The organism is Lacinutrix sp. YIN62 (assembly GCF_057219185.1).
Map to the genome: position 1 here is coordinate 1 of NZ_JBXVVH010000001.1, position 57,671 is coordinate 57,671.

At 31.2% G+C, this 57,671-nt stretch carries 41 protein-coding genes; 9 read left to right on the forward strand and 32 right to left on the reverse strand.

The annotated features are described in order from the left end of the window. From AC2D8I_RS00005 to AC2D8I_RS00045, 9 genes are all read right to left on the reverse strand, one after another. A partial coding sequence (locus AC2D8I_RS00005; RefSeq protein WP_484703812.1) for a GEVED domain-containing protein occupies positions 1 to 527 on the reverse strand: 527 nt, incomplete at its 3' end. A gap of 652 nt (positions 528 to 1,179) precedes the next feature. Beyond that, the gene (locus AC2D8I_RS00010) at positions 1,180 to 3,849 is read right to left on the reverse strand and encodes a zinc-dependent metalloprotease (protein WP_484703815.1); all 2,670 of its coding nucleotides are present in this window, start codon (positions 3,847 to 3,849) and stop codon (positions 1,180 to 1,182) included. Positions 3,850 to 4,525: 676 nt separating this feature from the next. Beyond that, a complete protein-coding gene (locus AC2D8I_RS00015) occupies positions 4,526 to 5,122 on the reverse strand; it encodes a Crp/Fnr family transcriptional regulator (protein WP_484703817.1) in 597 nt (198 codons plus the stop codon). Between the two features lie 600 nt (positions 5,123 to 5,722). Further along, positions 5,723 to 6,370: a Crp/Fnr family transcriptional regulator gene (locus tag AC2D8I_RS00020; protein WP_484703820.1), complete on the reverse strand. Its 648-nt coding sequence runs from the start codon at positions 6,368 to 6,370 to the stop codon at positions 5,723 to 5,725. Between the two features lie 645 nt (positions 6,371 to 7,015). Then, the gene (locus AC2D8I_RS00025) at positions 7,016 to 7,609 is read right to left on the reverse strand and encodes a Crp/Fnr family transcriptional regulator (RefSeq protein WP_484703823.1); all 594 of its coding nucleotides are present in this window, start codon (positions 7,607 to 7,609) and stop codon (positions 7,016 to 7,018) included. A gap of 824 nt (positions 7,610 to 8,433) precedes the next feature. Continuing rightward, entirely contained in the window at positions 8,434 to 9,552 is a 1,119-nt protein-coding gene (dnaN, locus tag AC2D8I_RS00030; RefSeq protein ID WP_484703828.1) for a DNA polymerase III subunit beta, read from the reverse strand. Positions 9,553 to 9,770: 218 nt separating this feature from the next. Continuing rightward, the gene (gene gldG, locus AC2D8I_RS00035) at positions 9,771 to 12,161 is read right to left on the reverse strand and encodes a gliding motility-associated ABC transporter substrate-binding protein GldG (RefSeq protein WP_484703833.1); all 2,391 of its coding nucleotides are present in this window, start codon (positions 12,159 to 12,161) and stop codon (positions 9,771 to 9,773) included. A 126-nt stretch (positions 12,162 to 12,287) separates the two neighbouring features. Next, positions 12,288 to 12,584: a putative quinol monooxygenase gene (locus tag AC2D8I_RS00040; RefSeq protein WP_484703835.1), complete on the reverse strand. Its 297-nt coding sequence runs from the start codon at positions 12,582 to 12,584 to the stop codon at positions 12,288 to 12,290. Between the two features lie 20 nt (positions 12,585 to 12,604). Further along, positions 12,605 to 13,450 carry an SAM hydrolase/SAM-dependent halogenase family protein gene (locus tag AC2D8I_RS00045; RefSeq protein WP_484703837.1) on the reverse strand — a complete coding sequence of 282 codons (846 nt, stop codon included), beginning with the start codon at positions 13,448 to 13,450 and terminating at the stop codon, positions 12,605 to 12,607. A gap of 134 nt (positions 13,451 to 13,584) precedes the next feature. Here AC2D8I_RS00045 and AC2D8I_RS00050 point away from each other — a divergent pair, with 134 nt between their 5' ends. Continuing rightward, positions 13,585 to 14,538: a PhoH family protein gene (locus AC2D8I_RS00050; protein WP_484703840.1), complete on the forward strand. Its 954-nt coding sequence runs from the start codon at positions 13,585 to 13,587 to the stop codon at positions 14,536 to 14,538. 34 nt (positions 14,539 to 14,572) lie between these two features. Continuing rightward, the gene (locus AC2D8I_RS00055; RefSeq protein WP_484703842.1) at positions 14,573 to 15,523 is read left to right on the forward strand and encodes a phosphoribosylaminoimidazolesuccinocarboxamide synthase; all 951 of its coding nucleotides are present in this window, start codon (positions 14,573 to 14,575) and stop codon (positions 15,521 to 15,523) included. An 84-nt stretch (positions 15,524 to 15,607) separates the two neighbouring features. On the opposite strand, the gene AC2D8I_RS00060 is transcribed toward AC2D8I_RS00055, so the two are convergent. Then, positions 15,608 to 16,261, reverse strand: coding sequence for a peroxiredoxin-like family protein (locus tag AC2D8I_RS00060; RefSeq protein WP_484703846.1), 654 nt, complete (start codon positions 16,259 to 16,261; stop codon positions 15,608 to 15,610). Positions 16,262 to 16,351: 90 nt separating this feature from the next. Beyond that, positions 16,352 to 18,688: a zinc-dependent metalloprotease gene (locus AC2D8I_RS00065; RefSeq protein WP_484703848.1), complete on the reverse strand. Its 2,337-nt coding sequence runs from the start codon at positions 18,686 to 18,688 to the stop codon at positions 16,352 to 16,354. Between the two features lie 191 nt (positions 18,689 to 18,879). Here AC2D8I_RS00065 and AC2D8I_RS00070 point away from each other — a divergent pair, with 191 nt between their 5' ends. Further along, the gene (locus AC2D8I_RS00070; protein WP_484703850.1) at positions 18,880 to 19,026 is read left to right on the forward strand and encodes a hypothetical protein; all 147 of its coding nucleotides are present in this window, start codon (positions 18,880 to 18,882) and stop codon (positions 19,024 to 19,026) included. Here the strand turns inward: AC2D8I_RS00070 and AC2D8I_RS00075 are convergent. The 7 genes from AC2D8I_RS00075 to tsaD form a co-directional block, all read right to left on the reverse strand. Further along, positions 19,023 to 20,207, reverse strand: coding sequence for a class I SAM-dependent methyltransferase (locus tag AC2D8I_RS00075; RefSeq protein ID WP_484703852.1), 1,185 nt, complete (start codon positions 20,205 to 20,207; stop codon positions 19,023 to 19,025). The two genes, AC2D8I_RS00070 and AC2D8I_RS00075, sit on opposite strands and share 4 nt — an antisense overlap. Before the next feature lie 10 nt (positions 20,208 to 20,217). After that, positions 20,218 to 21,306, reverse strand: coding sequence for an AI-2E family transporter (locus AC2D8I_RS00080; RefSeq protein WP_484703854.1), 1,089 nt, complete (start codon positions 21,304 to 21,306; stop codon positions 20,218 to 20,220). Positions 21,307 to 21,352: 46 nt separating this feature from the next. Next, on the reverse strand, positions 21,353 to 21,853 hold the full coding sequence (locus AC2D8I_RS00085) for a TrmH family RNA methyltransferase (RefSeq protein WP_484703856.1): 501 nt from the start codon (positions 21,851 to 21,853) through the stop codon (positions 21,353 to 21,355). 54 nt (positions 21,854 to 21,907) lie between these two features. Further along, positions 21,908 to 22,579 (reverse strand): DUF4159 domain-containing protein, encoded by a 672-nt coding sequence (locus AC2D8I_RS00090; RefSeq protein ID WP_484703858.1) that lies wholly within the window; start codon positions 22,577 to 22,579, stop codon positions 21,908 to 21,910. A 173-nt stretch (positions 22,580 to 22,752) separates the two neighbouring features. Continuing rightward, complete coding sequence (locus tag AC2D8I_RS00095) at positions 22,753 to 23,463, reverse strand: 16S rRNA (uracil(1498)-N(3))-methyltransferase (protein WP_484703860.1); 711 nt, start codon at positions 23,461 to 23,463, stop codon at positions 22,753 to 22,755. Further along, positions 23,463 to 24,098: a peptidylprolyl isomerase gene (locus tag AC2D8I_RS00100; protein WP_484703862.1), complete on the reverse strand. Its 636-nt coding sequence runs from the start codon at positions 24,096 to 24,098 to the stop codon at positions 23,463 to 23,465. The genes AC2D8I_RS00095 and AC2D8I_RS00100 overlap by 1 nt, the downstream gene beginning before the upstream one ends. A gap of 269 nt (positions 24,099 to 24,367) precedes the next feature. Continuing rightward, positions 24,368 to 25,390 carry a tRNA (adenosine(37)-N6)-threonylcarbamoyltransferase complex transferase subunit TsaD gene (tsaD, locus tag AC2D8I_RS00105; RefSeq protein WP_484703864.1) on the reverse strand — a complete coding sequence of 341 codons (1,023 nt, stop codon included), beginning with the start codon at positions 25,388 to 25,390 and terminating at the stop codon, positions 24,368 to 24,370. A 150-nt stretch (positions 25,391 to 25,540) separates the two neighbouring features. Here tsaD and AC2D8I_RS00110 point away from each other — a divergent pair, with 150 nt between their 5' ends. The 4 genes from AC2D8I_RS00110 to AC2D8I_RS00125 all read left to right on the forward strand — a co-directional run bounded on the left by AC2D8I_RS00110 (position 25,541) and on the right by AC2D8I_RS00125 (position 32,988). Further along, on the forward strand, positions 25,541 to 29,950 hold the full coding sequence (locus AC2D8I_RS00110) for a translocation/assembly module TamB domain-containing protein (RefSeq protein WP_484703866.1): 4,410 nt from the start codon (positions 25,541 to 25,543) through the stop codon (positions 29,948 to 29,950). 153 nt (positions 29,951 to 30,103) lie between these two features. After that, a complete protein-coding gene (pfkA, locus tag AC2D8I_RS00115; RefSeq protein WP_484703868.1) occupies positions 30,104 to 31,090 on the forward strand; it encodes a 6-phosphofructokinase in 987 nt (328 codons plus the stop codon). 17 nt (positions 31,091 to 31,107) lie between these two features. Next, positions 31,108 to 32,109, forward strand: coding sequence for a type I glyceraldehyde-3-phosphate dehydrogenase (gene gap / locus AC2D8I_RS00120; protein WP_484703870.1), 1,002 nt, complete (start codon positions 31,108 to 31,110; stop codon positions 32,107 to 32,109). Positions 32,110 to 32,124: 15 nt separating this feature from the next. Continuing rightward, entirely contained in the window at positions 32,125 to 32,988 is an 864-nt protein-coding gene (locus tag AC2D8I_RS00125; protein WP_484703872.1) for a BadF/BadG/BcrA/BcrD ATPase family protein, read from the forward strand. A 394-nt stretch (positions 32,989 to 33,382) separates the two neighbouring features. On the opposite strand, the gene AC2D8I_RS00130 is transcribed toward AC2D8I_RS00125, so the two are convergent. From AC2D8I_RS00130 to AC2D8I_RS00175, 10 genes are all read right to left on the reverse strand, one after another. Then, positions 33,383 to 34,591, reverse strand: coding sequence for a DUF4249 domain-containing protein (locus tag AC2D8I_RS00130; protein WP_484703875.1), 1,209 nt, complete (start codon positions 34,589 to 34,591; stop codon positions 33,383 to 33,385). Positions 34,592 to 34,732: 141 nt separating this feature from the next. Beyond that, positions 34,733 to 36,463 carry a hypothetical protein gene (locus AC2D8I_RS00135; protein ID WP_484703878.1) on the reverse strand — a complete coding sequence of 577 codons (1,731 nt, stop codon included), beginning with the start codon at positions 36,461 to 36,463 and terminating at the stop codon, positions 34,733 to 34,735. 11 nt (positions 36,464 to 36,474) lie between these two features. Next, complete coding sequence (locus AC2D8I_RS00140) at positions 36,475 to 37,689, reverse strand: DUF4249 domain-containing protein (RefSeq protein ID WP_484703881.1); 1,215 nt, start codon at positions 37,687 to 37,689, stop codon at positions 36,475 to 36,477. 3 nt (positions 37,690 to 37,692) lie between these two features. Continuing rightward, positions 37,693 to 40,425, reverse strand: a complete 2,733-nt coding sequence (locus AC2D8I_RS00145) for a TonB-dependent receptor (protein ID WP_484703883.1) — start codon at positions 40,423 to 40,425, stop codon at positions 37,693 to 37,695. 4 nt (positions 40,426 to 40,429) lie between these two features. Next, the gene (locus AC2D8I_RS00150; RefSeq protein ID WP_484703885.1) at positions 40,430 to 41,176 is read right to left on the reverse strand and encodes a hypothetical protein; all 747 of its coding nucleotides are present in this window, start codon (positions 41,174 to 41,176) and stop codon (positions 40,430 to 40,432) included. Positions 41,177 to 41,574: 398 nt separating this feature from the next. After that, positions 41,575 to 42,222 (reverse strand): alpha/beta hydrolase, encoded by a 648-nt coding sequence (locus AC2D8I_RS00155; protein WP_484703887.1) that lies wholly within the window; start codon positions 42,220 to 42,222, stop codon positions 41,575 to 41,577. 3 nt (positions 42,223 to 42,225) lie between these two features. Then, on the reverse strand, positions 42,226 to 42,558 hold the full coding sequence (locus tag AC2D8I_RS00160; protein ID WP_484703889.1) for a magnetosome magnetite crystal formation protein family: 333 nt from the start codon (positions 42,556 to 42,558) through the stop codon (positions 42,226 to 42,228). Positions 42,559 to 42,561: 3 nt separating this feature from the next. Beyond that, the gene (locus tag AC2D8I_RS00165) at positions 42,562 to 43,812 is read right to left on the reverse strand and encodes a dihydroorotase (RefSeq protein ID WP_484703891.1); all 1,251 of its coding nucleotides are present in this window, start codon (positions 43,810 to 43,812) and stop codon (positions 42,562 to 42,564) included. After that, a complete protein-coding gene (locus AC2D8I_RS00170; protein WP_484703893.1) occupies positions 43,809 to 45,734 on the reverse strand; it encodes a BatA domain-containing protein in 1,926 nt (641 codons plus the stop codon). The genes AC2D8I_RS00165 and AC2D8I_RS00170 overlap by 4 nt, the downstream gene beginning before the upstream one ends. Positions 45,735 to 45,995: 261 nt before the next feature. Beyond that, complete coding sequence (locus tag AC2D8I_RS00175) at positions 45,996 to 47,003, reverse strand: glycosyltransferase family 2 protein (protein WP_484703894.1); 1,008 nt, start codon at positions 47,001 to 47,003, stop codon at positions 45,996 to 45,998. A gap of 417 nt (positions 47,004 to 47,420) precedes the next feature. Between AC2D8I_RS00175 and AC2D8I_RS00180 the strand changes: the two genes are divergently transcribed. Both AC2D8I_RS00180 and AC2D8I_RS00185 read left to right on the forward strand, forming a co-directional pair. Further along, the gene (locus AC2D8I_RS00180; RefSeq protein WP_484703896.1) at positions 47,421 to 49,322 is read left to right on the forward strand and encodes a M61 family metallopeptidase; all 1,902 of its coding nucleotides are present in this window, start codon (positions 47,421 to 47,423) and stop codon (positions 49,320 to 49,322) included. Between the two features lie 147 nt (positions 49,323 to 49,469). Then, positions 49,470 to 50,663, forward strand: coding sequence for a DegT/DnrJ/EryC1/StrS family aminotransferase (locus AC2D8I_RS00185; protein WP_484703898.1), 1,194 nt, complete (start codon positions 49,470 to 49,472; stop codon positions 50,661 to 50,663). Between the two features lie 134 nt (positions 50,664 to 50,797). Here the strand turns inward: AC2D8I_RS00185 and ribB are convergent, their stop codons facing one another. The 4 genes from ribB to AC2D8I_RS00205 all read right to left on the reverse strand — a co-directional run bounded on the left by ribB (position 50,798) and on the right by AC2D8I_RS00205 (position 57,570). Next, a complete protein-coding gene (gene ribB, locus AC2D8I_RS00190) occupies positions 50,798 to 51,949 on the reverse strand; it encodes a 3,4-dihydroxy-2-butanone-4-phosphate synthase (protein ID WP_484703900.1) in 1,152 nt (383 codons plus the stop codon). 42 nt (positions 51,950 to 51,991) lie between these two features. After that, positions 51,992 to 54,325 (reverse strand): LptF/LptG family permease, encoded by a 2,334-nt coding sequence (locus AC2D8I_RS00195; protein ID WP_484703903.1) that lies wholly within the window; start codon positions 54,323 to 54,325, stop codon positions 51,992 to 51,994. Positions 54,326 to 54,402: 77 nt separating this feature from the next. After that, a complete protein-coding gene (lolA1, locus tag AC2D8I_RS00200) occupies positions 54,403 to 55,041 on the reverse strand; it encodes an outer membrane lipoprotein periplasmic chaperone LolA1 (RefSeq protein WP_484703905.1) in 639 nt (212 codons plus the stop codon). A gap of 54 nt (positions 55,042 to 55,095) precedes the next feature. Next, entirely contained in the window at positions 55,096 to 57,570 is a 2,475-nt protein-coding gene (locus AC2D8I_RS00205; RefSeq protein WP_484703907.1) for a DNA translocase FtsK, read from the reverse strand. Positions 57,571 to 57,671: the final 101 nt, after the last annotated feature.

Here is a 57,671-nt window from a genome sequence, read left to right on the forward strand (position 1 = left end):
ATAATGTTAACGATATAATCTTCGGCTTCAAAAGCATTGACACATACATCGTTACTTTTTAACTTAGTAGTTAAACGCATTCGTTTAGGACCTACACTAACATTGTCTGGCACATTAATAGCACCTGTCATTTTAAAAGCATTTATAACATCTATATCTGTTAATTCTTGAGTTTCTCCAAGATCATCAAAATCAAAATCATTATTATAATCTATAGAAACGTAAAGCCCTGATATCGCAATAAGAGGCGTGTTAATAGTAACGTCTATGAAATATTTATTGTTTTTAACAAGGTTAATATCAGTAATATTACTATAGTCTGTCACTTGAGATAAATCTGCGTTTGAAGAATTGTTAATGAGTAAATTACTCATAAAGAAGTCTTCCTCATGATAAAGTTCTACAAGAGTTATTCCAGAAGTAAATTCATTTGGAGGAAAAAAAGTAGGCGAACAATATTGAGTGTTTTGAGCTATTGCTGTTGTAATCATGGATAAGCCCAGGATATAAAATAATTGTTTTTTCATTGTTTGTTTGTTTTTAAATTATTTAAATCATTAGGTTGAGTATTTAAATACTTTATCATGTTAAAATGTTAATAAAAACATAAAATTAGTGATGTTTTACACTTTTAATTTTTCTGGTAAATAAAAGGTGTAATATACTCTGAAACCTAAATGAAGAATTATAAAATTGACTAGTATTCTTTTATTAATTCTTACTGTAAAGATAGCCTGTTTATAATGAATATAGGAGGTGCAGGATGCTTGTATGACATTTGTCACATAAAGAATTATAAAGTTTTTAATGCTTTTAAATAGCTTTATACTAAGTAAAAAGATACTTTATGTTATTGTTTTTTTTAAATAACAACATATTTTTTTATTAACATATATTTAACACATTTTTTATTTTTTTTAACATTTTATTCGTGATCAATTTTTATTAAAATTTAGTAAATCATAGGTTATGAGGATATAAAGTTGAAAGAGCAACCTATGTGTTGGTCTTCTTAGGAAATTATTATGATTTCTAATAGGATTAAAACTGCTAGTAGTTGTAAGCGTTTTATAAAAAAGTAATACTATTAAAGTATATATTTTATTAAATAATAAAAGCGGTCTTTAAACAATAATGTTAAAGACCGCTTTAGGGTATAGGGAGACTATATTTTAGATACTAATTTTTTATAAATTTCTTGGTAATCGTTTTTACTCCATTATTGAATTGTATAATATATAATGCAGGTTTAAGATTACTAACATCAATTTTATTTGCGTTTCCTGTTATACCAGTGCTTATTTTTTGTCCAGTAATATTGTATAAGCTATACTCTATATTTTTTAAAGACGTGTTTACATATAAAGCGTTTTGAGCAGGATTAGGGGAGATCGTTAAATTATAATCTAAGGCATTGTTATTAGATGTATTTAATTTTTTTGCTACCGCTGGTTCTATAATGTTAACTCTATAATCTTCAGCTTCAAAAACATTATCACAAATACCTCCATTGTCTAATTTAACAGCTACACGCATTAATGTAGTACCTAAGTTTGCGTTTGCAGGAGGACTAATAGGAAGACCATAGAAAAGGGGGTTTTCGTTGGAAACTGATATTTCTTGAGTTTCTCCTGGGTCATCAAAATCAGAATCAGAATTATAATCTATAGAAACATAAACACCTGCGGTTTCTATAATTGGTCTATCTATATTTATAGTTATTAAGTTAAATGCGTTTCTAAGAAGCGTTCCCTCTATGGAGTTATATTCTGTGATTTGATATAGATCTGCATTTGTATTATTATTAATATTGGAAATTACTCCTGGAGATTCAAGAGTTACAGAAGTAATCCCAGAATAAGAAACATTTGGAGCAGGAAAAGAAGGGGTGCAATATTCTTCTGTAATTTCAAAATTGGTGTTAGAAACATCAAAAAAGATGTTTCCTACAGCCTCTACTTTAATTCTATTTTGAGTACCAATGTTAAAAGGAACTATAATTTGTTGTATGCCATCGTTCGGTGTGTTGCTAACCAAAGTAATGGGAAAGGTGTTACCGCCATCTGTAGAGAGGAGAATGTTTACATTAGCAACATTTATATTGTTTGCTGTTGTACCTGCAACATCCCAAGTTACATCTTGAGTTGAGCCAATAGGCCACATTGCATTAGTATTAGGGCTGTTAATAACAAAAGGTCCAGCAACAGCATTAACCGTCACTACCATATCGTCAGAATCAGTATTACCGCCACCTATATGGTTATCTCTTACTGTAAACCTAAAGTTCATAGTTCTAGCGACTGAAGGAACTACTTCCCAGGTATTTTGAGTACTACCTGTTAGTACTGTAGCCAAATTGGGCATATATCTATTGGCTGAATTGGAAGGAGCTATGCTTCTGAATGCTGGACCATTAGGTGAAAAACTTACAGGAGGCATTATTATAGCTGGTTGATTATCATTTTGCTCCCAAGTATAACTTAATACATCAGCAGCATCTGCATCCATACCTTCGCCTTTAAGAACAAAAGGCGTAGATTTTGGAATCACATAATCATTACCAGCATTTGCTACTGGAGCATTATTACCTGTAGGCATTAGAGTGGCACAAGCATTAGCACTAATATGTGCCCACATTTCGCGAATATTTATAGCATTAAAATAAGCATCACTATTATTTTGTACATTAGGAGGACAAATACCTGCATAACCCATAATAGTAGAGCCACTGCCTGGTTCTACAGAAGCAACACTCCTTTGGCAATCATTGTTTTGAGTGTGGTTTGCTCCAAATTGATGTCCTATTTCATGAGAAGCATAATCGATACTAAAAGGATCATTTAATGGATTTGAATGACTAGTCAAAGCTCTTGCTTTACCTGCGGCTGCGCAAACAGATGGTGTTTGAGCTAAGCCATTGTCTGCCCCTTGTGCAAAAATATGTCCAATATCGTAATTAGCATTGCCTATTTCAGCATCAATTACAATTTGATTCTCATTAATTAAGGTACGAACATTATTATTTGTTAGGTTATCTGTAAGAGGGTTTAAAAAAATAATGTCGTCATTATCTGCTACAAGTTCCATTCTAACACCCAAATCCACTTCATACACACCATTTATTCTTACCAATGCTGTATTCATAGCGCCTAGAACAGCATTTTTTTTTGCAGCATCTGTTGCATTTGCTGGAACCATTTGATTATTTAAATGATATTGCGCATACTCTCCAGTACAGGCTAATGCTAATCTGTAGGTTCTAAGCATAGCATCGTCGGCATTTCTTTGCAGACCATTATGAGCTTTATTTTCATTTAAGTTGCTTTCGACGTGACATTCGAAATTGTTATCCCTTATTAAGTCATTCTTAAGGTAGGCTGTGTAAGTTTCTCTATTTACAGAATAGGGGTCAATGTAACTCGTTTGTTTTCCTATTGCAGATATCATACTGTGAAACCCATCATTAGAAACACTAAAGCGAATAGTTGAACTGGGATTATTTACTTGAACACCTTTATACGATTTGATAGAAGGATATTTAGCAGATAATATAGGGCTCATTACTGGAGATTCGAAGATTCTAAAGGTTTCCATTTTTCCTTTACCAGAAGGGAATTGTATTAAAATACCAGCCGCTTTATTAGATACTCTGTAAAGCGATACTTGCTTTAGTTGTTGCTTTAGCTGGTCTATTTCTAACTTATATAAGTTTTTATCAGGCAAGTCCGCTTTGTTCTTTTTAATTAACTTGTTTGTTGTACGTGCTACCTTTTTCCACGGATTCGAATTCTGGGAACTTATGCTTGTAACCATAAATAACCCCATAATAAAAAATAATTGTTTTTTCATTGTTGATTAAGTTTTAATAATTAATAAAAATGAAATGAAGTATCTTTTAATTAATTGTTTTTTTGTGACACACTTAAAGTATGTTGTAACCAATGTAATTACATTATCTATCTCTATATCATGCATTAATTGAGAGATTTGGGGAGCAGTGATACTACAAGTTCAATAATGAGAATTATAAAATAGACTAGTATTTTTTTATAATCCTGAATTAAAGATACTGTGTTTACAATAAATAATTTGTGGTTTTTGAGGTTTGTCGTTTAGGTCACATTGTCATTTTTTAAAACATTTTAAAGGGGGTGTAAATTGTGTTTAAAGCGTGCAAAGCTTTGTTTAAGTATTGCATCTTGAAAGTTATCATTCAAGTTTGTTTTAGTGTATATTTAACTTTTATTTAACTTTTATTTAACTTTTATTTAACTTATTTTAACTTTTATTTAAGAATTTTGAAAAAGCTTGTTATTGTTTGAAACATTGATTTCACACTTATATTTTATAATAAGCATTCTTTTGCTGTATAGATTACATAAAAAAGCTCCTATGACTATTTTTTAATAGTTATAGGAGTTTTATAGTTTTAAACAAAGAATTATTTTAGAAGGATTATAAGTATGTTATCTCTTTGTTTTATTACGGAAACTTAAATGCATATGTTGTGTTCGTTACAAGACTATTATTGTGTTAATATTATTGCGTTTTTACTTCTAGTCACCATTTTTTTATGCTCTAATTTTTTTATAATTTCTGAGGCTGAAGATCTGGAAATATTTAGGTCAAAAATAATTTCCTTAAATGAAATGGCCAACCGTTTTGTATTATTCACAAAGCTTTTTGTTTTTAAATAATCGAATAATCTAGTTTCTTGAGAAGAAAAAGCTAAGCTATCATATATAGACAATAAAGAGTTAATATTTTCTTGATAAGAAGCTATCATAGCGCTCTTTAGGTTGAGGTAGTCCTTACCCCATTCTTTTATTTTATCATTATCGACAATCAATAGTTGTGTGTTTTCTAAAAATTTGATTGTAAAATTAATAGATTTAACTTTATTGTAGTCTGTTAAATTAATGACATAGCGTCCATTAGGGAGAAAATGATATAGAAGAATAGAGCCTTTGTTATTTTCTAAATAGAGTTTGGCTTTTCCGTTTATAATGAAAGCCGTTTTGGCATGATAATTTTTATAACATAGTGTATCTCCTTTTTTATAATTTTTTTTAATTGAATTGTTAATAATTTTCTGTGATAAATTTTTTTCAAAGTGTAACATAGGAGGATAAATAATAAGTTTTAGAAAAATGTTATTATGCAACCTATATAGGGATAAGGAAATAATATAATATGGATTTAAGACAAGAACTCTAAAATTAATCTTAGATAAAATAAATTAGTGCATTTAGAAGGTACTTTCTAGGAAACATTCAATACACAGCAATAAGAACAGGGTTCATTTTATAGTTTCAATTTGATATTGTGTTTGAAATGGATATATAGTTGTTTATATAGAAAAGGTGTATTTCACTTTATTATATATAATAAAGTTAATTCTAAAGCAAGAATATATTTAATAGATTTTAGTTAAAAGTATTTTATTAGGGATTTAATACCATTATTAAAGTTGTTTTGACTTATAGCGTTTTATAAGGGGTAAATATTAAAAATTTAAGGGTTAATACTGAGTGTTATGATTAATTACTAAATATAATATAAAGATATGCGTTTTAATTTATGGATAGAATAAGTTTATATAGTTTCTTTTTATTGCATTATTTGATGTGTTTATATCATTTGTTTTTTGCGAATCAATACTGTATCTATATAAAATCATTAGAATATTGTTTGATGTTTTTTTAGCTTTTAATACAGTGTTTTATAGAGTGTCGCTTTTTATTAAAATGATATAATTATCTTTTCGTTTAATAATAGCTTCCTTTTCTAATTTTTTTAATAATCTTGATACGGTTTCTCTTCTTAAATTTAAATCTTTGCTAATCTCCTTTAAAGCTATTTTTAAAACGCTTGTATTTAATATACTTGCTCTTTCTATTAAATAATTGTGTAAACGCGTATAGGATGATTCAGAGATATAATTAGATAGCGATTCTGATAATTTTATAGAATGATACTGAAGAGAACTAATAATATATTCTTTTAGTGCTTTAAAATCATTACTCCAGGTCATAATTAATTCGTTAGGTACTTTAATCAAGGTTGAGTTGTCCATAGAAATCATGGTATGTTCAATACCGTAATTGTTAATTAATGAAAACCCATTTATGATGCATACTTCAGAATTGGACAAATAATATAATAATATTTCTTTGTTTTTATCTTTTAGAAGAAACTTAAGATTGCCAGTTAGTAAGAAATAAGTTGTGTCGTTATAAATTTCATAAGGATAATAGAGTTGTTCTCCTTGTTTTAAATTAATAAAAAGCGCATGTTCTTTTAATAAGGAGATTAATTTTTCAGGCAAAGGAAGATTATATATTAAATTTTCTGTTTTTGTGTGTGACATAGGAGTTAAAATAGTGACTTAATGATGTTAATTTATTAGATGGGCTAGCTGTATCTATCTAGAATACAGCTGTGGCATTGTTTGTTTTAAGTCAAGTAAAAACAGAGCTAATCTTGAATAAATAACGTTCGTATTTATTCAATAAAATCAATTAAGATGGTGTTAGGGTAGGGAACCTCACTATTATTGAATCCATGATTTTTGAATTAATAATTAGAGATCTAAATTAGTTAGATTTTCAACATCTTTATTTTAATTCTATTTTTTTGTTTAACAAAAAAATAGAATTAAGATTATTTGATAAAGGTATTTGTTTAGGGATTTAATACGATTACTCTGCTTTTTTAACTTATTATGATTTACGAGTACTAATAAGTTTCATCTGTATTAAAATATTTAAGGGTTAATGTGTATATAATATATAAGTCGCCTAAAGAAATGATAACTTACTTTTTTTACTATAAATAGATGAAATATTTGTATGTGAATATAAGTGATTTATAATCATGTATTTAAAAATGATTTTATTTGAATTTAATAAACGGGATAAGATTAAAAGCCCCTATTTATATGTAATTTTATAAGAGGTATAATTAATAAAGTAAAATAAAAAAGAAGAAAAGAACTATAACCGTTTTTTCACTATTAGCTTAGTATTATGGCATTTTTATTTTTAACAATTAAATTTTTATGTTCTAATTTTTTTGTGATTTTAGAAACAACACATCTTGAAATATTTAAATCTAAGGCAATTTCTTTGCAAGTAATATTTAAACATTTTGAATTATTAATAGTACTTCGTGTTATTAAGTAATTATAGAGTCTAGTTTCTTGACAAGAAAAAGCTAAACTACTATATACAGACAACAAAGAATATATGTTTTTTTGGTGTGCAGAAATCATGGCGATCTTTAAGTTTAAAAACGTATTACCTAATTCTTTGATTTTATGATTATCTACAATTAATAATTCAGTCGCTTCTAAAAACAATATTTTCATTTTAAAAGAATACTTACCACTTAAATTCATTGTGTTAATGATGTTACATTGATTAGGAATAAAATGCTGTAATAAAATGCAGTTGTTTTTATCTTTTAAAAATAGTTTCGCTTTACCTTTTATAATAAAAGCTGTTTTTGAATATAGCTTTTCAAAAAAAATAGAATCTTGTGTATTATATCTTTTTTTTTCTGAATTTGTAATAATTATTTCTGATAGTTTTTTTTCAAAATGTAACATAGGAGTTTAAATAGTAAATTTGGGGTTAGTATTACTAAGTAAGTCAGCTGTATTTGAGTTAGGGGCACAAATTATAGGCAGCGGATTTAATATTTTAAAGCCATTAAGGCTAATTAATCTTGGATGCTTTTAAATGTTGTAAAACAAACTGATAAGTGCGTTCGTTTCTCATTTAAACCCTGAAAAAGAGAATGAGAAGAGAAAGCTATTATTGGAATTTCTTTAAATTCTAACGGATGTAACTGAGGGGTTAAAAGGTAGGGTTTTGGTTAAATAATAATAGATTTATGTATTCAGTACGTTTTATGAAGGTATTTATTTAGGGACTTAATACATTCACACAGTTTAGTAATTTATGTTGTGTGTTTATTTATATTCATTTATTTTTAGGAGTATTCATCTATTTAAATAATAAGGATAGATTAAAAATAAAATTATAATTACTTAAGTCTAAATAAATTCAGTGAATAGGGTGTTTTATTCAGTAAACAAAAAAAATAAAAAAGTATATGCCGTTTTAGTAAACCTTCTTGTTATGTATAGAGGTTAATTCATATCTAATTACAACGGTTTGGGGAGCGGGAGTTGTTATTTATAATGGATTAAATTATGAATAACGCTCTTTTAATTAAGACGAAGCGTGTGCTAGAACAGAGTAGTTAAATTAGAATATAGAGGTAATATGTGAGGTGTGTTTACCTAATTTAAATATTTAAGAATGATTGCTTATTATAAAGGGGACTAAAAAAATAAAACAGCCATAATACTATAGCATTATGGCTGTTTTGTTTATGATATCTCTATTTGTATAAGAGAAATGTATTTTATCCGTTAAGCATTACAGGCATCACAAGCATTGTAACATATTCACCTTCATCTAAACCATCAATTGGCGTTAGAATTCCTGCTCTGTTTGGCATGCTCATTTCTAATTGCACGTCGCTGGCATTTAAATTATTTAACATTTCTGTTAAAAAACGTGAATTAAAACCAATTTGCATATCATCTCCATGGTAATCACAAGTTAACCGTTCCTCAGCCTTGTTGCTATAATCAATATCTTCAGCAGAGATATTTAATTCAGAGCCGGCAATTTTTAAACGAATTTGATGCGTCGTTTTATTAGAAAAGATACTAACCCGCTTTACAGAGTTTAAAAACTGTGTACGATCTATACTTAGTTTATTTGGGTTTTCTTTTGGAATTACAGCCTCATAATTAGGATATTTTCCATCAATTAAGCGGCAGATAAGTATGGTGTTTTCAAAAGTGAATTTTGCATTAGAATCATTATACTCAATAGTAACCTCTTCATCACTGGCCGCTAAGATTCCTTTTAATAAGGTTAAAGGTTTTTTGGGCATTATAAATTCGGCAACCTGTGAAGCGCTAACATCTTCACGCGTATATTTTACTAGCTTATGTGCATCGGTTGCAACAAAAGTTAAATTGTCTGTAGAGAACTGAAAAAAGACACCGCTCATTACCGGCCTTAAATCATCATTACCAGCAGCAAAAATGGTTTTACTAATGGCTGTGGCCAATATATTCCCAGCTATAGTAGTTGCACTAGGGTCTTCTAAGGCAACGGCTTTAGGAAACTCATTTCCGTCTGCATAAGCTAAAGCATATTTACCATGGTTAGAGTTAATCTCTACGGTATTGTTGTCTTCAATAACAAAGGTTAAGGGTTGTTCTGGAAATGTTTTTAAGGTATCCAATAACAAACGCGCAGGAATCGCAACACTGCCAGTGCTGTCACTTTCTATGTCTAAAACAGAAGACATTGTTGTTTCTAAATCACTTGCAGATACGGTTAATTTTGAGTGGTCTATGTCAAATAGAAAATTATCTAAAATAGGTAAGGTATTCGAACTGTTTATAACACCTCCTAAAACTTGTAATTGTTTTAGTAAATAAGTACTTGATACTATAAATTTCATTTGGTTGTTTATGTAGTATTATTATTATCATAATGATAAAATCCTTATTTATATTTCAATAACGAATGAAATGTCTTTTTGGTGAATTTTACCTTCTATAACCTTACTGAAATTCTCTCGTAAAGTTATTTACACAAATATATTATTTAACTCTTTAATATTGAAACAAACTTATTAACAGTTTTTTTCTGTTATTTAGAACGTTTAAGAAGCCTTAATTATGCTTTTAGTGAGTATTTCTTTTTTCTTCTATAACTCAAAATAAAGCCGAAAACACTTAGAATTAAGAGTGGTAGGAGAATGTTAATCAATTGCCATTTTGTTTTTTCTTTAACTATTTTTTGTTGGTCTAGAAAAGCGATCGCAACTTCCTTGGTACGAATGTTTATAAGTCCATCGTCATTTAAAAGGTAGTTTACTGCATTTAATAAGAATTCCTTATTGCCAAAAGTTTGTAAAGTACCACGATCGAAACCTAATTCTTCGGGGCCATTTCTACCAACATCGTTCTTTATAACATCACCATCTGCAATGAGAATCATTTTGGTTTCGGTTCCTTTATCTTTATTATTTTCAATACTAAACGGTTTCACTCTATTGTTGTAAACAGAAGTAAATGCACCTTCCAATAAAACAGCTAGTGTTTGTGACCCTTTATTAAAGCTTTTAGGGTCCTTTTCTTGCCTTACAGATTCTAAACTTACAACTTTAGGCGTTCCTTCAAGTTTACTTAAAGGGGCACTTTGTAATAAAATCGTTTTTTTTATGCTGTTTTTTAAGGTATCTATAGGGTTAGCAAAATCAAATTTTAAAAACTCTAGGTTATTTACAATGGGGTGCTTATTAGGACTTTTTGCTAAAGGCGAATAAGTCCAAGGTAAATTTTGTACTCGAGACTCACTGCCTTCTCCTTGTGCAAGGGTAATGGGGGCAGAATATAAAGAACTAACTAATAGCGGGTTTATACGGGCGCCATATTTAAAAAAGAAATTCGTAAGATTTAAATCTCTGGTAGTGGCAACATTTTTACCTTCCGCGTTATAGAGGCTATCTTTCTCCATTGCCACTGCATCTATAAGCCAAATGCTTTTTCCTCCATTCATTGTGTACTGATCGAGTACAAATTTTTCTTCCTCAGAAAAAACCTCTGTCGGTTTTGCAGAAATAATTAGATCGAAGGTGTTTAACGATTTTAATGTTTTTTGCGGACTAGAAGCGACACTATCTAAAGTAAAAGGGGCTATAAAATAGTAGTCCTTAAGCGTTTTTATAAAATCAAAGATGTATTTATCCTGTAGTTGCCCATTACCTCTTAAAATGGCTATTTTTTTATGCTTAGGATTGACCAGTTTGTTAAACCCATCAGCAAAGGCATATTCTAAATGCTGTACCGAATTGCTAACCAAGTCTTCTTGGCTAGAACCAATTTTGGTTTTTGCCAATTGAATTTTTACAGTTTGATTATTAAAGCTAGCCAGTGCCCAAGGAAATATAACGGTTTGTGAGTTTTTTCCATTGTTTTGAACATTTAATTCCATTGGTGTTAATCCACGATCATTCAATTGTTGAATATTACGATTTCGTGTGGTCTCATCTTCAATAGGATTAATGAATTTAAATTTAATGTTGTTATTGTAAGCCGAAAATTCTTCTAGTAGTTGTTTCGTCTCTGTTTTGAGGCGTCTAAATTCTGAAGGGAAATCATTTCCTTCTAAAAAAACATCAATAATAATAGGAGAATCTACAGCTTTAATAACATTTAAAGCCGCTTCACTTAGTGTGTAACGTTGGTCTGAAGTTAAATCAAAACGTTTGTAAACAGAGGATCCAAAAATGTTTAGTAACAATAAACCTAAGGGAATGATAACAAAATGTAATCGTTTTGTGGGTTTTGACCCTGTGGTATTAATACGTTTTACAGTTAAAAAAATAAAGATTAGAGTTAGGCTTATAAAGTAAAGCATGTCTCTCGTGTCTATTACCCCAAGACTCATGCTTTTAAAATGGGAACGCATCCCTAATTGCTCTATAAATGAACTATTGCTTAAATCGGAAAGCCCTTCGAAACCGATGTAAAATAAAAAACATAAAAAAACAGCGCTAATAAACGCTACAATTTGATTATCAGATAGTGTCGATGAAAAAACACCAATAGCTGTATAGGCTCCAACAAGAAATAACAATCCAAAATAAGAACCTACTGTACTACCAAAATCTAAATTCCCAATAGGATTTCCTAATTGGGTTACTGTGTAAACATAAAGTAAAGTCGGTATTAGTGCTAAAATGATTAATACGAAAGCGCCAAAATACTTTCCTAATACAATATGTAAATGTGTAATGGGCTTTGTTAATAAAAGCTCTAAAGTCCCTTGCTTTTTTTCATCACTAAAGCTACGCATTGTAACTGCAGGAATTAAGAAAATAAGGATCCAAGGGCTTAAAAGAAAAAACGGAGATAGATCGGCAAAGCCGTAGTTTAGAATGTTAAACTCTCCTTTAAATAGCCATAAAAATAAGCCGTTCAATATTAAGAATATGGCAATCACCATGTAACCAATTGGTGAAGCAAAAAATGAGTTTATTTCTTTTTTAAGTAATGCAAACATTAAAAATGATATTGTTTATTTTTTATCAAATATATTAAACTGTATTTAGATATTAAATACCTTTAAATATAACAAAGTTTAATTCTATAAATAATACGTTTAATTAAGCGCAATTAGAGGAAATAATTAGTCTAAGCTAACTAACTTATCTACACTCCAAGCCTCAGGTTTAGCATTAAACATAGGCTTAGTTTGGGACCAAATGGTTTTAAATAAATCGGAATGTCTATAGTTTTCTAAATCCGCTTCAGTATCCCAGTAGCTATACGTGAAAAAGAGGTTAGTATTGTGTTTATCTCTGTATAACTCTAAGAACTTACAGCCCTCAAAAGCGCGAATATGTTCTTTTACAGTTTCAAAATTACTAAGAAAATCAGAAATGTTTTCTTTAGCGAAGCTCATTTTTACAATACGTACAAGCATAAAAAAGGTTGTGTTTGGGGTTAAATAGAGGCTTTATTAGTAAAATTTATAGTAACTGTATCTCTTAAGTTAAGGCCCATTAAGGTACTTGCACTTCCAACAGAACGGCAGTTGCTTTTATATATCGCTATTTCTAAATAATTCGAAGAATTGAAAACGACCAAACCTCTGCCTTCATCATTTCGTTTATCCTTGTGGATCTTAAAATTAACGATGTCACTATATTTAGAGTGTATTTTATTAAACTTATAATTTCTAGCCGATATTTGAAAAGTACGCCCTTTTTGTATACTTTCAAAAAAAGACTGTCTAATATTAGTAATTACATTGCCGTAATTATCTATATAAATAACACTACCAATAATTTGAGTTTTCTCCTCATTTACATAAGGAATCAAATTTTTAATAGGTTTTATTTTTTTTATTTTTTTCCCAATAACCCCCAAAGCACCGCCTCGCGCAATATGGCATGCCACCTTAACAAAAGCATCTAAAACAGGGAAACTGCTTTCAATTCTATCATGGATATTAATTTCAACAATTTGTTCTGGCGAAATTTCAGAGCAAATCATGCTCATAATACCATTGTTAGCACAAATAAAATAATGATCGTTTAATTGAATCGCAATATGTTTATTTTCTTTATGAATTTCGGAGTCTATTCCTATAATGTGAATTGTTCCTTTAGGGAAACTACTATAAGCATTTTGTATAATATATGCCGCTTCAGGAATATTGAATGGTGAGACCGAATGAGAGATATCAACAATTCTGGCATTGGGGAGTTCACTATAGATAGCACCTTTTACCGCACCAGCAAAGTGATCTTTCTCACCAAAGTCTGTTGTTAATGTAATAATAGCCATGAACTAATTGTTGATATTTTTTTGAATTAACAAACTTAAAATTGTGTAAGTTTGTTAATAGGTTGTTAGTACGCACATACAAACAGCAAAATTAATAAAACTTAAGAAATAAACTTAATTAAATCGTCTAGCTTTTGAATGAAATTGTAATTGAACTTGAAGAAATAAGTCCAAAAGAGTTTTTTGGAGCAGGAAATGAAAATATTGTACTACTAAAAAAGTATTTTCCTAAATTGAAAATTGTCGCTCGCGGCACAAAAATCAAAGCTTTTGGAGAAGCGGATTTGTTAGATGAGTTCGATAGGCGGTTAACCATGCTATTAAAACATTTTGCGAAATATAATAAGCTGGATGAGAATGTAATAGAACGTGTACTTACTAGTCATAGTAGTGATGATTATGCAACGTCGCAAAAAAGTGGTGATGTTATTGTTCATGGTGTGGGTGGAAAAATGATAAAACCACAAACAGCAAACCAACGTAAACTCGTAGAGCTTATGCGTAAGAACGATATGGTTTTTGCTATTGGCCCAGCAGGAACAGGAAAAACGTATACAGGAGTTGCACTAGCTGTACAAGCATTAAAAAATAAAGAAGTAAAGCGTATTATTTTAACACGTCCTGCAGTTGAAGCAGGGGAAAATCTTGGGTTTCTTCCAGGCGATTTAAAAGAAAAGTTAGATCCATATATGCAACCACTTTACGATGCGTTACGTGATATGATACCAGCAGAGAAGTTAGGGCAATACATAGAAAATGGAACCATTCAAATAGCGCCTTTAGCCTTTATGAGAGGCCGTACCTTGGATAATGCTTTTGTTATTTTAGATGAAGGTCAGAATACAACGCATAATCAAATGAAGATGTTTTTAACCCGAATGGGGAAAAGTGCAAAATTTTTATTAACAGGAGACCCAGGACAAATAGATTTACCTAGACGTACTATTTCAGGTTTAAAAGAAGCGCTTTTAGTATTGAAAGATGTTGAAGGTGTAGGGATGATTTTTCTAGATGACAAAGATGTTATTCGCCATAAATTAGTAAAGAAAATCATTGCAGCCTATAAGCAAATTGAAAATGTAGAATAACTTTAGAATATATTCAGAACTATTTAAAAAGATAATGAGTAATACAATAACAGATTCCAATTTTAACTTTCCAGGTCAAAAAAGTGTTTACAAAGGAAAAGTGAGAGCCGTATATAGCTTAGAAAATAACAGATTGGTAATGGTAGCGACAGATAGGTTAAGTGCTTTTGATGTAGTCATGCCCAAAGGAATTCCCTATAAAGGGCAAATATTAAACCAAATAGCAACAAAATTTATGGCAGAGACCGAAGATCTTGTTCCTAATTGGTTAACAGCAACTCCAGATCCTAATGTGGCTATAGGAGAACAGTGTGAGCCTTTTAAAGTAGAAATGGTTATTCGAGGCTATATGTCTGGACATGCTGCTCGCGAATATAAGGCTGGTAAACGTATGCTTTGTGGTGTTGTTATGCCAGAAGGGATGAAAGAAAATGATAAGTTTCCAGAACCAATCATTACACCAGCGACAAAAGCAGAAATGGGAGATCATGATGAAGATATTTCTAGAGCAGATATTCTGAAAAATGGCATTGTTACAGAAGCAGATTACTTAATTTTAGAAGACTATACTCGAAAACTCTTTCAAAGAGGAACAGAAATAGCCGCCTCTAGAGGGTTAATTCTGGTCGATACTAAGTATGAATTTGGAAAAACTAAAAATGGAAAAATTGTTTTAATAGATGAAATTCATACACCAGATTCTTCGCGTTATTTTTATGCCGATGGCTATCAAGAAAGACAAGAGAAAGGGGAGGCTCAAAAACAATTGTCTAAAGAATTTGTAAGGCAATGGTTAATCTCTAAAGGGTTTCAAGGTCTTGAAGGGCAAACAGTACCAGAAATGAGTGATGAATATATAGAAAGTGTAAGTAAACGCTATATAGAATTGTATGAGAATATTATGGGAGAGCCTTTTGTAAAAGCCGATGTGTCTAATATTCAGGAACGTATTAAAATAAATGTAGAAACTTTTTTGGCAGGCTAATAACCACTGCTGTTGTTGTGTTTTTAATAAGTAATAAAATAAATATTTAAAACGGAACACTAATTTAGTGTTCCGTTTTTTTAGTTAATGATTTTCTAATACTTTTATTATCTCGGAAGGTTCAGCGCGTTCTGTGTAGTGTTCGTTAACGAAATTATAAATAATCGTACTATTTTTATCTATTACATAAGTAGCAGCCAAAGGTAATTCGAAATCTTGATTACCATTGTGTTCGTCTACATGTATATTGAACTCATTTTTATATAGGTCTTGTAGTTTTTTTTGCATTTTAAAAACCAAACCAAAATCCTTGGCAATCTTATTGTTTACGTCACTTAACACTTCAAAAGATAATTTGTTTTTTTCACTGGTGGTTAAAGATGCATCTGGTAACTCTGGAGAAATAGCGATTAATACAGCATCGTTAGCTTCAATCTTAGCTATACTATTTTGTAATGCTTTGAGTTCCATATTGCAGTAAGGACACCAACCACCTCTATAAAAGGATAAAACAACGCGTTTGTGTTTTAAAATGTTCGACAGTGTTATTTTTTTATCCTTAGCATTAGATAAAGTAAAATCCTTAACAATATCACCAACTTTTAAAGCTTTTTTGACTATTCCAGATTGTATTAAATCATTAGTAGCATATTCCATAATATCTACTTTTTCTGCGTCTAATTTTTTTTTAGTAGCAGAAGCTCTTGTTTCTAATTGCTTTTTTAAAGTTATATTCAAAATTTTAAATGTATTATAATGGATAGGCTTTGTCGGAACAAAAAAGGATTCCTTAATTAAGGAATCCTTTTTTATTATTAGTAATTAAGGTTATTCTATAATAATACGCTTATTAATGACTTGTCCAGCGTTTTCAATATTTAAAATGTAAACAGCGGCATCTAGTTTTCCAAATTGGATGTTTTTTGTAAATGTTTTTGCTGTATTACTGAATGATTGATTATTTATTAAACGGCCTCTTAAATCGTAAAGTTTAATATTAACATTTTCATTGTTTTGAGTATTGAATGCTATGTTTAGTTCCCCATTAGATGGGTTTGGCCATAATGATAAAGTGTTCGATAAATTAAACTTATTTGTGTTTAATAAGGCTGTACCACAAATCTCGATAGAAAAATCTAAGAAGGTTCCTCCATCTTCAGAAGGGTAGTCGTCTGTAGCTGTTAATATCCAATCACCTTGAGAGTTTTCAGTATTAAAGACTGATAAAGGGTTTTCAGGTTGTATTATGCCTCCAACAGCTGGAGCTGAAGTACTACAAACCACAGGGCCTGCTGCTTGATCATCATAGGTTACCGCGATGTCATCAGTACCATCATCGCATTTACTGTTGGCTAATAAAATAACTTCTGTACCATTTGGAGATGTTATTTTTAATTCCATATCGCCTGCCCAAATGTGATCTACATTTACAGTAACATTAACATCGGAGATTACGATGTTATCGTTAATATTTATGGTTGATGTAATTACATGAGAGGTTGATCCTGAGTCAGGTATTGGAATGTTGTTTTCTGTTGAGTTAAATGTGTCACAAGAAACAGATGCTGTTGTAAAGCTATATGTTGATGAATACGACGATTCACCACAACCATTTTCAGCTTTTACCCTCCAGAAATATTGAGTAGCTGCACTTAAAATAGGGGTGGTAAATGAAGTGTTAGAAGATTGATCTGAAGTTGTATTGGTGTTAAACCCTGTATCTGTAGCAGTTTCTATAGTGTAGGATTCGGCTCCTGAAACTGCTGCCCATATTAAGTTTACAGATAAAGCTGCGTCAACTTGACCATTACCAGGACTTGTTAAAGCTGGTGTGGTAGGGCTAGATCCCGTTATTGTTAAATTTACATCTATGGTATTGGTTATTACACCAGTTCCTGTTACTGTGATGGGGTAGTTTCCCGTTGCGGCACCGTTTAAATTCCCTATGGTTAAAGTAAAACTTCCATCAGCACTTAATGATGAAGGGCTAAAGGTTGCTGTCGTTCCGCTTGGTAATCCAGTTGCTGAGAATACTGTAGGATCTGTGTTGCCGCCTGTTGTTGTGTAATTTAAATTAAAAGTCACTTCATTTGTTGTAGCACAAATACTTTGATTTGTATCTGTTGCTGTCATAGCAAAACCAGGATCCGCAGAACATGAAACTACATTAGGTTTGAACTGAGATTCTAGAGTCATAATAAACGCTTCAGCTACAGATATTTGACCTGCGCTGAACATAAACATACAAGCATCATTTACATAATCCATATAGTTCATAGTTAATACTTTTTCCCCAGCATCACAGCCATCAATGCTACCATAAGCAGGGCAGCCAGGAGTACTCGTGTTTTGATTAGGTGTGTCGGCGATACCATCATCAGTACTACATGATCCAGAAAAACTATGTGGTAAATTATAAAAGTGTCCTAATTCATGGGTTACTGTTCTACCTAAGTTAAAAGGGGCTCCAGGAACAATTCCAGAATTAGGGCAGCCAGAACCAGAACCAAAGGCTCCTAAGTTCATTGTTACAGAATCTCCGTTAGCAATGCTTCCTCCTAGCGGCGAAAAACCGAGTAGTCCAGCGCCAATATCTTTAATTAAAAAATTCATATAACCTCCCCAAGCAGGATCCGTTGAGGTACCATTACCATAGTTATAACCAATGGTAACAGCGGGACCGCCTTCAGTCATCTCTGGGTCTATACCCGTTGGATGGTTTGTTGTTGCAATGCAAAATAGTACATTGGCGGCACCAGTATTTACACCAGGATAAAAAGGCGCTGCAGCTGCCCAGTTTGAAATATCTGGATTTGTTCCCGTATAATCTTCATTTAAAATATCGACTTGGTTTTGGGCTAATGCTTCTAAGCAAGCACGATCAGACTCTAATCCGCTAGGGTAGTGAACCGCTACGGGTATTATAATGGGATCGGTTCTTCTTGATAGATCTTTTCCTAAAAGATTTTTAGCTAATTGCGCTTTAAATTTTGCTTGAGACTTTTTGTATTGTCTTTTAAACTCGGGGTTCTTCATCTGTTCTTTCATGTATTCTACCATGCCACAACCTCTGTCGGCCTCTTGGCTGTAAGATGTGAAAAAGCATGCTAAAAAAGCAATCATAAAAAACAGTTTGTACGTTTTGAAAGTAGTTTTTTTGCTCATATTATTTTCAGGGGTTAAGAAATTAAGCAATAAAAGTATTATAAAATTAACTGTTTAGCAAAAAAATAACAGTATTTATAAGAATATTGTATTTATGTTAAAACCTATGGGTTTTCTAGGAATTAATAATAGATAAGTATAAATTATATTATGGTTTTAATGTTTTTTAAATTTGTATAAATATTAATGTAATGGCTAAAAAAGGACAAGCGAAGAATACCAAAAATAAAGCGAAACATACTAAATTGATGGCAAGAAAGAAAAATAAGTTGCGTAATGAAAAAGCGTTACGTGAAACACGTTTAAAAGCAATAATAAAAAAAGCAAATGAAGGTTAGTCTATTTTTAGACAAGAAATTATGTTCTTTTTATTATTGCGTGTTGTTGTAAAAAAAAGATAATTATCTCCGCCATCTTTAATCGCTAGTTTTTTTCTAATATTTTGAACACTATCAGGGAAATTCCGAACAGTAACATTCGCCTTGATTAAATTTAGTTCTTTTTTATATGCTTTTTTATTGTAATCTACTGTTTTTTCAATTTTAAAACGCCTTCCAGGGAAATTTATTAGTGTAGTACTAGTATATAAATGAGAGTGTTTGTGTAATTTATATATGTTTAATTTTTGGGCTATAGAGTTAAATGCACCTGATTTTAATAACGCTGCATTTGGTTCATATAGATAAGCTAGTGGTTCACTATAATTTGCTATAGCTAAAGACTCTTCATTTAAATCAAAATCAAAATACTGTTGGTCTTTTTTTAATATGTTAATTGTTTTTATGTTCGTTTTTCCTTGGTAACCATATTCTAAAATCCATAATAATTCTTTTACATCATTGTTAACGGCTATGCTATGAATGGTTTTTACGTTTTTTAATTCCGTAATGCCAATGGATATGTCTAAAAGAGGAGAGGTTTTTAATATTATATTTTTTGAGTGTTTAAAAAGGGAATCGATATGTTTTGGGACATTTGGTAAGCAGTCATTAAGCAAAAATACTTTTCCTTTGGTATCATTTCTACGAGAAGGGTCAATGTAGATGTAATCAAAATCAAGTTCTTTTTGTTTTAAGTAATCGAGACCATTTTTATTAATGCATTTTATGTTATTTGCATTTAATAGTTCGTAATTGTACGAAACTATGTTAGAGAGTTTTGGGTTGATTTCACAATGTGTTACCTCATGAAATTGCTTTGCAAAATAATAGCAGTCTACACCAAAACCTCCTGTAAGGTCTATTATAGAATTTCCCTTTATTAATTCAGCTTTGTATTTGGCTGTTATTTCAGAAGAGGTTTGTTCTATGTTAAGTTTATTAGGGTAGTATATGTTTTGAGTATTATACCAAGTGGGGAGTTTTTTTTGACATTTTTTTTTAGCCTCAATTTGTTCTACAATTGTTTTGATATCAACTAAATGCTTGGGCGTGCCTTTAAGCAAGATTGCTGCAATATTAGTATTTAGGTTTTTGTTTATAAATTCCTGATTTATAGTCTTTAATATAGCGCGTTCCAAAAGGTTTAATTTAGAGTCCTTGGGTTAGTTTTTTTACAATTTTATTTTCCGATAAAAATTCTTTCAATACAACCTTAATGGCGGTATAAGCAGGAACAGCTACAACTAATCCTATAATACCAAATAAAACTCCTGCGATTAATATGATTAAGAATATTTCCAATGGGTGAGATTTTACACTTTTTGAAAAAATAATGGGTTGACTAAAAAAATTATCTATTAATTGTGCAATTATAAATCCAATCATAACATATAATGTTTTTGGAAGTATAACATTACTAAAACTTTCACCTAAGTTACTAGTCATTGTTAAGGTTAGCATTAATAGGGCGCTTACCATAGGACCGACGTAAGGAATTAAATTTAATAGTGCCGATAAAAATGCTATCACAATAGCATTTTTAATACCAAATAGAAGTAAAACGATCGTGTAAATAACGAAAAGAATAAGGATTTGAAAAATTAAGCCCACAAAATACCTAGAGAGTAAATCTTTTATTTTTGTAAACGATTTTTTAGACCGTAATTCTTTATTGTCGGGAATTAATGTCATGATGCCATCTTCAAATAATTTACTGTCTTTTAAGAAGAAAAAAGAGATAAATAAAACGGCAAATAAGCCAATACTAAAACTACCTAGACCACTAACAATAGAATTTAAAAAGTTAGGAATGATTGTGTAATCAATTTTACTTAAAAGATTAGATTTTTGTAAAGACTGTTCTATGTCTATACTTTGCATGTTAAAGTAAGAAATAACTTCTGTATATAGGTTTTCAATATTAAATTTTAGTTGGTCTATGTTTAATAAGGATAGACTCTGACCTTGTTCTATAATTAAAGGAATAAAAAGAAGTATTAAGCCAATAAGTAAACCTATTAAAGCAATCATAGTAACAATAACAGCTAAGGTATTGTTAAATTTTAATTTTTCTCTAAAAAATAAAACAATAGGTCTCCCTACAAGGGATATTACCGCAGCTATCGAGATGTAAACAATAACAGACTTTATTTTGACTAAGAAGTAGATGAGAATCAATGCGCCAAGAATAATTCCAAGCGATTTTAATATGCCTTTGGATATTGTATTGTAATTCATATAGTAAATATACACATTAATTATAGCTTTTTGTGATTAAGCTTGTTTAGCGGAGTTGTTTTGTAATCTCGTAAAGTGCAATATTAGCTGCTTGAACGACATTCATACTACTGTTTTGTCCAAACATATCTATATGAATAATAGCATCACTTGCGTTTAAAATGGTTTCGGAAACGCCAAAGTTTTCATCTCCAATTATTATTGCTATTGGTTTATCTTTTGAAAATAGATGTTTATGTACTGCTCGACTCGTATCTGTTATTTCTAGAGATAGGATGCTGTATTCTTTAGATTTTAAATGATTTATTACTTCTAAAGCATTATCACAAATTGCATAGGGAATAATTTTTTCAGTAGACCGCGATGTTTTTGTCATTTTCCTCCCCATAGGAATTTTATCGCCACAAAAAATAATTTTTTCTACTCCAAACGCATCAGCAATACGAAACAAACTACCAATATTAGGAGCATTGGTTACATGTTCACAAACGAGTGTTATAGGGAAAGTCTGTTTAGTAAAATTTGAATTGTAGTGATTAAGTTGCATCTATTGTTTTAGTAATGGTTTTAAATCATTGGGATATATGAAATGAGACTTTGTTTAATTTTCAAAAGCATATTTTATAATATTGGCTCCCATTTGTAATGCTTTTAGTCTTATCTCTTCAGGGTCATGATGTACTTCAGGGTCTTCCCAACCATCTCCTAAGTCGCTTTCTAAGGTGAAGAGTAAAACGAGTCTGTCTTTGTGGAATAATCCAAAAGCTTGAGGGCGTTTACCATCATGTTCGTGTATTTTAGGTAAGCCTTTAGGAAAGGTGTATGCCGATTTAAAAATAGGATGAGTATTGGGGAGTTCTACTAATTCTTGATTAGGGAAAACTTTTTTCAATTCTTTAGTAATGTATGGCTGCATTCCGTAATTGTCATCGATATGCAAAAAACCTCCAGACATCAAGTAGTTGCGTAGGTTTTCGGCATCATCATCACTAAAAAACACATTCCCGTGGCCAGTCATATGTAATAATGGGTACTGAAAAATGCCTGAGTCACCAACGTCTACAGCGGTAGGTTTGTTTGATATTTTTGTATTTATATTTTCATTACAAAACGTGATTAGATTAGGTAAAGCTGTAGGATTACCATACCAATCGCCTCCTCCTTTGTATTTTAAAATAGCCAAGTCTTGTGTAAAACCATTATATAGGGTTAAGGATAGAACAACAGTAAGTAAGGTTGTGAGTCTATTAAATTTAAATGTGCTATATGTCATAACTTCAAAAATAAAAAGAATTGGTATGTAAAGCCTATTTTTAACGATAATATTACTTTAGTCATAAAAGCGTACCTTTAATTCTGTATGTATTTATGAAACTAAAAAGAAGAAATAGGATTTATACAAAAACAATTTAGCCCTAAAGATAAACGTTATTTATACAGTATAGATTATAGTGTTTCATTAATAAAGGCAATAGTGTGACAGGCTACTATAGCTGCTGTTTCTGTACGTAATCGTGTTTTTCCAAGCGTTACAGGGGAATAGCCTTTTTCGAGAGCAAGTTTAATTTCTTTGTTACTAAAATCGCCTTCTGGTCCAATGAGTATTGTAATGTCTTTATTGGCGCATACTTGACCTTTTAAAGATTGCTTTTTAGTGTCTTCACAATGTGCAATAAAACGATCGCCATTATACTCTGTTTTTAAAAAATCCTTGAATGTAATGGCTTTATTAAAATTAGGTAAATAGCATTGTAGTGATTGTTTCATAGCAGATTGTACAATCTTTTCAAGGCGTTCAGGTTTAATTATTTTTCGCTCACTATGATCACAAATAATAGGTGTAATACTAGTCACTCCAATTTCCGTAGCTTTCTCTAAAAACCATTCATAACGCTCGTTCATTTTTGTAGGCGCAACAGCAAGGTGTAAATGGTACTTGGGCTTAGGTTGTTGTACCTTAGAAATGATATTTACAGTGCAGGTTTTTAGTTCGGCTAATGTGATTGTTGCTGTAAATAACCAGCCTTTACCATTGGTAATGTGCATTGTATCTCCAGGTTGTTTTCTCAATACTTTAACAATGTGTTTACTCTCTTCCTTAGGGAAGGAGAATTGAATTGTTTCTTCGTTTATTTCTGGATTATAAAATAATTGCATTAGGCTTTTCTGTCTACGACTTTTAAAACTTTAACTTCTTTTATTGTTTTTATTCTATGTGTTTTTAATATGATATAATAGCCTTTATTACTTGGCGTTCGTACTGTGTATATATCGCCTAAGTTATTATTTAAACTACTAACTTCTTCTTCTATTTCAATAGGCATTTCACCATCTTTAAACCATCCAGAGTCACCCCCATTAAATGCATTTTTGTCCATGGAATATTTTTTTGCAAGGTCTTCGAACTTTATTCCATCGTTATGTTTTTTTATAACAGCTTTTGTGATCTCATTTATTTTTTTAAGATCAACACTATTTCCATCCAAAAATACATAACTTATTCTATAATGCGGAGCTTTAGTTTTTTCAATGATTTTATAATGCACTTTACCAAATTCTACATCTACAGTTTTACGGCCTCCAATAGGCAGTGCGATAATAGCCTTGGCTAATTTTGTCTTATGTTTTTCTTCATTGAAGGCAATAAGTTTACTTTTTTTATACTCTTTTGTGCTTAAAAAAGCTTCAGCTTCTGCCACAGTGGTAATTGAGTCTAGTGTTTTTTTTATTTTTTTCTGAGCAAAAACAGAAGTTGTAAGGCATAATATTAAAATAAGTAAGGGGTTGTTCATGTGTTTAGAGTCAAAATGATTAATGCTACAAAAAAACAAAATATAGGATTGTAATTCATCATAATTGATAATTTTATTACGGAGTATTTAATGTGTTTTCTTAGGCTTTAATGGAAGTGGCTTATAAATAAGGTATTGGATTTTTAACGCTTTATAATTTTTATTTTTTTCGAGAATTAAACGCTCTGTTTTCTTTATAAAAGCTATGGGTACAGTTTTTATAAGTTTATAGATTAAGCGCAAACTTAAGTGTTTATTTTAAAAGCGAATTATATTTTCAATCTAGCAGAAGCCATTATATTATTTTCGGCAAAATCATCAGCTAAATATTTTAAATAACCAACAATAGCGATCATAGCAGCATTATCTGTGGTAAATTCAAATTTAGGAACATAGGTAGACCATCCAAATTTATGTTCTCCATCTTTTAAGGCTTGACGTATACCTGAATTAGCAGAAACACCGCCACCAATGGCAATGTGCTTAATACCTGTTTGCTTTGTGGCGAGTTTTAATTTGTCTATTAAAATACCTATAATGGTATATTGTATAGATGCACAAATATCGTTTAGGTTCTCAGAAATAAAGTTAGGGTTTGCCTTTACTTCACGTTGAATAAAATAGAGAACGGCTGTTTTAAAGCCAGAAAAACTAAAGCTTAAACCACTAACTTTGGGTTTTGTAAATTTAAAAGCTTTAGGGTTTCCTAGTTTAGCACGTCTGTCAATTTCAGGCCCAGCAGGGTAGCCTAAACCCAGTATTTTTCCGCTTTTATCATAAGCTTCACCTACAGCATCGTCTATAGTTTCACCGATAACCTCCATTTTAAAGTAATCGTCTACTTTTACGATTTGAGTATGGCCACCAGAGATTGTCATTCCTAAAAACGGGAAAGGCGGTTTACTATAGTTCTCTTCTTCAATAAAATGAGCTAAAATATGTGCTTGCATGTGGTTTACGTCTATTAACGGAATGTTTAAACCATACGCCATAGATTTAGCAAACGATGTGCCTACTAGCAACGAGCCCATTAAACCAGGGCCGCGTGTAAAAGCAATAGCATTTAATTTAGACTTATCTATCGCTGCAATTTTAAGCGCTTGGGCTACAACAGGGACTATATTTTGCTGGTGCGCGCGCGAGGCTAGCTCTGGAACAACACCGCCATATGCTTCATGTATTTTTTGACTTGCGACAACATTACTTAGAATTTTTCCGTTGTGTATAACAGAGGCAGCTGTATCGTCGCAAGAACTTTCAATACCAAGGATGTAAATATTTTGTGAAGACATTAGTGAATTTTAGGCACAATTATTGTTAATTTTGAAAACTTATAAATGCACCTAATAAAAAGGTGTATTTATAGTGCAAATGTAGTTTATTCTTAAAGAAAGTTATAACTTTAAATTCGTATCAAAAAAATATTAAAAATAATAGCTAAGTTGACAGCAATTTTATTGTTGCTTTTCATCATTTTGGTGTTGCTGTTTTCTATTCCTGCTGTTCAAACTCGGTTAGGGAAATATCTTACAAATTTACTAAATGAAGATTATAAGACAAATATTAACATAGAAAAGGTTGGACTTCAGTTTAATGGCGATGTAGAGCTTAAGCAGATTTTAATTAAGGATTTTAAGAATGATACGCTTATTAGTGCATCCGAACTGAATACTTCAATTTTAAATTTTAGAAACCTATATAATAGTAAGCTCAACTTTGGAGATATAGATTTAGAAGATTTAATTTTAAATGTAGTGACGTATAAAGGTGAAACAGATACAAATTTAGATGTTTTTGTTGCTAGATTTGATGATGATAACCCACGGAAAGAAAAAAGTGATTTCCTATTATCATCCAGTGATGTTTCCGTTTATAGAGGAACGTTTAGGCTGATCGATGAAAATAAAGCAAAACCAACGATTTTAGATTTTAGACAATTGAATATTAATGCAACCAATTTTGTAATTAATGGAAGTAATGTCGATGCTAGAATTAACACATTAAGCTTTAGAGAAAGTAAAGGTTTGGTAATGGATAATTTATCGACCAATTTTGGGTATACCTTAGACCAAATGACCTTTGAAAATTTAAATGTTAAGACTGAAAAATCGACATTAAAAGGTAATTTAAGGTTCAATTATGATCGTGAAGATTTTAAGGATTTTGAAAATAAAGTACAACTTAAAGCTAATTTTACAGAAGGAAATATTGATTTTGATGAGTTAAATATCTTTTATAATGAGTTTGGTAAGAATAAGCAAGCGCAATTAAGTGCTCAATTATCTGGAACACTTAATAATTTGAATGTAGAAACTTTAAAATTAACAACCAATGCAAATACTAAAGTGTATGGGGATTTTAATTTTAAAAATTTATTCCACAGTGCCGATAATAATTTTGAAATGACAGGGGATTTTTCTAATTTATCATCAAATTACAATGCTTTAAGAACACTGCTCCCTAATGTCCTTGGCGCTTCAATTCCTTCTGTTTTTAGTAAATTAGGGACATTTTCAATAACAGGAAATACCCATATTACGTCTCAAGACATCAAGGCAAAATTAAATATCGATACCAATATCGGTTTTGTAAATTCAGATTTAGAAATTTATAACGTCAGTAATATAGATGCCGCGTCTTATAAAGGAAATATTATTTTAAGTGCTTTCGATATGGGCGTTTTTTTAGATGATCCTAAATTGGGGAAAATATCATCCAACCTAGACGTGGATGGTGTAGGATTAAAAAAAGACAATTTACAGGCACAAATAAAAGGAGATTTATATTCTGTTGTATATAATGACTATACCTACGAGAGTACCATAGTAAATGGGAAATATCAAAAAAATGTATTTAATGGCGCATTAATTACTAACGATAAGAATCTGAAATTAAAATTTAAAGGATTGGCAGATTTATCGAATGCAGTGAATACATTCGATTTTGTAGCTAATGTAGATTATGCCAACCTCAAAGCCCTTAATTTTTATAATCGAGATGACATTTCATTGTTTAAAGGAAAAGTGACGATGCAAATGAAAGGGACAACTATAGACGATGCAATAGGTAATATTTCATTTAATAAAACAAGCTATAAGAACGCGAATGACGATTATTACTTCGAGGATTTTGTAATAAAATCATCATTAAATGATAACGAAAGAATTATAGAAATAAACTCTCCAGATATTATAAAAGGAGAAATGCGAGGGGAATTTAAACTCAATGATGTGGCAAAGTTGTTTGAGAATTCTATAAAAGACGTATATATAACAGAGGTCCCAAACACAATAGAGACCAATCAATACATAAACTTTAATTTTAAGATTTATAATAAAATAGTAGAGGTTTTTTATCCTGAAGTAAAATTAGGCAAAAACACGTTTATAAAAGGCCGTGTAGAAACAGATGAAAAAGAGTTTAAACTGACTTTTAAATCTCCAAAAATTGAATTGTTAGATTATTTTGTTAATGAAATAGAGGTGCAAGTAGATAATAAAAATGCACTGTTTAATACTTCTATAGAAATAGACAGTGTTAATACTAAATATTATAGTGCTTCCAAGTTTAATTTGATTAATGTAACATTAAACGATACACTGTTTATGCGATCAGAATTTAAAGGAGGTAAGCATAATACAGACGATTACAATCTTAGTTTTTATTATACTATAAATGAAGACGAAAAGACTGTTGTAGGGTTTAAAAAGAGCGATGTTACTTTTAAAAATAACAAGTGGAATATTAATAATAAACGCGATAAATTTAATAAAATTGAATTTGATAAAGGCTTTCAGAATTTTAAGATAGATCAATTGGTTATGAATCATCATGATGAGGAAATAAAGCTATCTGGAATTATTGAAGGCACAGAGAATAAAGACCTTCAGCTAAATTTTAAAAATGTAGATTTAGAAAAGATAACCCCTAGATTAGATAGTTTAAAATTAGCAGGAAATGTGAATGGAAAACTGGATGTTTTACAAAAAAATGGTAGCTATTTACCAAACTCTACAATAACAATAGATAGTTTAGAAATTAATAGACAAGCCTTTGGCTCTTTCGATGCGACCATTACAGGAAATGAGACGCTTACTAATTATAGGGTAGATGCAAAGATAAAAGATGATGTTTCAAAATCGTTTTCAGCTATAGGTAATATCGATGTTTCAAACGATACACCAACAATAAATTTAGATTTAAATTTTAACGCATTTAGTATAAAGCCATTAACATCTTTGTTAGACCCTGTATTAGATAATATTCGAGGGGATGTAAGTGGGCAGGCACAGGTTGTAGGAAACCTTAATAGTCCAGATATTAATGGAGAATTAACCATAGATAAAGGCGGACTAACAGTACCATATTTAAATGTAGATTATCGTTTTGTGGATAATGCATCAGTATCATTGAGAAAACAAAGTTTCATTTTTAATACAATAACTATAGTAGATACAAAAGAACTCTCTATAGGAACAATAGCCGGCTCAATAAGTCATACTAATTTTGGGAATTGGAAACTAGATTTAGAATTACAAAGCCAACGGTTACTTGTTTTAAATACGAAATATAATGTAGATGCTTTGTATTACGGTAAAGGGTTTATAGGTGGGCAAGTTAATATCTTTGGATATACAAAAGCATTAAGAATTAGTGCCGATGCACAAACCAAAAAAGGAACAGAATTTATTATTCCTTTAAATGATTTAGAATCGTTTGGAGATAATACATTTATTCATTTTCTAACGCCAGAAGAAAAACAAGCTAAATCTGAAGGACGAGCTGTTGAGGTTGAAGAAATAGCAGGCTTAGAATTGGATTTTGATTTAGATGTTACTAATGATGCTTTAATAGAGATTGTTATGGATAGAGAGGCTGGTAGTACTATTAGAGGGAGAGGTGTTGGAGGCTTGAAATTCGATATTAATACAAATGGAAAGTTTAATATGTATGGCGATTTTATTGTATGGGAAGGGGTGTATAATTTTCTATATGGCGGTTTTGTTCAAAAAGAATTTATAGTTAAACCTTACGAAAGTAACTTACAATGGAATGGAGATCCATTAAAAGCATTAATAGATATAAAAGCAATATATACAACACGAACAAACCCCTCTCCGTTATTAGATAATCCTATAACGCAAAGCATTCAAACCGAATTGCAAATTCATTTAACAGGAGAATTAGAGAAGCCAGATCCAGATTTTCAATTTGAGTTTCCTAATATAAGCTCCACTTTAAAGTCCGAATTGCAATACCGATTAGACACTAAAGAAGATAGAGATAAACAAGCTTTAAATTTATTGGTTACAGGAGCGTTTAATAGAGAACTTAAAGATTTAAATGTTACAGGGACTTTAACAGAACGTCTTAATGGGTTAATTAATGGATTGTTTTCTGATAGTAACGGGAAACTTCAAGTAGGATTAAATATAGAAACAGGGCAAAGTACTCCAGATTTTGAAACCGAGAGTAGAGTTGGAGTAACATTACAAACTAAAATTACCGACCGTGTACTTATTAATGGTAAAGTTGGAGTGCCAGTAGGCGGTGTAAGTGAATCTGTTATAGCAGGAGATGTGCAAGTCGATTTTCTTTTAAATGAAGATGGAACGCTTATAGCCAAAGTCTTTAATAGAGAGAACAGTATTCGTAATTTTGGAGAAGAGATAGGCTATACACAAGGGATAGGAATATCTTATTCTGTAGATTTTAATTCTTTTGAAGAATTGCTTCAGAAGATATTTAATAAGAAGGCCAGTGAAAAAGAAACTCCTGTTGAAGAAAAACAAAAAGATAAAAAGAAAGATAATCCATTTTCTGACGACTCAATACAAATGAAAGAAAAATAGAAACTTTAGCATTTAGGATCATGCAGTCTGGCCTTTCTTCCTATATTTTTATTAACAAAATGATATCATAAAAGTCTTCCCTTAAATTTTAACAAAACCATTGTCATTTGTTAATTTTCTTTTATAGCTTTACCTAAATAAACTAGAGAATTAATGTCAAAAACAATAAAAAAAATAGGTGTAATGACTTCTGGAGGAGATTCTCCGGGTATGAATGCCGCTATACGATCTGTAACAAGAACTTGTGCTTTCCATAATATTGAATGTGTAGGAATTTACCGTGGGTATGAAGGCATGATTGAAGGCGATTTTAAAGCACTAACGGCACGTAACGTAAAAGGGATAATAAACAAAGGCGGAACAGTTTTGAAATCGGCACGATCTAATGCCTTTAAAACAGCAGAAGGGCGTAAAAAAGCATACGATGCTTTGAGTGCAGAAAAAATAGATGCTCTTGTCGTAGTGGGAGGCGATGGAACTTTTACCGGGGCTTTAATATTTAATCAAGAATATCAATTTCCTGTAATAGGTATTCCAGGAACTATAGATAATGATATTTTTGGAACATCGCATACATTGGGATACGATACCGCCTTAAATACGGTGGTCGATGCTATAGATAAAATACGCGATACCGCAAGTTCTCACAACCGTTTATTTTTTGTAGAAGTTATGGGGCGAGATGTTGGGCATATCGCTTTAAATGCGGGAGTAGGTGCAGGAGCAGAAGAAATATTAATTCCCGAAGAAGACCTTGGTTTAGAACGTTTGTTAGATTCATTAAGACGCAGTAAAAAATCAGGAAAATCTTCAAGTATCGTTGTTGTTGCCGAAGGCGATAAAATAGGTAAGAGTGTTTTTGAGCTTAAAGATTATGTTGAAGAGCATATGCTAGAATATGAAGTGCGAGTGTCGGTTTTAGGACATATGCAACGCGGAGGCACACCTTCGTGTTTCGACCGGGTACTGGCAAGTAGAATGGGAGTAAAAGCTGTAGAAAGTCTATTGGAAGGAAAATCTAATGCAATGGTTGGTTTAATAAATGATAAAATGGAACTAACACCATTAGAAAAAGCGATAAAAGGACAGTCTAAAATAAATAAAGAATTAATACGTGTGTCCGATATAATGACCACATAATATAAAGAAATAAAATTATGGCAAAATTAAAATTAGGAATTAACGGATTTGGAAGAATAGGACGAATTGTGTTTAGAGCCTCCGTTAAACGTGATAATGTGGAGGTTGTTGCAATAAACGATTTATTAGATGTTAATCACCTTGCATATTTATTAGAATATGACTCCGTACATGGGCGATTTGATGGTACAATAGAAGTGAAAGAAGGACAGCTTATAGTAAACGGAAAAACAATACGTGTAACAGCCGAAAAAGATCCTAAAAATTTAAAATGGGATGCCGTAGATGCAGATGTTATAGCAGAATGCACAGGGATTTTTACAACTCTTGAAACCGCAAATTACCATATAGAAGCAGGAGCAAAAAAAGTAGTGATTTCGGCACCTAGTAAAGACGCTCCAATGTATGTTATGGGCGTTAATGATAATAAATTAACTAAAAGTGAAACCATTGTTTCTAATGCCTCATGCACAACCAATTGCCTGGCGCCTATGGCTAAAATAATAGAAGAACAATATGGTATTGAAGAAGCATTAATGACAACCATACATGCAACAACGTCTACGCAATATACTGTAGATTCACCATCAAAAAAGAATTATAGGTTAGGGCGTTCGGTTATGAATAATATCATTCCAACAACTACAGGAGCTGCAAAAGCTGTAGGAAAGGTTATTCCAGAATTGGAAGGGAAATTAACCGGGATGGCATTTCGTGTGCCAACAGCAGATGTTTCTGTTGTAGATTTAACCGTAAGAACGAAAAAGGAAACCTCCTTAAACGACATTAAAGCGGTATTTAAAGCGGCTTCAGAAAATGAATATAAAGGTGTTATAGGGTATACAGACGAAATGGTTGTTTCTCAGGATTTTGTGAGCGACAGTCGGACAAGTATTTTTGATGCTGAAGCTGGAATAGAATTAAATTCTAAATTTTTTAAATTAGTCTCATGGTATGATAATGAGTTTGGCTATTCTAATAAATTGATAGACTTAGCAGAAAAAATAAATACTCTATAATAATACAATTAATCTATGATTTTAATAGTTGATAGCGGGTCTACAAAGTGCGATTGGATAGCCATAGACGAAAACGGAAACCAATTACTTGAAAAAATAAGAACCAAAGGATTAAACCCTGCCATTCTAGCAGAAAAAAAACTAAAGAAAACCATAAAAAAAAACAAAGCATTAAAAGAGCATAGGGATAAAGTGTCTCGTATCTTTTTTTATGGTGCTGGCTGTGGTACTGAAAAACCAAGATTAATATTAAAGAAAGTTTTAGAAGACTTCTTTATTAAAGCGAAAGTTACGGTTAGTGAAGATACAATGGCAGCGGTTTACGCTACTATAAATAGTAAAACCGAAGCAGCTGTAGTCTGTATTTTAGGAACAGGATCAAATTGTAGTTATTACGACGGGGAACAACTACACCAATGTGTGGATTCTTTAGGATATTCTATAATGGACGATGCTTCAGGTAATTATTATGGAAAGCAACTTTTACGCGATTATTATTTTAACCATATGCCAGAAGCTATAAAAGTTGCTTTTGCAGATAAATATAATTTGGAGGCCGATTATATTAAACATAATTTATATAAACAACCCAACCCTAACGCTTATTTAGCGAGTTTTGCCGAGTTTATGTTTTTAAACAAAGGGTCTCAGTATATCAAAGACATCATAAAAAAAGGGATTACGATGTTTGCGACTAATATGATATTACAGTACAAGGATAAAATAGCATTAAGCCCTGTTCATTTTGCAGGATCTATAGCTTTTTTCTGTCAAGATGAAATTAAAGAAGTCGCTGAAGAATTAGGTTTTAAAGTCGGTAATTTTGTGCATAGACCCATAGAAGGCTTAGTAAAATACCATATTAAGAATTTGGAGTAAAGTACTAAGAAATAGTAGCTCTAATTAGTTGTAAGCAACAAATTTAGGAGTTATTATTGTAAAATATCAAATATGATAAGAAGTGTTTGCAGAGCTTCCTATAAGGAGAAGTTTATATGTTTCTCAAAACCTTATCATATTTGATGTTTTTATTGTTAATTTACTGTAAAGTAATATCAATAATACCATCAAAAAGTTAAGAACTATATAGATACTCTCCTTTAGCAATAGTTATTTTTTAATTTCGTTACAGTTATATTTTATTATTTTTAGTCCAATTGGTATAGCTTATAAGTGATATTAAGTATTGTTTTAGTCACTTATTACCCCAAAGGCATTAAATGTAATACAAAAGGCAGTTAATAGTGTTCTATTTTTTTCATAAATTAGAATATTAATCCTCCCAGAAATCAGGTTGGATGTTTGATGAAATAGCAGTGCAATCTCCACAGGGACGATTTACAATCTCCCATATAGGTCCTAATGGAATTCTAAGTATAGTAGAGTTACCACCAACTTGTTCTTCAAATAAATAGCGAAAGATTAATTCGCGTTCTTCAAATTCGTTCGCGGGATTTGAAGAATCTAGTTCTAATATTTCACAGGCATTCAAATATTCGGGTTGTGTTAAGTCGAAATCATTATAATTAAAATAGATTCGCTCTTCAGACATAAAAGAAACATCAAAATACCCTACAACTTTTTCATTACTGTTAGTGATAGAAAACAGATTCCCTGGTACGTGACCAGGTTGATTTTCAGATAGAATACTAGCGTTGTTTCCTAAATCATTAATTAATTTATAATAATAGTAAGATTCTAAACTTTGTGTGTACTGTTTTACTAAAATAGAATAACGATCCCTTATAATACCATCATCTTTTTTAATAAACCGTACAGGGAAACGAGAAACATTATTTCCTTCTAATTGAGTTGTACTTGTTTGAATAATATCTGTATTTGTAGCAGAATTAAAACATGTTTCAGCCTCTTCAGTTCTACTAACAAAAATAACATTATTTAAATCTGGGGATTCTGGATTGAGTAAAACAGGTTCAAAGGGGCAATAGTATGGCGCAACAACTTTGTAGGTTTCTTCATATTCATATCTGAAATACTGAGTATCAGGATCTGTGTTATTGCTATCTACAAAAACTTGAACACCATCTCCTTTATTAGGGTCGTTTATATATTCTGCATATAAATTATCTATTTGAGATGCAGGCGATAATATTGTAGGGGTAGAATTGTATTGTTTGCCTTCAACGGTTACAATTTCTAAAGTATAGGCTATGTTAGGTTCTGCTTGAAATTCAATATCAGAGATATATGTGTTTGTTTCATCTTGTGAAAAAGCAAAACTATTTCCTTGGGCATCTATAATATTAACACTAGCATTATTTTCAAATATGAGTTCTGTTTCCTCTAATAAGAAAGTTTTAGTTAATTTTACTTCTTGATGTTTTAATTCATTGGTAATGTTCGCTTCAACCACTAATACACTTTCAAAATTTTGAGTATCGATTTCAAAAGATTCTTTACAGTTAAAAGACAATAGAATTAATAGGATTACAATATTCTTATATAGGTTTGTTATTTTCATTTTCTAGAGTTTAAAATTAATTTAGCACCCACTTTATAATCTAAAATGTCAAATATAACAAGAAGTGTTTCTAGGCAGCTTCCCTAAAAAGGAAAAATTTATACGTAGCGAAAAAATCTTATCATAGTTGACATTTTATTGTTAATTTATTGTAAAGTAATTTGCTGCAGAAATGAATTCTCCTTTGGAGTTATAACCTTTTAATAAAACTTCATAAGTGCCAGAATTATCTGAGGCATAAGTTTTAAAACTCAATGTGTCCGTTTTAAATTCTACATTTGATTCCCATAACAATTGTCTTCTATAGTCTGGAATTCTATCGTTTTTAGAGGTTGAATATTCTGGCTGATAATATTTTTTTATACTTACAGGTTTACTTAAGCTTAATTCTTTTATATAATCGCCTTTTAATGAGGGTTTAAAATCTTGTAGAAAAGTTTCTATATCTATAATGCCATCAAAAAGTTTTGAACTGTATAGGTATTGCCCTTTAACAATAGTTATTTTTTTAATTTTGTCACATTTATATTGTATTAAATCATCATTATTTTGCACAATAATACCATCAACCAAAACTAGCGGGTGTAAGTTAGAAATTGTATTTTGGCCTGCTTCTGAAGCTTCATAATCGTATACAATAAATCGGCTAGATTTTTTGTTTGCTCTAACTCTAACAGCAGCATCTAATATAACTTCTACAAACGTTTCTTTAACAGTCTTAAATCTAGTATAGTCATCAAGGACATATTCTATTCCAAGAGGGGCATAGAACGGTTGTTGAGGAGCGGTTTTTATGAGACTATCTTGTTTTGTTTTGTAATAGGCGTTTTCTATTTGATTCTGTATACTACGTTGTTCTATAGAGTGTTCAAGATTAGAGTTTATTTTTAAATGGTCAAAATGCAACTCATTATAGTTATTATAAAGATTGTCGTCTAGTTTTATTTTGAAATTTTCTCGATCATTTTCTAATACCTGAAAAAGCGCCTTTTCACCAATATAATTTTTATCTAGGTTAAAAAAGAACTTCCCTTCATTATTTGTTTTTGCAATTTTAAAAATATAGTCTTTTCCCGGAATTGAAAGCGAAACATTTTTGTTTTTTATGGCTATAGGATTCTCTTTGTTTATAATGTTTCCAGAAATTAACTCACCTCTTAATTCAGGGAGGTGTAGTGTATCTGATTCTTTTCCCATAACATAACTCTTTGTTTTAGAATAATCGATATTTATAGAATCTAATTTTCTTATAGAAAGATTATAATGACCATGTTTTATTAATTCTCCTCCGCTGGTTGCAATGGAAATATGTATAGGCTCTCTTTTTTTAAAACTCTCTTGAGATGGAGTTATTGTTACATCTGTGGTGTTTACTGGGGTTTTTTGAAGTTTTGCAGTTTTATATAACTCTAAGTTTGTTATAGTGTCTTTTGAGGTTAAATTACTTGAAGAAAAAGGATTCGCTATGTATATGTTTTTAATAAATGCATTTTGTTTAATATTGTTTTTAGTCCAATTGGTATAGCCTATAAGTTTATAATGACCAGTTTTTACTTTTGAAGGAATAAAAAAGTCACCTTGAGCAATACCTTGAACAAGTTTTAACTTATGCTTTAATACTGTTTTTTTATTAGCGCCCACTAATTCAACATAGCCAATTTTACTAATAGTACTTAAAGACTCTCCTTCAAAGGCAAAAAAATTATAGTATAGATATTCACCAGCTAGAACAAAATTAGTATTGGTTATAACCTTAACCTTTTCTTTTGGTATCGTTCTGGTATTAATATTAAGTGTTGTTTTATTCACTTGTTGCCCCAAAGTCATTAAATGTAATAAAAGGGCCATTAATAGTGTTATATTTTTTTTCATAAATTAGAATATTAATCCTCCCAAAAATCAGGTTGGATGTTTGATGAAACAGCAGTACAATCTCCACAGGGACGATTTACAATCTCCCATATAGGTCCTAATGGAATTCTAAGTATAGTAGAGTTACCACCAACTTGTTCTTCAAATAAATAGCGAAAGATTAATTCACGTTCTTCAAATTCGTTCGCGGGATTTGAATAATCTAGTTCTAATATTTCACAGGCATTCAAATATTCGGGTTGTGTTAAGTCGAAATCATTATAATTAAAATAGATTCGTTCTTCAGACATAAAAGAAACATCAAAATACCCTACAACTTTTTCATTACTGTTAGTGATAGAAAACAGATTCCCTGGTACGTGACCAGGCTGATTTTCAGATAGAATACTAGCGTTGTTTCCTAAATCATTAATTAATTTATAATAATAGTAAGATTCTAAACTTTGTGTGTACTGTTTTACTAAAATAGAATAACGATCCCTTATAATACCATCATCTTTTTTAATAAACCGTACAGGGAAACGAGAAACATTATTTCCTTCTAATTGAGTTGTACTTGTTTGAATAATATCTGTATTTGTAGCAGAATTAAAACATGTTTCAGCCTCTTCAGTTCTACTAACAAAAATAACATTGTTTACGTCTGGGTATGGTAACTCTGGATTCACTAAAACAGGTTCAAAGGGGAAATAGTATGGCGCAACAACTTTGTAGGTTTCTTCATATTCATATCTGAAATACTGAGTATCAGGATCTGTGTTATTGCTATCTACAAAAACTTGAACACCATCTCCTTTATTAGGGTCGTTTATATATTCTGCATATAAATTATCTATTTGAGATGCAGGCGATAATATTGTAGGGGTAGAATTGTATTGTTTACCTTCAACGGTTACAATTTCTAAAGTATAGGCTATGTTAGGTTCTGCTTGAAATTCAATATCAGAGATATATGTGTTTGTTTCATCTTGTGAAAAAGCAAAACTATTTCCTTGGTCATCTATAATATTAACACTGGCATTATTTTCAAATATGAGTTCTGTTTCCTCTAATAAGAAAGTTTTAGTTAATTTTACTTCTTGATGTTTTAATTCATTGGTAATGTTCGCTTCAACCACTAATACACTTTCAAAATTTTGAGTATCGATTTCAAAAGATTCTTTACAGTTAAAAGACAATAGAATTAATAAAATTATACAATTCTTATAAATGCTTGTTATTCTCATTTTTTAGAATTTAAAATTATACGTTATTGTGGGGACAGGAATAGAAAATATGGACGTTTTATATGCTTTTATTTCTCCTTCATCATTTACAAAAAATACAGAATAAGGATTGTTTCTTCCTAAAACATTATATACTGAAATATTCCAAAAACTATGAGCTAACTTTTTAATTTTATGATTTCCCTCTATATTTAATCCCAGATCTAAACGATAATAATCTGGGATACGAAATTTATTCCTATCACTATATAAGACCTGTTCACTACCAGCAAAATTGAATTTACCTACAGGATATGTAATAGGGCGCCCTGTTTGGTACACAAAATTAGAAGAGAAACTAAAGCGATTTGTTAATTTGTAGTTAGCAACTAAACTAATGTCATGAGGTTTGTCATAATTAGCAGGAAAAAAATTACCATTATTAATGCGTTCTTGTGGGAACTCACTATCTAGTTTTATTTGAGATTTTGAATAACTGTATCCTAACCAACCATTCAATTTTCCTTTTTTCTTTTTTAATAAAAATTCGAAACCATAAGCTTTTCCTTCCCCTTGTAATAATTCTTGCTCTAAATCTTCATTTAAAGTTAATTCAGCACCCACTTTATAATCTAAAATATCCTTCATTTTCTTATAATACCCTTCCAAACTTATTTCTAAGTCACTATTATCTATGGTTTTGTAGAACCCTAGAGAAAATTGTTGAGCCCTTTGTGGAGTTGTATTAATATCTGAAAGCTTCCAAGTATCAGTAGGTGACGCAGTTGTATTGCTAGATAATAAATGTAAATATTGAATGGTTTTATTGTAGCTGGCTTTTACTGATAGGCTTGGTAATAGAAAATAACGCATAGAAAGTCTTAATTGGAGCCCTCCATATGTTTTTATAACCTCATTCTTGTCAAAAGTGGCAACTTCTGTGATAGAGGATTCATCTCTGGGGCTATCTTCATCATATATATTTTGGCTTCTGGGACCTAGAGCTGAAAAGGTCGAGTATCTCAAACCAAAATTCAATAATAGTTTATCATTTATTGTAAATAAATCAGATAGGTATATAGCCGATTCTAAGCCCTTTTCTTCTTCCAATGTTTTGGGAGCAATAGTGGATTGCTCTCTATGAGGAGAGATTTTTCCGGGTTGAATTTGATATAATTTGGAACTTATACCATAATCAAATTTATGCTTTTTACTATGTAAGTACTGCATGTTTAGTTTAACTTGTGTTTCAATTATTTTATAATCGAAGTCAAAGTTAGTATCGGTTTGCGGATCATACTCAATACCATATTTATATTGACTGTTTACAGCAATTACCTCTCCTTTATGCTTATCGTTAAAAGAATGATCCCATTTCATAGAAATTAAAGCATTACTATAGTTGAAAATCGAATCAGAAGTTATACTAAACCTATCGTTACTATAATACGCTGTAGTTTGGAATTTATTTTTTTCATTTATTTTATGATCGTATTTTATAATGCCATCATAAAAGGACGCTTCGCTATTTTTTAAAGATTCTTCATCTAAAGATCGTAATATCCATCCAGAATATGTTGCTCTAACGGCTGTTGTTAGCGATACTTTATCTTTTACAATAGGGGTTTGTAAGTTTAAACTACCTGTTACTGGACCTATAGCTCCTTCTCCTGAGAATTTTTCGTAGTTTGGAGCTTTCGTTTTTATATCGAAAACAGAGGATAATCTGCCGCCATACTCAGCTGGAATACTCGCTTTATAAATGTCTAAAGAACCTGTTGTAAAAGGGTTTATTGCCGAAAAGAAGCCTAAAAAGTGAGATGGATTGTAAATAACGGCATCATCCAAAAGGATTAAATTTTGATCTGTACGACCACCACGTACATTAAAACCAGAAGAGCCTTCACCAGTTGTTGTAATTCCTGGTAGTGTAGTCGCTACTTTTAAAACATCTCTTTCTCCTAATACTATAGGTATGTTTTTTAATCCAATGATATCAATTCGGCTAACACCAACGATGGCTTCCTTTATACTTGAATTAGTAGCAGATTCGATAAGAATTTCGTCTAATTGCTCAGCGGCTTCAGGAATGACCAGTTTTATAGTGCCGTTTCCATAAATTAAGAGCTCTTTTATAGAGTCATCGTAGCCTAATAGTTTGGTTTCTAAAATGATGAGCCCAGAGGGGACTTTTAAAGTAAACTTCCCTTTAGCATTAGTTGTAACCCTTAAATCTAGATTTTGAATAGATACAATCAAGCCCTCTATGGGCTCCCCTGTATTTTCATTTAAAACAGTCCCTTTTAAGGTATATTCTTGCTGCGCTTTGAGTTGCTCTTGCTTTCCTATAGTTTGTAAGTTTTTATTCCCGTACTGATTGTAGAAAACCGCGTCATTATTTGTTATTGATGAATTCTGGGCTTCTTTAAAAAAGCCATCAGGTATTTTACTATATATTGTATTGTTATTGGTTAATATAATATTGTTGTCATATCTATAGAAATTAATAGAAGAGTTTTTTAATAGATCATTGAGAATGAAATTTATGGATTTATTATTATATGTTTTAGATAATGTTTTTTTTTCAAACCACTCGTCTAAAAAGAAAAAGGATAGGTTCGATTTTTTTTCTAATTTTAAAATAGCGTCTTTTAAATTGATGTTTTCAAATGTAATGTCTAAAGACTCATTGTTTTGAGCAGAATAAAATTGTATATAAAATAAGAACAGTAAACATAGGGTTATTCTTTTTCTCATATAATTAGTTTCGATTTGTATTATTGGTTAAAGTAGCAGCATCCATATATTTAAATAAAGACACCATAAATTCATATTTACTTTTTTTAAGTAATTGTTTATTTGATTTATAAAATTTGACTACAGTTTCACTATAATGGGGGAATAATTTTTTTAAAGACTTATAAGATTTTATTTTATAAATATTTTCTTTATAATATATATAGTAGTTGTCATACATTTTAGAAAAAATATAAAGCACTTTATTGTCTTTAATTTTATGCTTCACTTCTTTTTTTCGTTTAATAAAAAACAGGTAATCTTTATTAGATACTATTAGTTCCACAAAACCAAATGTGCTATTCGTAGTATTTATAAGGTTATCGATATTAATAAATTTGTGATTATCTATTGTAAAAGAATTAACTTTACTTTTAATAAGTTCTAGGTTGACAAAACTTTTTTCATCAGAAAGTTTACTTACTAATGCGTCTTTATATATATCATATTTTAAGTCTATATCATAGAAGGCTTGATTATCATAAACTAAATGACCTTTTTGATATTTGGGTGATTTAAAAAAGAGATGGTTGTCTAACGAGGACCTGTAAATATCATAATAACGTTTACCATTATATAGTTTTGTGTTTTCAAGGCCTATTATTTTGTCAAAAACAATTAAATCTTTACTATTAGAATTAGTGTTTTGAGCAAAGGATGAGGTTACGATAAGTGTAGAATAAAGAATAAGTAGGGGTATTTTTAAATTCATGCGAGTTATTAATTATATATGATTAGTTATTAAAATAATTTAACTATAAATTAATAGTGCATTAATAAAGGAAGTATACCTTTTTAAAAAGAGGGAAATTTTATAAAAACTGTTTTATAAAAAAAAGAGTACTGTATTAGAATAAGACTACAGTTCTCTTAATATAATTTTAGCATAAAATGGGGGTTTCGATAAATTTTTTAATAGCACTAAAGCAAATATAACTAATTATTTAGTTAAAACTAATTTAATTAAAATAAAATAGCAAAGTGGTTAATTTATTTAGGATAATTAAATTTTAGTGTTAATTAAATGAGCTAGATAAAAGGTGCGGCTAATTAAAAAGAATAAGATTAGGTACAGGTTAAATTTCTTAGATTAAGAAAGAATTTAAAAAATTAAAGATGTACTTTAAGCCAATCTCTTAATTCATAGAAGTTTTGAGGTGCAACACCATGACCAACAGGGAATTCACTGTATTTATGTTTTATATTTAGAGTCGATAAAAACGTGGGTGATTGCCTGGCCCAATCTACAGGAATAACTTGGTCGACACTGCCATGAGAGCAATAAAAATTTAAGGATTCGTAATTTTTAGGGGCTTTAAGATCAAACAAATCCTCATTAATATAACCGCTTAGTGCAATGATATTTTTTAATTTTTCTGGATAGGTAAATGCAACCGCATAACTTAAAATACTCCCTTGGCTAAACCCTAAAATAGACACGTTATTGGCATCTACAGGATATTTAACAATCATTTCATCTATAAACTTAGCGATTAAGTCACGAGATTGTATGGCCTGTTCATTATCACTCCATTTTCCTTGGTCTGCATCAAAATTAATCGCATACCAAGCATTTCCATAAGGTTGTATTGGGTATGGTGCTTTTACAGAAACAATACATAGTTCTTCTGGTAATTCTGTTGCAAATGAAAACAAGTCGTTTTCGTCGCTGCCATAACCATGACATAGAATAAGCAACGGTGCATTTTCTTTTAATGAAGATTCACGCACGATATAAGATAAGGATGAGTTTGTCATTAATTATTTGCCTAAGTTTGAAAATATTTTTTGATAGAGCGCACCTAATAGCGGGACTTCTTGGGTTTTACCAGAAATAGCTCCTATTAAACCAAAAATGAATAAAATACTAAAGCCAATCCAAAATGCTGAAGAAATCATTATGCTATCAAAAGCACCAACAAAATAACCCAATATCATATAGGTTAAGCATAGACCTAAACCTTGGCGAGAGTGAAAGGCAGTAAAAGGGTTTTTCTTATCATTATTTATAATTATGGCTATTACCGCACCTATAATAGTTAAATAGGCTACAGCGGCCATTGTTTTGCCTGCTTCTACAGTGTTTTTATTCATAATTTATAATACAATTTCATTGTTTGTTAGCACGCCATAGGTTTTACCTTTTAAGACTTTGCCTAAAAAAATACTGTTCTTAGATGTCGATAAAATATGTGCTTTTGTAAACGTGTATTTGGTGTTTGGATTAAAGAGCGTTAGGTTGGCTACCTGCCCTTCCTTTATAGGGGTGTCTTCTAATCCAAACCGTTTTTTACCTTTGGTAAGTAGTGCTATTGTTTTTTTTGTTGAAAATATGCTGTTTAAAGCACCAAAGGCACTTTCTAAACCAATAGTACCATATAAAGCGTAATCGAATTCTACTTTTTTATCTTCTATAGCTATTGGGTTGTGATCACTAGTAACCATATCTATAGTACCGTCTTTAAGGCCTTCAATTAACGCATCAACATCTTGTTGTGTGCGTAATGGTGGCGAGACTTTGTAATGCGTATCGAAATCGATTAATGCTTCATCTGTAAGTAATAGGTTGTGTATTGCTACACTACAACTTACATCTAATTTCTTTTGTTTTGCTTTTCTAATCAAGTTTACAGACTCAGATGTAGAAATGGTAGGAATATGTAATTTGCCACCAGTATATTCTAGAATGTATAAGTCGCGCGCAACTTGTAATGATTCTGCAAGAGTAGGCGTTCCTTTTAAACCTAAAGAAGTACTGGTTATATTCTCATTCATAACACCGAGTCCAGAGATTTTGTTGTCTTGAGGAAAAGAAAAAACCAAGCCATCAAACCCATTATTGTATTGTAAAGCTATTTTTAATAAGTTGGGATTGCTAATGGGCGTTTTATAGTCGTAAAAGGCTACAGCGCCAGCGTTTTTCATATCAAAAAGCTCTGCTAAATCCTTACTATCACTATTTTTTGTTAAGGCTCCAATAGGCAATAATGTAACAGGGCTTTCTTGTGATTTAGCTTTTATAAACGTAATGTTTGAGTTGGTATCTATTACAGGGTTTGTATTTGCTTGCATTGCAACAGCAGTAAACCCTGAAGCAGCAGCTGTATCTAATCCATTCTTAATAGTTTCTCTATCTTCAAAACCAGGTTCCCCAAAGCAAACACCACTATCAAACCATCCTTGAGAAATATGAAGATCCTCTAAAATAACCTCTTTATAATTAGCTGTGTTTTTTATGTTCTTGTCAATTTTTACAATACAACCGTTTTCAATTAAAAGATCTTGAGTTGTATTATGGAATCCACTCTTGGAATCAATTATTGTTGCAGATTTTATGAGTACGTTCATTTAAAATATTTTAAGATGAGCATTTCAATAATTAAAAATAGTAATGCAAAAATAACAAACCATTTCCATAAGGCATTTATTTTACTATCACTTTTTATAATGTCAAAAAAATCGGGGATAGAGTTGGAAACGTTTGCATTTTCAATATTAGTAAAATCATGATAGTTAAGATGACTCTCAGCTCTATTGTAATTATAACTTACGTTTTCGATAGCAATCGTTTTGTTTTTTATGGTGTAAATGCCAGCTATATCAGGGGTTTCATTTGTTGTAATATTAACTCTGTTATTATAGTATTGTTGCTGTGGAATAATACGCGTATGCCCATTGTCTAAGGTTAGAATTTCATCTTGCTTTAAAGTGGTAGCTACATCGTAAGTATTCTCATTATCAATAGTATAATATAGTTGTGCATTTTTTAAGCTACGCTTGCCTATATTATAGAATGTAGGGACTATTAAATTAATCTCTTTAAAATTAGAATGTTTCTTATTTAAGGGGGAACTGAAAAGAAAAACAGATTTGTTTTGAGATAAAAAAGGTTTGTTATCCTCAAATAGGAGTACAGCAGAAGCCGTTCCTATATTTTGGGGGTAAAACGCATTTACCTTCGGGTAATTAAAATTAGGAACACGTTTTTCGAATACACTTGTATAAATAGGATGTGCGTAATTAATATTTGTTAAACGCTTTTCAGAAGTATTTAGGGAGCCAAAAGGCGAGAATCCGTATGTGGATAAGGCGGTATTGTATAGTTGTTCGTCTATGTTTATAGAAGGAATAATAATAAGTGTTCCTCCTTTATCTGTAAACGCTTTTAATGCTGTTTTTAAGGCGTTAGGAATTCGTTGTAATTCATTTAAAACAATAAGGTTTTGATTAGTGATAGCGTTGTAGTTTAATGTGCTAAACTTAGAAGCGGTATAATCAAACTCGGAAGCACTATATATGTGTTTTAAAAAAGTATCATCTGCTTCGTTAATACTTAAAACTTTTATTTTTGGAGCTTTATTGATATTGAAATAAAAACTGTTATCAAACTGTAGCTGAGTATCTTCAATTTTTAAAGTGCCATTTACAATCGTGTTTGCTGGTATGGTAAATGTTGTTTTTGCTGCTTTAGTTATAGTAATTGATGTTTTTGCAAATAATTTATCATTGGTATGCAAAGCTACAGGAAGGTTGTCTATTGGCGATCCACTGTTTTTTAGGTGTACTGTTAATTCTAAATTATCGGGCGTTTGTTTGGAAATAAATAAGCTATCTATCGCAACATTATTTGTATTTACGGGTTTTAATTGAATATAATGTACCGTTATATCTGTATCGTTTTGTGTTTTTAAAGGAAAATCTTTACGCTGAAAGTCACTAATTAAGACCAAGTTTTTAATAACGTTTGCATCCTTACTAAAGTATGCCTTACTTTTTAATAGAACCGCCTCATAGTTTAATTGGTTTGAGGCATAATCTAATTGCAATAAATCGTTACTAATAGCTTTAATTGTTGTATTGCTATACAGAGCGTTATTGGTTATTATTGTAATGTTATCCTTTTCAGGAACACTACTCATTATATCTTGAATCGCGCGCTTTAATAAAGAGCCTTGACTACCTTTAGCCTGCATGCTAAAAGAGTTATCTAAATAAATAACGGTTTCTGTTTTTGTATTAAAGGTTTTATTTTTTGCCGTAAATGGTTGCGCAAAAGCGATTACAATAGCAGCAATTAAACCTAGTCTAGTTAATAGTGTTAACCATTTTTTTATTTGTGAACTCTTACGTGTTTGTAAAACAACTTCTTTTAAAAAAGCGACATTAGTAAAAGCTTCTTTTTTGAACTTACGAAGCTGAAATAAATGAACAATAATGGGAATTAGCAGAAAAAATAAAGCGTAAAGAAGTTCTGGATGTTTAAACTGCATTGTTGATTTTGATTGTTCAAATATAAAGAATAATTAGTAATCCTTTAATAGAAAAAGGCTAACAAAATAATAAATTTTATTCTAGCCTTTTTAATAGCTTAGATATAGAGGAAACAAACGATTCTATTATCTTAAATATTTAATAGGTTTAGAGTTGTTGTAAAATTTAAAAAAATAAAATTATAAGCGGGAATAGAAAAGGCAGTTGCTTTAATTATTAAAAGGGTCAGTTATATAATACAAAAAAATAATAAGTGCCTATTAACAGAAGAAAAAATAATCGGACATTGCTAACATATTCTGTGTTTTAAAGTAATCTTTTATTTCTATTTGCTGCTGTGAGTTTGCAACGCTTATAATACTTTGCGGGTGCTTAAGTTGTTCTAGATACTGAAAAGGTTTTAACTCTTGCTCATAGATGTGTTTTCCTATTTTTTTTGGGTTGTCACAAATCCATTCAAAAGGAATGGCTAAAGCGATTAATTTTTTGGCTAAGGTTTTGCCTTTTTTTCCAGCGCCCCAAATTACTAAAGGTCTAGATTTAACATGATCTAACTTTAAAAAATACTGAAGTTTAAGGTCTAAAAAACTATTTTCGGCATAATTAGAGTCTATTCTAGAGGCTCGCGTACCATAATCTCTCCAGTAATGTAATATTTTGTCACAAGGAATAACCTTGTATTTATGCTCATAAAAACGAAATGTTAAATCATAATCTTCAGGGTAGGTGTTTATATTAAAGGCTTCTATAGCTATTAAGTCATCACGGTGTAACATCCAGCAAGGCGAAGGGATAACGCATTCTTTATAAATATCGGTATAATTACTTCCTGTGATGGTAAGGTGATTTAACCAATCTTCATATTTTTTATAACCCTCACTTATACCTTCTTTAGAGAAATAACGGACTAAGCCTGTAGCTACACAATGTTTTCCGTTAGACTTTAAGTTTCGTAATAAGGTTGCTAGTTTTTGCGTATGCATAATATCATCGCTATCCATTCTGGTAATATAGCTCCCTTTGGAAATGCTAAACGCTAATTTTAAGGCATCGATAATTCCATTTCCCTTATTTTTTAAAAGCGTGATTCTTTTATCTTTCTTTGCATAAGATGCAGCAATATGATAACTGGAATCTATAGAGTGATCGTCAATAATGCATAACTCCCAACGGGAATACGATTGGTTTAGTATTGAATCTAAACATTCGGCTAAGTAAGCCTCGGTGTTTTTAAAAGGAATTAAAATACTAATTAATGGGGTTTGCATTGTTGTATTAAATTAAATTTTTATAACACAAGAATAGGTTTTTTAAATCGTAAAAAAAAGCAATCTTACATTTCAACAAATTTTTAATGTGTGTTTTTTAATTATGCTTAAATAAGAAGTAAAATTCCGCATAGTTGCATTTTAAGCGTCTATAATATTTGTTTGTTTTTCCTAGATCATAAAGATTTCCTTCATTTTAAATAAAGGTGCATATATTCTAAAAGCATAATTATCTCGATAAAAAAGTTTGTTGTTATTAAATGTATTTTATAAATATGTAAAATATATTTTATATATGTTATAGGTTAATTTATTAACTTAACATTTATTAACAAAATATTCATAAATAAACCTGTAACACATTGTACTTTTATGCGTCATAAATGTGACTTTAACTATCTAAATAAAACAAAAACAATGAAAAAACAAGCATTTGCCACGGTATTGGCTGGGGTTCTTTTAGTGGGTTGTAATTCTACAAAAACAACAAGCTCTAAGGCTAGCGATTTAGCAACCAGCAATCCTATAGTAACCACTTTGGATTTAACCAAAGTTGTAGAAGACAAGGTTCCTGTAACTATTAATCCTGGGCGATTTACAACAGATACTATAACCTATAGGCTACCAAGAGTGGTACAAGGGACTTATTCTGTGAGTGATTTTGGAAAGTATATCGACGATTTTAAGGCTTTAGATTACAAAGGAAACCCTTTACCTGTAAATAAAATAGACACCAACTCATGGGCTATTAGTAATGCTGCTAATTTAGATAAAATTGAATATTTTGTAAACGATACTTTCGATACAGAAATTAAAGGCGGCATAGGCGGCGATGCGCCTTTTTCTCCAGCAGGAACAAATATAGAAGAGACAAATTACGTATTAAACCTTCATGGATTTATTGGGTATTTCGATTCTTTAAAAAATAACCAGTATAAATTAGATGTTAGTGCACCGTCTACAATGGTAAGAACATCCGCTTTACAAGAAACAGGAGTAAAGTCTAGTGCCGATGGTAAAACATTAACCGCTAGTTATTTTGCACCACGTTATTTTGATATTACAGACAATCCAATGTTTTATGGGGCTTTAGATGTCCAAGAGTTTCAGGTTGGAGATATTAAAATAGTATTAAGTGTTTACTCTCCCAATAAAGTACATTCCGCAGAAAAAATTAAAGCGGTAATGGAAAAAATGATGAAAGCTCAAAAAGCCTATTTAGGCGATGTTAATAGCACTGCGCGCTATGATATTTATTTATATCTAGCAGGACAAAATGAAGGCGCACCAAAAGGGTTTGGCGCATTAGAACACCATACCTCTACAGTGGTTGTATTACCAGAAGCTATGCCAGATGACGCTTTAGCTAAAAGTATGATTGATGTTGTGGCACATGAATTTTTCCATATTGTAACGCCTTTAAGTGTGCACTCTGAAGATGTACATTATTTTGATTATAACCAACCTACCTTTTCTAAGCATTTATGGATGTACGAAGGAGTAACAGAATATTTTGCAACATTGTTTCAAGTGGATCAAGGTTTAGTTTCCGAAGATGAGTTTTATGCTAAGATTATGGGGAAAATTAAATCGGCTTCTGGAATGAATGATGCGATGAGTTTTACAAAAATGAGTGAAAACATTTTAGACGAACCTTATGCTGCACAATACGTAAATGTATACCAAAAAGGCGCATTAATAGGGATGTGTATTGATATATTAATGCGAGAAGAAAGTAAGGGAACTAGAGGTATCTTATCTTTAATGAAAGCATTATCGCTTAAATATGGAAAGAATAAGCCTTTTGATGATGATAGTATTATTGCAGAAATAACTGAAATGACCTATCCATCTGTTGGTGCGTTTATAAAAACGCATGTCGAAGGAACAACGCCTATCGATTATAATACATTCTTTGAAAAAGTAGGGTTAACGGTAGCAGAAGCAAAAGTAAAAACAAACTATATTCAAAATGATGGTGCATTTATTTTTGTACCCAATAGAACAACAGGAACGATAGCTTTTTCTGAAGCAGTAAAAAATAATAGTTTTTGGAATGATAATGGCGTGTTACCAGGAGACATTATAAAAACTATAGATGGTGAAAGCCTTACAATGGCTAATGCTAATCAAGTATTATCAAAAGCGTTTTTATGGCAACCAGGAACAGAAGTAGATGTTAGATTAGATAGAGAAGGAAAGGAAATTGTTGTAAAAACAACCTTAACACAGTCTTATACTACGGGCACAAGTTTAACCGGAAATCCTGAGGCTACAGCAGCGCAAATTGCATTACGTAATGCATGGTTAAAAGGCTAATGATTTATTAATTTTAACCCTGATATTTTATTATTTGGTTAAAAAAATAAAAAGAATAAAAAAGCCTTCAAACTTAAGTTTGAAGGCTTTTTTATTTGGTTAAATTCTAGTAGTTTTGACATTAATAACCATTATAAAACAGAAAGAATGCCAGGATTTGAACGCTTTGGAGCGCAAGAACGAAAAGAAGTACAAGATGTCTTAGATAACGGAGTGTTAATGCGGTATGGCTTTGACGGTATGCGGAATGGCCATTGGAAAGCTAAATCATTAGAAGAGGAGTTACAACGTGTATTTAAAATAAACCACGCACAATTGGTCTCTAGCGGAACAGCAGCTGTATCTGTAGCCTTAGCTGCAGCAGGCATAGGAGCAGGAGACGAGGTTATTATGCCAACCTTTACTTTTGTTGCTAGTTTTGAAGCGATAATGATGCTAGGTGCTATTCCAGTATTAGTAGATATAGACGATACTATGACTTTAGACCCTAAAGCTGTAGAAAGTGCCATAACACCCAAAACAAAAGCGGTAATGGTGGTGCAAATGTGTGGAAGTATGGCAAATATGGACGCCTTACAAACGGTTTGCGATACACATAACTTATTAATAATTGAAGATGCTTGTCAAGCTATAGGCGGTTCATACAAAGGGAAACCTTTAGGAAGCATAGGGGATTTGGGTTGTTTCTCATTCGATTTTGTAAAAACAATTACCTGTGGTGAAGGGGGAGCTGTAATAACAAATAAAAAAGACTATTATATTAATACAGATCATTATAGTGATCATGGACATGACCATATAGGAAATGATAGAGGTGCAGAAACACATCCTTTTTTAGGATATAATTTTAGGATTTCAGAATTACATGCAGCAGTTGGTTTAGCACAAATAAAGCGATTGCCAGAATTTTTAGAAGTTCAAAAGAAACATTATACCATTTTAAGAACGGCATTATCTCAAATTCCTGAGGTTACTTTTAGAACTGTTCCAGAAGGCGGAGAAGAGAGTTATGCCTTTTTAAATTTTTTCTTACCAGATTTAGAATCTGCTAGAAGAGCAACACAAAACCTTAAAGAGAATGGTGTAGATACCTGTTTTCATTATTATGATAATAATTGGCATTATGTTCGTAGATGGGAGCATTTAAAAAATGTAAAATCATTATACCCAGTAAATTCAGAACTTAAAAAAGGTTTAGAGAATCTATCATCTAAAGATTTTACGCAATCCGATCATTATATAGGACGTAATATTTCGGCTTTAATAAAGTTATCTTGGACAGAAGATGAGGTAAACCAAAGAGCTCAAAAAATGGTTGATGCCATTAAGAAATCAATTTAAAAATGAAAGCTATTTTATATGATAAAGTCTTGATAGAGTTTGTCATATAAAATAGCTTTTTTATATTTCGGTTCCAAAAAAATATGCCCTTAAATGGTTAAAATAGTTTAACCATTTAGAACTAAAAGGATTCTTTAATAAGTAACGTATTCCACAATTTCTAAACCGTAACCAATCATTCCTACACGCTTTGTTTGTTGCGTATTAGAAACTAGTTTGAGTTTGTGAAGGTTTAAGTCATGTAATATTTGTGCTCCAATACCAAAATCTCTATCATCCATTTTAATTGCTGGCGCTTTGGTAATCACATTTTCTTTTTGGGTGTCTTTTAAAATGCTTAAGCGCTTTAAAAGGTTTAAAGATTGTGATTGCTGATTAATAAATAAAACGGCACCTTTACCAGCTTGGTTTATTACATTAATCATATTATCTAATTTCTGGTCTACATTATTGGTTAGCGTCCCTAAAATATCATTATTGACTAAGGTAGAATTTATACGAGTAAGAACCGGCTCATCTGCAGTCCAATCTCCTTTTGTTAATGCAATATGCACTTGGTTATTCGTTGTTTGTTGGTAAGCTCTTAGTCTAAATTTACCAAAACGCGTTTCTATATTAAAATCTTCTTTCTTGTTAATTAAAGAATCGTGATCCATTCTATAGGCAACCAAATCTTCTATGGATACAATTTTTAAATCGAATTTTTTAGCGACTTCTATAAGTTGCGGTAAACGTGCCATTGTGCCATCTTCATTCATAATCTCCACAATAACACCAGCGGGCTGTAAACCGGCCAAACGTGCAAAGTCTATAGCTGCCTCTGTATGGCCAGTACGTCTTAATACACCACCTTCTTTTGCAACTAAAGGGAATATGTGACCTGGACGTGCTAAATCAAAAGGTTTTGTATTAGGGTCTACTAATGCTTTTATAGTATGTGAACGGTCGCTTGCCGAGATTCCTGTAGTCACACCATTACCTTTTAAGTCTACAGAAACAGTAAAAGCGGTTTCCATAGGGTCGGTATTGTTATTTACCATCATATGTAAATCAAGATCTTTACATCTTGTTTCAGTGAGTGGTGCACAGATTAAACCTCTGCCGTGAGTGGCCATAAAGTTTATCATTTCTGGTGTTACTAATTCAGCAGCAGCTAAAAAGTCACCTTCATTTTCTCTATCTTCATCATCAACAACAATAATCACTTTGCCGGCTTTTATGTCGTTTATGGCCTCTTGTATAGTATTGAGTTTAAACTCTGTTTTATGTTCTATTTTGGTAATCATTACAGTGGCTTTTAGTTACACAAAGATATTGCTTATTTAGGATTAAAGTGTAGGTTGAGATTTGATTTTTCTATTTATGAATAGATGTATCATTGGATAGAGGAAAAATCCAACAATTAACATTAAAGGGGAGTATAAAGTACTTTTTTCTTTTTTTATAAATTGTACAGTGTTAATTATCAATAAGCTTTTTACATAATAGACGGTGTATACAACGAAGGAAATGGCGCTTAATTGTATTACAGCTGTTGCCCATTGGGGCAATTTATTGTTGTTAAATACAAAATATAAAATGAATAAAATTAAAGCGATAATATAGCCTATGTACGAGATAGAAGCTATTGTTTTGTATGCTTTAAATACATTGGTTTGCGTTTCTTGTGTTTTAAGAGTATTTGCATCCTCATAAAGCTTGTCTTTTTGGATATTTTTTTTATCAGAAAGAATTACTGGAGTATCCAATTTAAGTTCGTTATCGATTTTCTTTTTTTGTAAAAAATAATTTAAAAAGTAAATAGGAAATCCAAATAGAACAAAGATTAAGGCGTTTGGAACAGAGTTTATATCCAAATGCTTCGCTAAGTTCGTATACTTTGAAAAGGATTTTAAGAATGAAAACAGAAAAATAACGCCTATAATAATGCCTGTAATAAAAAGTATATTACCTGCTAAAGGTAAATGATTGTTTTTTAGAACACTTCCTAAAATAGTTAACGGAAAGGAAAGGACATATAAAATTAAAGCCAACTTAGAATCTTCATCATAAGCAGCCTTTAGACGAACGGCATCTTCGTATTTTAAATTGGTAAAGTGCCCTCCAAATTTTAATTCTTGAGAGGTAATTCCTCTAGTATTTAGAATAGCCACAGCAGAATTTTTATAGGTAATACTATAATCATACTGCCTATAGTTTTGTATAAGATCTATTAGTTTATTGTTTTCGTAGCCTTCTAAACGTGTATATTCTTTAGAATCCTCATCGAAAACAGCTTCACTGCTAGCTAGCGCTTTTGTTTTGATTCCAAATAATTTTTTAAGCGGTTCTAAAATGCCATCTGTCTCAAATAACCCTCTATCTTTTGTTGCCCTAGAAGTTAAATAAATACTTAATGGTAGCATAATTAACGTTGAGAACCAAGTGGCTATAACCGGATTAAAAGAACCATCTTTAGCACTGTTTTTAGCGAAAATACCAATAAAGTGGTAGGATAAAAATAAAACAATAGCAATTACCATAGGTAAGCCAAGACCACCTTTTCTAATTAAAGCGCCTAATGGAGCTCCAACGAAGAAAAGTATGATACATGCCAATGATAGTGCAAATTTTTCATGAAAAGCGATTATATGTTTATTAAACATAATCGTTTTACTTTTTATAAGGCTATCTTTAGTCGCGATATTTTTTAGAGTACTCGACGATGCATTTAAAGCATAGTCTAATAGTTGAACTTTGCGTTTTGTTTCAAATAAATCCAGTATATTGCCAGCAAATGGAACATTAGACAAAGTATCTTTTTTAACTTTTAAAGCCAAATTAACGGTGCCTATATTAGCACGGGTGTATAATAAATCGGCCGTTGTGTCGTAAAGTTTTACACGTTGCTCGTCTAATGAGTCTATGGCATAATGCAGCTCATCAACACTTAACATTGTATATTTATTACTATAACTTTTATTATCCATATCGACTGCATTTAATAGCGATAGGTCAATAGTCATTATGTATTTTTTAAACGTACTCTTGTTAAAGGGCTTTTTTAAGCGTTTTTTATACTCTTTGGGAGGAGTATCGTCATAGTGGTAACCATCAAAAAGAACTAATTGTAAAATATTAGAATCTTCGCCACTTATTAATTCTCCTGTTTTAGCTTTTATAGTTTCATGATTACCAGGTTTCCCTTTTTTGCTTTGGTGAATAACAATATCTTCTAGAAATTGCCCACGATCACCTGTTTTTTTAACCACCTTTATATTGAATCCGTCAATTATTTGATTAAATTGACCTTCAGCAATGGCCATAGCAGGTTTTACCTTGGCGATATTTTTTCTAAGATTATAACTGTTGTATTGTGCCCATGGAATAACATTATTGCTAAAGAAAAAAGTAACAATAGCTAAAAGCACGATGAAAATGCTCAAGCCAGACATGGCCCTTTGCAGTGATATTCCTGTAGATTTCATTGCTGCAAACTCATAGTTTTCTGCAAAGTTACCAAAGACCATTATAGAGGCCAGTAATATGGTAAGTGGTAAAATTAACGGAATTAGGGTTGGTGTAATGTAAAATAAAAATTTAAATATCGTCACGATGTCCAAATCTTTACCTGCGAGCTCTTTTATATACAACCAAATGGCTTGTAATACAAAAATCAGCATGAGTATAACAAACACGCTGATAAATGTTTTAAGATAAGAGCTTAATATATATCTATCTAATATTTTCAAGGGGCTTTCTAATCTAATGTGGTAATATAGTAACCGTCGTATTTACTTTGGTCAAAGGTAAACAAGGTTTTTGAAATAGGTTCATTTGTTTTAAAAGAATTAACAGTAAGCGTGGTTTTTGTACCGTTTTTACCTATTTCTATTAAATTATAAATGTGCTTGGTTTGTGGGTCTATACCAAGAAGGATGTAATTTATTTCAGAATTAGAATCTATTGGAATTAGTTTTACATATTGTATTTTTCTTCCTTTTATATTTTGAACAATATCCATCTGGTAAGTAAAACCATCTTCGTAAAAGGATAACATTTTGCTTGGTGTTATACTGTTTTCATCATCAGAACTTTCTGAAGAAATGGTTACCTCTTCATCTTCAGGACTTATGGAGTATAGTTTAGAGCCATCAAAAATTCTTGTGATGCCTAAAATATTTAGTTTATATTTATCTTTTTGCATTGTTACATCACCTCTAGTTTCCTGTCTGATGTTCTCTTCTTGATTTTCTAAAACGTATTTAAAGTCTATAGCAATATTATCGTAATTTTTTACCTTTTGAGAGACTTCAGTTAACAATGCTTTGGCATCATTTTTACTTTGCGCAAAGACTGCTGAGCTTATTAGTAATAAAAGTAGTAGTGCTTTTTTCATTTTAAATTTTAATTTGTCATTACCTTAATAGCAATGCTTTTTGTTTGTATTTGTCTATTGGTTTTCGTTTGCTAAATGTTCATCGAGGGCCACTAAATCGGTAACTAATACTTGTCGTGCTTTACTACCTTCAAAACCACCTACAATACCAGCAGCTTCTAATTGGTCTATGAGACGCCCCGCTCTGTTATATCCTAATTTTAGTTTTCGTTGTAGCAAAGATGCAGAACCTTGTTGTGCGATGACAATGATTTCGGCAGCTTCTCTAAACAATTTATCTCTGTCTGTAATATTTATATCAAGAGTTGTGCCACCTTCTTCTCCTACATATTCTGGAAGTAGGTAAGCGTCTGGGTATGCTTTCTGAGCGCCTATAAAATCTGTGATTCTTTCAACTTCGGGCGTATCTACAAATGCACATTGTATTCTAATTAAATCATTGCCTTGGGTGTATAGCATATCGCCACGACCAATTAATTGATCGGCTCCAGCGCCATCTAAAATAGTACGAGAATCTATTTTAGATGTTACTCTAAATGCAATTCTAGCAGGGAAGTTTGCTTTTATAATCCCTGTAATCACGTTTACAGAAGGTCTTTGGGTAGCAACTATTAGGTGAATTCCAATAGCACGTGCTAATTGAGCTAAACGTGCAATAGGAGTCTCAACTTCTTTACCCGCAGTCATAATTAAATCTGCAAATTCATCGACAACTAAAACAATGTATGGTAGGAACTGGTGTCCGTCATTAGGATTTAATTTTCGAGCTTTAAATTTATTATTGTATTCTGCAATATTTCTACAAAAAGCATTTTTAAGCATTTCGTAGCGGTTGTCCATTTCAATACAGAGTGAATTTAATGTATTAATAACCTTTGTGTTGTCTGTTATAATGGCTTCGGCACTATCTGGTAATTTAGCGAGATAATGGCGTTCTATTTTATTAAACAGTGTTAATTCTACTTTTTTAGGATCAACTAACACAAATTTTACTTCGGCGGGGTGTTTCTTGTAAAGCAATGATGTTAGAACAGCATTTAACCCAACAGATTTACCTTGTCCTGTTGCTCCTGCCATTAGTAAATGCGGCATTTTTGCTAAATCAACAACAAAGGTTTCATTACTAATTGTTTTCCCTAATGCTATAGGTAACTGCATTTCAGATTTCTGAAATTTTTGCGAGGCAATAACAGAGCGCATAGAGACAATGGTAGAATCCTTGTTAGGAACTTCTATCCCAATGGTGCCTTTTCCTGGGATGGGAGCAATAATACGAATCCCTAATGCAGAAAGCGATAAGGCAATATCATCTTCTAGGTTTTTAATTTTAGAAATACGTATGCCTGCTTCTGGTACAATTTCATATAAGGTAACCGTTGGCCCAATAGTGGCTTTAATTGTTGCGATACCAATTTTATAATTGTTTAATGTTGCAACAATACGGTCTTTGTTTTCTTCAAGCTCTTTTTGGTTTATGGTAATGCCCTCAGTATCATATTTTTTTAATAAATCTAGGGAAGGGAATTGGTAGTTTCCGAGTTCTAAGGTGGGATCAAATAATCCAAAATCAGCAACAAGCTTGTCTGAGAGGTTATCGGTTTCAGATTTTTCTTCTACAATATTTTCGACCTTTATTTCAATAGGCGGTTCTTCATTAATATGTGCTTCTACTATTGTTTCTTCTTGTGGGATTTCTGCTTTAAAACTTGTAGCGGCTATGTTATCTTCGGAATCAGATTTTAGTTCTAATTCAGGCTCTAATTCTAATTTAGAGTGGTTTTCTATTGTAGGTTTTACCGTTTCCTTAGGTAATTCAAAAGCTGTTTTTATTGCTTCAACTTCGTCTGTTAAGCTATTGTCTACCGGAACCATAGCTGGAGGTGTATTTGACGCTTCTTCAAATTCAGTCTTAATATCATTTTTAGCACTTTTAAAAAAGCTAATAATACGTTGTGAGTTGACTTTTAGTCTAATGGCCAAATAAACGATTAAACCAAAAAGAAGTATAAGTGTCGTACCAATTTTACCAATATAATCTTGTAGGTACATATTAATTTCATAACCTATTGTTCCACTAAGTAAGCCGTTTTTATGGGCTACAAATCCAAATAAAACAGATATCCAAATAATAATTAGAACACCCCAAAACCAATGTTGGCGTAATTTTTCTTTTTTTAAATCTAATAAAATATAAACCCCAGAAAGAAAGATTAATCCAGAAAACAGGAATGATGCAATACCAAAACCTCGCTGAATGAATAAATCGCTTAGCCAAGCACCAAATTTGCTAAGCCAATTGTGGGATTTTACAGTTCTTGATGAAAATTCAGATAGGGCACTTTGATCTGCCTCTCCTGTGAAAAAGAAAGATAAAAAAGCAATAAAAAACAAAAGGCCTAAAATAATAAGAAAGCTACCAACTACTAGCTTTTGCTGACTGTTTAGAACCCAATTCGTAAGTTTTAAATTTAGTTTAAACTTAGGCTTGGTTTTTTTCGTTGCTTTTGCTTTTGTTTTTGTTTTCGCCATTATCTATTTTTAGAATAAAACAAAAATACAAATACTTAACGTTTATCCTAATGGTTTTAATTTTGGATAAGGATTTTTTTTGTCTAGCTGTTTAACCCTTA

Excerpts from the sequence above, each read along its gene's own strand:
- AC2D8I_RS00070 (WP_484703850.1), top strand. The coding sequence starts at position 18,880 with ATGGCTAAAAAAGGACAAGCGAAGAATACCAAAAATAAAGCGAAACAT.
- AC2D8I_RS00045 (WP_484703837.1), bottom strand. The coding sequence starts at position 13,450 with ATGGCTATTATTACATTAACAACAGACTTTGGTGAGAAAGATCACTTT.
- gap (WP_484703870.1), top strand. The coding sequence starts at position 31,108 with ATGGCAAAATTAAAATTAGGAATTAACGGATTTGGAAGAATAGGACGA.
- ribB (WP_484703900.1), bottom strand. The coding sequence starts at position 51,949 with ATGATTACCAAAATAGAACATAAAACAGAGTTTAAACTCAATACTATA.
- AC2D8I_RS00160 (WP_484703889.1), bottom strand. The coding sequence starts at position 42,558 with ATGAATAAAAACACTGTAGAAGCAGGCAAAACAATGGCCGCTGTAGCC.
- AC2D8I_RS00205 (WP_484703907.1), bottom strand. The coding sequence starts at position 57,570 with ATGGCGAAAACAAAAACAAAAGCAAAAGCAACGAAAAAAACCAAGCCT.
- AC2D8I_RS00155 (WP_484703887.1), bottom strand. The coding sequence starts at position 42,222 with ATGACAAACTCATCCTTATCTTATATCGTGCGTGAATCTTCATTAAAA.
- AC2D8I_RS00020 (WP_484703820.1), bottom strand. The coding sequence starts at position 6,370 with ATGTCACACACAAAAACAGAAAATTTAATATATAATCTTCCTTTGCCT.
- AC2D8I_RS00130 (WP_484703875.1), bottom strand. The coding sequence starts at position 34,591 with ATGAAAATAACAAACCTATATAAGAATATTGTAATCCTATTAATTCTA.
- AC2D8I_RS00080 (WP_484703854.1), bottom strand. The coding sequence starts at position 21,306 with ATGAATTACAATACAATATCCAAAGGCATATTAAAATCGCTTGGAATT.
- tsaD (WP_484703864.1), bottom strand. The coding sequence starts at position 25,390 with ATGTCTTCACAAAATATTTACATCCTTGGTATTGAAAGTTCTTGCGAC.
- AC2D8I_RS00135 (WP_484703878.1), bottom strand. The coding sequence starts at position 36,463 with ATGAAAAAAAATATAACACTATTAATGGCCCTTTTATTACATTTAATG.
- dnaN (WP_484703828.1), bottom strand. The coding sequence starts at position 9,552 with ATGAAATTTATAGTATCAAGTACTTATTTACTAAAACAATTACAAGTT.
- AC2D8I_RS00175 (WP_484703894.1), bottom strand. The coding sequence starts at position 47,003 with ATGCAAACCCCATTAATTAGTATTTTAATTCCTTTTAAAAACACCGAG.
- AC2D8I_RS00165 (WP_484703891.1), bottom strand. The coding sequence starts at position 43,812 with ATGAACGTACTCATAAAATCTGCAACAATAATTGATTCCAAGAGTGGA.
- AC2D8I_RS00095 (WP_484703860.1), bottom strand. The coding sequence starts at position 23,463 with ATGCAATTATTTTATAATCCAGAAATAAACGAAGAAACAATTCAATTC.
- gldG (WP_484703833.1), bottom strand. The coding sequence starts at position 12,161 with ATGTTTGCATTACTTAAAAAAGAAATAAACTCATTTTTTGCTTCACCA.
- AC2D8I_RS00015 (WP_484703817.1), bottom strand. The coding sequence starts at position 5,122 with ATGTTACACTTTGAAAAAAATTTATCACAGAAAATTATTAACAATTCA.
- lolA1 (WP_484703905.1), bottom strand. The coding sequence starts at position 55,041 with ATGAAAAAAGCACTACTACTTTTATTACTAATAAGCTCAGCAGTCTTT.
- AC2D8I_RS00170 (WP_484703893.1), bottom strand. The coding sequence starts at position 45,734 with ATGCAGTTTAAACATCCAGAACTTCTTTACGCTTTATTTTTTCTGCTA.
- AC2D8I_RS00125 (WP_484703872.1), top strand. The coding sequence starts at position 32,125 with ATGATTTTAATAGTTGATAGCGGGTCTACAAAGTGCGATTGGATAGCC.
- AC2D8I_RS00100 (WP_484703862.1), bottom strand. The coding sequence starts at position 24,098 with ATGAACAACCCCTTACTTATTTTAATATTATGCCTTACAACTTCTGTT.
- AC2D8I_RS00145 (WP_484703883.1), bottom strand. The coding sequence starts at position 40,425 with ATGAGAAAAAGAATAACCCTATGTTTACTGTTCTTATTTTATATACAA.
- AC2D8I_RS00185 (WP_484703898.1), top strand. The coding sequence starts at position 49,470 with ATGCCAGGATTTGAACGCTTTGGAGCGCAAGAACGAAAAGAAGTACAA.
- AC2D8I_RS00090 (WP_484703858.1), bottom strand. The coding sequence starts at position 22,579 with ATGACATATAGCACATTTAAATTTAATAGACTCACAACCTTACTTACT.
- AC2D8I_RS00085 (WP_484703856.1), bottom strand. The coding sequence starts at position 21,853 with ATGCAACTTAATCACTACAATTCAAATTTTACTAAACAGACTTTCCCT.
- AC2D8I_RS00010 (WP_484703815.1), bottom strand. The coding sequence starts at position 3,849 with ATGAAAAAACAATTATTTTTTATTATGGGGTTATTTATGGTTACAAGC.
- AC2D8I_RS00140 (WP_484703881.1), bottom strand. The coding sequence starts at position 37,689 with ATGAGAATAACAAGCATTTATAAGAATTGTATAATTTTATTAATTCTA.
- AC2D8I_RS00065 (WP_484703848.1), bottom strand. The coding sequence starts at position 18,688 with ATGAGCAAAAAAACTACTTTCAAAACGTACAAACTGTTTTTTATGATT.
- AC2D8I_RS00195 (WP_484703903.1), bottom strand. The coding sequence starts at position 54,325 with ATGCTGATTTTTGTATTACAAGCCATTTGGTTGTATATAAAAGAGCTC.
- pfkA (WP_484703868.1), top strand. The coding sequence starts at position 30,104 with ATGTCAAAAACAATAAAAAAAATAGGTGTAATGACTTCTGGAGGAGAT.
- AC2D8I_RS00025 (WP_484703823.1), bottom strand. The coding sequence starts at position 7,609 with ATGTTACATTTTGAAAAAAAACTATCAGAAATAATTATTACAAATTCA.
- AC2D8I_RS00055 (WP_484703842.1), top strand. The coding sequence starts at position 14,573 with ATGAGTAATACAATAACAGATTCCAATTTTAACTTTCCAGGTCAAAAA.
- AC2D8I_RS00180 (WP_484703896.1), top strand. The coding sequence starts at position 47,421 with ATGAAAAAACAAGCATTTGCCACGGTATTGGCTGGGGTTCTTTTAGTG.
- AC2D8I_RS00040 (WP_484703835.1), bottom strand. The coding sequence starts at position 12,584 with ATGCTTGTACGTATTGTAAAAATGAGCTTCGCTAAAGAAAACATTTCT.
- AC2D8I_RS00150 (WP_484703885.1), bottom strand. The coding sequence starts at position 41,176 with ATGAATTTAAAAATACCCCTACTTATTCTTTATTCTACACTTATCGTA.